Annotated in this window: 55 protein-coding genes (2 of these 55 running past the window's edge); 32 read left to right on the top strand and 23 right to left on the bottom strand. The window is 65.2% G+C overall.

The window, feature by feature from the left end; all coding sequences use genetic code 11:
• Window positions 1-67, bottom strand: the beginning of a protein-coding gene (locus tag J2X62_RS01240) for a hypothetical protein (protein ID WP_032371105.1). It extends 887 nt beyond the left edge of the window; 67 of the gene's 954 nt are visible here — the first part of the coding sequence; the start codon lies at window positions 65-67; its stop codon lies off the left edge, out of view.
• Between the two features lie 207 nt (window positions 68-274).
• Between J2X62_RS01240 and J2X62_RS01235 the strand changes: the two genes are divergently transcribed.
• Together J2X62_RS01235 and J2X62_RS01230 are read left to right on the top strand one after the other, a co-directional pair.
• Window positions 275-667 (top strand): OsmC family protein, encoded by a 393-nt coding sequence (locus J2X62_RS01235; RefSeq protein ID WP_094693628.1) that lies wholly within the window; start codon window positions 275-277, stop codon window positions 665-667.
• A 39-nt stretch (window positions 668-706) separates the two neighbouring features.
• Complete coding sequence (locus tag J2X62_RS01230; protein ID WP_048319871.1) at window positions 707-1,543, top strand: YihY/virulence factor BrkB family protein; 837 nt, start codon at window positions 707-709, stop codon at window positions 1,541-1,543.
• On the opposite strand, the gene J2X62_RS01225 is transcribed toward J2X62_RS01230, so the two are convergent.
• From J2X62_RS01225 to J2X62_RS01210, 4 genes are all read right to left on the bottom strand, one after another.
• Window positions 1,491-2,204, bottom strand: a complete 714-nt coding sequence (locus J2X62_RS01225) for a CDP-alcohol phosphatidyltransferase family protein (RefSeq protein ID WP_052053234.1) — start codon at window positions 2,202-2,204, stop codon at window positions 1,491-1,493. The genes J2X62_RS01230 and J2X62_RS01225 overlap by 53 nt on opposite strands.
• 98 nt (window positions 2,205-2,302) lie before the next feature.
• Window positions 2,303-2,452 carry a hypothetical protein gene (locus J2X62_RS01220; RefSeq protein WP_155288598.1) on the bottom strand — a complete coding sequence of 50 codons (150 nt, stop codon included), beginning with the start codon at window positions 2,450-2,452 and terminating at the stop codon, window positions 2,303-2,305.
• A 181-nt stretch (window positions 2,453-2,633) separates the two neighbouring features.
• Window positions 2,634-4,883, bottom strand: a complete 2,250-nt coding sequence (locus tag J2X62_RS01215; protein WP_310176440.1) for a glycosyltransferase — start codon at window positions 4,881-4,883, stop codon at window positions 2,634-2,636.
• Window positions 4,884-4,948: 65 nt separating this feature from the next.
• On the bottom strand, window positions 4,949-5,893 hold the full coding sequence (locus J2X62_RS01210) for a WcbI family polysaccharide biosynthesis putative acetyltransferase (protein ID WP_230074237.1): 945 nt from the start codon (window positions 5,891-5,893) through the stop codon (window positions 4,949-4,951).
• 202 nt (window positions 5,894-6,095) lie between these two features.
• Here J2X62_RS01210 and J2X62_RS01205 point away from each other — a divergent pair, with 202 nt between their 5' ends.
• The 5 genes from J2X62_RS01205 to J2X62_RS01185 are packed head-to-tail and all read left to right on the top strand — an operon-like array spanning window position 6,096 to window position 11,159.
• On the top strand, window positions 6,096-7,130 hold the full coding sequence (locus J2X62_RS01205; protein WP_310176433.1) for a glycosyltransferase family 1 protein: 1,035 nt from the start codon (window positions 6,096-6,098) through the stop codon (window positions 7,128-7,130).
• Window positions 7,127-8,239, top strand: a complete 1,113-nt coding sequence (locus J2X62_RS01200; protein ID WP_027496215.1) for a glycosyltransferase — start codon at window positions 7,127-7,129, stop codon at window positions 8,237-8,239. Before J2X62_RS01205 ends, J2X62_RS01200 begins: the two co-directional genes overlap by 4 nt.
• Window positions 8,236-9,255 (top strand): glycosyltransferase, encoded by a 1,020-nt coding sequence (locus J2X62_RS01195; RefSeq protein ID WP_027496216.1) that lies wholly within the window; start codon window positions 8,236-8,238, stop codon window positions 9,253-9,255. Before J2X62_RS01200 ends, J2X62_RS01195 begins: the two co-directional genes overlap by 4 nt.
• The gene (locus J2X62_RS01190) at window positions 9,252-10,103 is read left to right on the top strand and encodes a glycosyltransferase family 2 protein (protein WP_094693610.1); all 852 of its coding nucleotides are present in this window, start codon (window positions 9,252-9,254) and stop codon (window positions 10,101-10,103) included. The genes J2X62_RS01195 and J2X62_RS01190 overlap by 4 nt, the downstream gene beginning before the upstream one ends.
• A gap of 33 nt (window positions 10,104-10,136) precedes the next feature.
• Window positions 10,137-11,159, top strand: a complete 1,023-nt coding sequence (locus J2X62_RS01185; RefSeq protein ID WP_032383516.1) for an LLM class flavin-dependent oxidoreductase — start codon at window positions 10,137-10,139, stop codon at window positions 11,157-11,159.
• A 69-nt stretch (window positions 11,160-11,228) separates the two neighbouring features.
• On the opposite strand, the gene J2X62_RS01180 is transcribed toward J2X62_RS01185, so the two are convergent.
• Entirely contained in the window at window positions 11,229-12,422 is a 1,194-nt protein-coding gene (locus J2X62_RS01180) for a triacylglycerol lipase (RefSeq protein ID WP_027496218.1), read from the bottom strand.
• A gap of 353 nt (window positions 12,423-12,775) precedes the next feature.
• Here J2X62_RS01180 and J2X62_RS01175 point away from each other — a divergent pair, with 353 nt between their 5' ends.
• Both J2X62_RS01175 and J2X62_RS01170 read left to right on the top strand, forming a co-directional pair.
• On the top strand, window positions 12,776-14,032 hold the full coding sequence (locus tag J2X62_RS01175) for a helix-turn-helix domain-containing protein (RefSeq protein ID WP_310176422.1): 1,257 nt from the start codon (window positions 12,776-12,778) through the stop codon (window positions 14,030-14,032).
• Window positions 14,029-14,763, top strand: a complete 735-nt coding sequence (locus J2X62_RS01170) for an EAL domain-containing protein (protein ID WP_230074240.1) — start codon at window positions 14,029-14,031, stop codon at window positions 14,761-14,763. Before J2X62_RS01175 ends, J2X62_RS01170 begins: the two co-directional genes overlap by 4 nt.
• Before the next feature lie 62 nt (window positions 14,764-14,825).
• Here the strand turns inward: J2X62_RS01170 and J2X62_RS01165 are convergent, their stop codons facing one another.
• Window positions 14,826-15,023, bottom strand: coding sequence for a CsbD family protein (locus tag J2X62_RS01165; RefSeq protein ID WP_027496220.1), 198 nt, complete (start codon window positions 15,021-15,023; stop codon window positions 14,826-14,828).
• A 118-nt stretch (window positions 15,024-15,141) separates the two neighbouring features.
• Between J2X62_RS01165 and J2X62_RS01160 the strand changes: the two genes are divergently transcribed.
• Entirely contained in the window at window positions 15,142-15,603 is a 462-nt protein-coding gene (locus tag J2X62_RS01160) for a hypothetical protein (protein ID WP_310176408.1), read from the top strand.
• Window positions 15,604-15,677: 74 nt separating this feature from the next.
• Here the strand turns inward: J2X62_RS01160 and J2X62_RS01155 are convergent, their stop codons facing one another.
• The 3 genes from J2X62_RS01155 to J2X62_RS01145 all read right to left on the bottom strand — a co-directional run bounded on the left by J2X62_RS01155 (window position 15,678) and on the right by J2X62_RS01145 (window position 18,897).
• Window positions 15,678-16,226, bottom strand: a complete 549-nt coding sequence (locus J2X62_RS01155; protein WP_027496222.1) for a Dps family protein — start codon at window positions 16,224-16,226, stop codon at window positions 15,678-15,680.
• Window positions 16,227-16,305: 79 nt separating this feature from the next.
• Window positions 16,306-17,370 (bottom strand): TerC family protein, encoded by a 1,065-nt coding sequence (locus J2X62_RS01150; RefSeq protein WP_027496223.1) that lies wholly within the window; start codon window positions 17,368-17,370, stop codon window positions 16,306-16,308.
• Between the two features lie 312 nt (window positions 17,371-17,682).
• Window positions 17,683-18,897: a helix-turn-helix domain-containing protein gene (locus J2X62_RS01145; RefSeq protein WP_310176403.1), complete on the bottom strand. Its 1,215-nt coding sequence runs from the start codon at window positions 18,895-18,897 to the stop codon at window positions 17,683-17,685.
• A gap of 215 nt (window positions 18,898-19,112) precedes the next feature.
• Between J2X62_RS01145 and J2X62_RS01140 the strand changes: the two genes are divergently transcribed.
• Window positions 19,113-20,552: an amino acid permease gene (locus tag J2X62_RS01140; protein ID WP_027496225.1), complete on the top strand. Its 1,440-nt coding sequence runs from the start codon at window positions 19,113-19,115 to the stop codon at window positions 20,550-20,552.
• On the top strand, window positions 20,549-21,448 hold the full coding sequence (locus tag J2X62_RS01135) for a universal stress protein (RefSeq protein WP_027496226.1): 900 nt from the start codon (window positions 20,549-20,551) through the stop codon (window positions 21,446-21,448). The genes J2X62_RS01140 and J2X62_RS01135 overlap by 4 nt, the downstream gene beginning before the upstream one ends.
• 7 nt (window positions 21,449-21,455) lie before the next feature.
• Here J2X62_RS01135 and speB read toward each other — a convergent pair whose 3' ends face one another.
• On the bottom strand, window positions 21,456-22,415 hold the full coding sequence (gene speB, locus J2X62_RS01130; protein WP_027496227.1) for an agmatinase: 960 nt from the start codon (window positions 22,413-22,415) through the stop codon (window positions 21,456-21,458).
• A 115-nt stretch (window positions 22,416-22,530) separates the two neighbouring features.
• Between speB and J2X62_RS01125 the strand changes: the two genes are divergently transcribed.
• The 3 genes from J2X62_RS01125 to J2X62_RS01115 are packed head-to-tail and all read left to right on the top strand — an operon-like array spanning window position 22,531 to window position 25,687.
• A complete protein-coding gene (locus J2X62_RS01125; RefSeq protein WP_283549792.1) occupies window positions 22,531-23,163 on the top strand; it encodes a helix-turn-helix domain-containing protein in 633 nt (210 codons plus the stop codon).
• Window positions 23,160-24,005, top strand: coding sequence for a carbon-nitrogen hydrolase family protein (locus J2X62_RS01120; RefSeq protein WP_032366256.1), 846 nt, complete (start codon window positions 23,160-23,162; stop codon window positions 24,003-24,005). Before J2X62_RS01125 ends, J2X62_RS01120 begins: the two co-directional genes overlap by 4 nt.
• A complete protein-coding gene (locus J2X62_RS01115; protein WP_310176394.1) occupies window positions 24,002-25,687 on the top strand; it encodes an NAD(P)/FAD-dependent oxidoreductase in 1,686 nt (561 codons plus the stop codon). The genes J2X62_RS01120 and J2X62_RS01115 overlap by 4 nt, the downstream gene beginning before the upstream one ends.
• On the opposite strand, the gene J2X62_RS01110 is transcribed toward J2X62_RS01115, so the two are convergent.
• Complete coding sequence (locus J2X62_RS01110; RefSeq protein WP_037219192.1) at window positions 25,684-26,394, bottom strand: YoaK family protein; 711 nt, start codon at window positions 26,392-26,394, stop codon at window positions 25,684-25,686. The two genes, J2X62_RS01115 and J2X62_RS01110, sit on opposite strands and share 4 nt — an antisense overlap.
• Window positions 26,395-26,422: 28 nt before the next feature.
• Window positions 26,423-27,919 carry a PucR family transcriptional regulator gene (locus tag J2X62_RS01105; RefSeq protein ID WP_310176391.1) on the bottom strand — a complete coding sequence of 499 codons (1,497 nt, stop codon included), beginning with the start codon at window positions 27,917-27,919 and terminating at the stop codon, window positions 26,423-26,425.
• 129 nt (window positions 27,920-28,048) lie between these two features.
• On the opposite strand from J2X62_RS01105, the gene gabT reads away from it, so the two are divergent.
• Entirely contained in the window at window positions 28,049-29,413 is a 1,365-nt protein-coding gene (gabT, locus tag J2X62_RS01100) for a 4-aminobutyrate--2-oxoglutarate transaminase (protein WP_032371094.1), read from the top strand.
• A 1-nt stretch (window position 29,414) separates the two neighbouring features.
• On the top strand, window positions 29,415-30,866 hold the full coding sequence (locus J2X62_RS01095; protein ID WP_032366251.1) for an NAD-dependent succinate-semialdehyde dehydrogenase: 1,452 nt from the start codon (window positions 29,415-29,417) through the stop codon (window positions 30,864-30,866).
• 111 nt (window positions 30,867-30,977) lie between these two features.
• Here the strand turns inward: J2X62_RS01095 and J2X62_RS01090 are convergent, their stop codons facing one another.
• Both J2X62_RS01090 and J2X62_RS01085 read right to left on the bottom strand, forming a co-directional pair.
• A complete protein-coding gene (locus tag J2X62_RS01090) occupies window positions 30,978-32,006 on the bottom strand; it encodes a Glu/Leu/Phe/Val dehydrogenase dimerization domain-containing protein (protein ID WP_310176387.1) in 1,029 nt (342 codons plus the stop codon).
• Between the two features lie 283 nt (window positions 32,007-32,289).
• Window positions 32,290-32,769, bottom strand: a complete 480-nt coding sequence (locus tag J2X62_RS01085; protein WP_027496234.1) for an Lrp/AsnC family transcriptional regulator — start codon at window positions 32,767-32,769, stop codon at window positions 32,290-32,292.
• A 134-nt stretch (window positions 32,770-32,903) separates the two neighbouring features.
• Between J2X62_RS01085 and pdhA the strand changes: the two genes are divergently transcribed.
• Genes pdhA through J2X62_RS01070 form a run of 3 tightly spaced genes read left to right on the top strand, consistent with a single transcriptional unit; the run spans window position 32,904 to window position 36,391 of the window.
• Complete coding sequence (gene pdhA / locus J2X62_RS01080) at window positions 32,904-33,986, top strand: pyruvate dehydrogenase (acetyl-transferring) E1 component subunit alpha (RefSeq protein ID WP_310176385.1); 1,083 nt, start codon at window positions 32,904-32,906, stop codon at window positions 33,984-33,986.
• Window positions 33,983-34,984 carry an alpha-ketoacid dehydrogenase subunit beta gene (locus J2X62_RS01075; protein WP_310176383.1) on the top strand — a complete coding sequence of 334 codons (1,002 nt, stop codon included), beginning with the start codon at window positions 33,983-33,985 and terminating at the stop codon, window positions 34,982-34,984. The genes pdhA and J2X62_RS01075 overlap by 4 nt, the downstream gene beginning before the upstream one ends.
• Before the next feature lie 57 nt (window positions 34,985-35,041).
• Complete coding sequence (locus J2X62_RS01070) at window positions 35,042-36,391, top strand: dihydrolipoamide acetyltransferase family protein (protein ID WP_310176381.1); 1,350 nt, start codon at window positions 35,042-35,044, stop codon at window positions 36,389-36,391.
• Between the two features lie 32 nt (window positions 36,392-36,423).
• Here J2X62_RS01070 and J2X62_RS01065 read toward each other — a convergent pair whose 3' ends face one another.
• Window positions 36,424-37,893 carry an MDR family MFS transporter gene (locus J2X62_RS01065; protein WP_310176379.1) on the bottom strand — a complete coding sequence of 490 codons (1,470 nt, stop codon included), beginning with the start codon at window positions 37,891-37,893 and terminating at the stop codon, window positions 36,424-36,426.
• A gap of 110 nt (window positions 37,894-38,003) precedes the next feature.
• On the opposite strand from J2X62_RS01065, the gene J2X62_RS01060 reads away from it, so the two are divergent.
• Entirely contained in the window at window positions 38,004-38,651 is a 648-nt protein-coding gene (locus J2X62_RS01060) for a helix-turn-helix domain-containing protein (RefSeq protein WP_310176376.1), read from the top strand.
• Window positions 38,652-38,718: 67 nt separating this feature from the next.
• On the opposite strand, the gene J2X62_RS01055 is transcribed toward J2X62_RS01060, so the two are convergent.
• Complete coding sequence (locus tag J2X62_RS01055; RefSeq protein WP_310176373.1) at window positions 38,719-39,861, bottom strand: FAD-dependent oxidoreductase; 1,143 nt, start codon at window positions 39,859-39,861, stop codon at window positions 38,719-38,721.
• A complete protein-coding gene (locus tag J2X62_RS01050; protein WP_027496240.1) occupies window positions 39,858-40,355 on the bottom strand; it encodes an Lrp/AsnC family transcriptional regulator in 498 nt (165 codons plus the stop codon). The genes J2X62_RS01055 and J2X62_RS01050 overlap by 4 nt, the downstream gene beginning before the upstream one ends.
• A gap of 172 nt (window positions 40,356-40,527) precedes the next feature.
• On the opposite strand from J2X62_RS01050, the gene J2X62_RS01045 reads away from it, so the two are divergent.
• Window positions 40,528-41,094: an antibiotic biosynthesis monooxygenase gene (locus J2X62_RS01045; RefSeq protein WP_032366526.1), complete on the top strand. Its 567-nt coding sequence runs from the start codon at window positions 40,528-40,530 to the stop codon at window positions 41,092-41,094.
• Window positions 41,095-41,140: 46 nt separating this feature from the next.
• The gene (locus J2X62_RS01040; RefSeq protein ID WP_027496242.1) at window positions 41,141-41,665 is read left to right on the top strand and encodes a peroxiredoxin; all 525 of its coding nucleotides are present in this window, start codon (window positions 41,141-41,143) and stop codon (window positions 41,663-41,665) included.
• A 3-nt stretch (window positions 41,666-41,668) separates the two neighbouring features.
• Here the strand turns inward: J2X62_RS01040 and J2X62_RS01035 are convergent, their stop codons facing one another.
• Window positions 41,669-41,791 carry a hypothetical protein gene (locus tag J2X62_RS01035; protein ID WP_255032376.1) on the bottom strand — a complete coding sequence of 41 codons (123 nt, stop codon included), beginning with the start codon at window positions 41,789-41,791 and terminating at the stop codon, window positions 41,669-41,671.
• A 91-nt stretch (window positions 41,792-41,882) separates the two neighbouring features.
• Between J2X62_RS01035 and J2X62_RS01030 the strand changes: the two genes are divergently transcribed.
• The gene (locus J2X62_RS01030) at window positions 41,883-43,001 is read left to right on the top strand and encodes a class I SAM-dependent methyltransferase (RefSeq protein WP_094643824.1); all 1,119 of its coding nucleotides are present in this window, start codon (window positions 41,883-41,885) and stop codon (window positions 42,999-43,001) included.
• 24 nt (window positions 43,002-43,025) lie between these two features.
• Here J2X62_RS01030 and J2X62_RS01025 read toward each other — a convergent pair whose 3' ends face one another.
• Window positions 43,026-43,451, bottom strand: a complete 426-nt coding sequence (locus tag J2X62_RS01025; protein WP_027496244.1) for a hypothetical protein — start codon at window positions 43,449-43,451, stop codon at window positions 43,026-43,028.
• Between the two features lie 197 nt (window positions 43,452-43,648).
• Between J2X62_RS01025 and J2X62_RS01020 the strand changes: the two genes are divergently transcribed.
• Window positions 43,649-44,497 carry a Bax inhibitor-1/YccA family protein gene (locus J2X62_RS01020; protein WP_027496245.1) on the top strand — a complete coding sequence of 283 codons (849 nt, stop codon included), beginning with the start codon at window positions 43,649-43,651 and terminating at the stop codon, window positions 44,495-44,497.
• A 64-nt stretch (window positions 44,498-44,561) separates the two neighbouring features.
• On the opposite strand, the gene J2X62_RS01015 is transcribed toward J2X62_RS01020, so the two are convergent.
• Window positions 44,562-45,782 (bottom strand): acetyl-CoA C-acetyltransferase, encoded by a 1,221-nt coding sequence (locus J2X62_RS01015; protein ID WP_027496254.1) that lies wholly within the window; start codon window positions 45,780-45,782, stop codon window positions 44,562-44,564.
• Between the two features lie 72 nt (window positions 45,783-45,854).
• Window positions 45,855-46,901, bottom strand: a complete 1,047-nt coding sequence (locus tag J2X62_RS01010; RefSeq protein ID WP_397517581.1) for an SGNH/GDSL hydrolase family protein — start codon at window positions 46,899-46,901, stop codon at window positions 45,855-45,857.
• Between the two features lie 62 nt (window positions 46,902-46,963).
• Between J2X62_RS01010 and J2X62_RS01005 the strand changes: the two genes are divergently transcribed.
• Entirely contained in the window at window positions 46,964-48,349 is a 1,386-nt protein-coding gene (locus tag J2X62_RS01005) for a cystathionine beta-synthase (RefSeq protein ID WP_032375640.1), read from the top strand.
• Between the two features lie 60 nt (window positions 48,350-48,409).
• Here J2X62_RS01005 and J2X62_RS01000 read toward each other — a convergent pair whose 3' ends face one another.
• A complete protein-coding gene (locus J2X62_RS01000; protein ID WP_032388183.1) occupies window positions 48,410-49,582 on the bottom strand; it encodes an acyl-CoA dehydrogenase family protein in 1,173 nt (390 codons plus the stop codon).
• Between the two features lie 81 nt (window positions 49,583-49,663).
• Here J2X62_RS01000 and J2X62_RS00995 point away from each other — a divergent pair, with 81 nt between their 5' ends.
• The 6 genes from J2X62_RS00995 to J2X62_RS00970 form a co-directional block, all read left to right on the top strand.
• Entirely contained in the window at window positions 49,664-50,836 is a 1,173-nt protein-coding gene (locus tag J2X62_RS00995) for a cystathionine gamma-synthase (protein WP_032365667.1), read from the top strand.
• Window positions 50,833-51,603 carry an aspartate/glutamate racemase family protein gene (locus J2X62_RS00990; protein ID WP_310176343.1) on the top strand — a complete coding sequence of 257 codons (771 nt, stop codon included), beginning with the start codon at window positions 50,833-50,835 and terminating at the stop codon, window positions 51,601-51,603. The genes J2X62_RS00995 and J2X62_RS00990 overlap by 4 nt, the downstream gene beginning before the upstream one ends.
• An 84-nt stretch (window positions 51,604-51,687) precedes the next feature.
• Window positions 51,688-52,920 (top strand): MFS transporter, encoded by a 1,233-nt coding sequence (locus tag J2X62_RS00985; RefSeq protein ID WP_032365665.1) that lies wholly within the window; start codon window positions 51,688-51,690, stop codon window positions 52,918-52,920.
• 198 nt (window positions 52,921-53,118) lie between these two features.
• The gene (gene mdo / locus J2X62_RS00980) at window positions 53,119-54,390 is read left to right on the top strand and encodes an NDMA-dependent methanol dehydrogenase (protein ID WP_027496261.1); all 1,272 of its coding nucleotides are present in this window, start codon (window positions 53,119-53,121) and stop codon (window positions 54,388-54,390) included.
• A gap of 83 nt (window positions 54,391-54,473) precedes the next feature.
• Window positions 54,474-55,511, top strand: a complete 1,038-nt coding sequence (locus tag J2X62_RS00975; RefSeq protein WP_032365664.1) for a MadB family AAA-type ATPase — start codon at window positions 54,474-54,476, stop codon at window positions 55,509-55,511.
• Window positions 55,508-56,390: the 5' portion of a MadC family VWA domain-containing protein gene (locus J2X62_RS00970; protein WP_032371080.1), read on the top strand. 635 nt of this gene lie beyond the right edge of the window; 883 of the gene's 1,518 nt are visible here — the first part of the coding sequence; the start codon lies at window positions 55,508-55,510; its stop codon lies off the right edge, out of view. The genes J2X62_RS00975 and J2X62_RS00970 overlap by 4 nt, the downstream gene beginning before the upstream one ends.

The raw sequence follows: 56,390 nt of genomic DNA, 5'->3' as shown, positions 1-56,390 counted from the left end.
CCTGAATTTCGGTGTGTGTCAGCTGCAGTGCAATCCGCAACTGAGCGATCAAAGTCGATGTGCTCATGGTGCTCCCCTTTCGGTGGGTGGGTACATGGATCCGGCCGATGCCTGTGGGTCACAGCGTGATGCTCGGCCCTGTTCGGGTGTTACCCGCCGGTAAGTTCTGTCAAACGGCTGTACCGCAGGTGTGAACAGCGACACGTCCGAACCGCTACTCGTGTCGGCGGGATTCGACGGTTTCGATCGGCAGCGGAATGGACATCCGACACCGATGACTACCGAGCTGTACACAGCAACCGTCTCTGCAACTGCGACCGGCGTGACCTCCGACGACGGAGTGCTGTCGTTGAGTGTGCGAGAACCGGCCGAACTCGGTGGCCCGGGCGAGGCCACCAACCCCGAGCAGTTGATGGCCGCAGCGCTGTCGAGTTGCTTGGTGGAGTCACTGCGAATCGCACTGGGGACCGTCGGCGGCAGTGTCGACGAACTCGCGGTCAAGGGCACCGTCGTGCTGACCGATTCCGACGCATCCGGTTACGACGCGAAATTCGCACTGTCGGTGTCGCTACCGGGCACCGACAACCCGGAGGCCGTACTCGCGCAGGCCACGTCGATCTGCCCGTTCCTCAAAGTGATCGACGCCGTGGACGTCACCCTTGGATAACCGCTCGATCGATCGGCGGACCTGCTCCGAACGCGCGCGATGACATCCATTCGCGTTCGGGCGGTTCGCGGAGTGCAGGCGATCAAAGCCGGCTTCGCGCGTGAGGACACCACGCTGATCGCGGGCGGACTGACGTTCTACGCGGTGATCGCCGTCGTCCCTCTGCTGCTTCTGACGATCCGGGCGACCGTGTTGTTGGTGTCGGCGCAGTGGGTACAGGGCGGATTCGACGCCATGTCTGCGTTACTGCCCGATGCGTTGGGTGCCCGCGCGGCGCTCGACGGCCTGGCCGATGCCGGAATACACCTGGGACCACTGGGGGTCGTGATCTCGATCTTTCCCGCGACGTTCTACGGAGAGGGTCTGCGGAGGGCGATCGTGCGCTTCGCCCCGACCCGTGAAACGTTCACCGGGTGGCGAGGCAGAGCTGCGATGGTGCCCTTTTTCGTTGCCGCCCCGGTGTTGCTCCTCGGGGTGCTGACCGTCGCACGCGTCCTGCAGGCGACCACGGGCGGCGGGGGTGCCGGTGCGCTGGCACTACGAATATTTCTGGGGTTCAACTGCCTATGGCTGATCCTGGCCGTTCCGCTTGCCTGGACCTACCGGGTCATCGCGCCGCGGGCGGTGGGGTGGCGGGCACTCGTGGCCGGCTCCTTGGTCACGTCGTCGATCGTCACCGGGTTCGTGCACGGCTTCATCTTGTTCCTGGCCATTCCGGTCGACCTCGGTGCACCGTTCGGTGGTCTCACCGACATCGGCGGCGGTGTGGCAATCATGCTGTGGATGTTCGTCTTTCACGTGCTGGCGCTCGCCGGCTGGCTGATCACCGCCGAGTTCGATCGGCCCGTCGGTACAGCCCGAACATCAGCTGGGTGAACCCGAGAACGGCCAGCCCACACGTCACCGATATTCCGATCGTCGCGGACGTCTGAGCGCTACCGGGGCCCGCGCCCGCAACGGTCGCGGTGACGACGGCGGCAACGACCCGAGACGGCCGCTCCCACACCGTCAGGAAGCCGACGTCGGAGATCCCGGCTCCGACGGCACGCGCGCGGGCCGTCTCGTGCAGCAATGTCGTCACACCGACGGCAACGACGATGGGCATCGGAGCGCCCAGCGCGAGGCTGCCCGCCAGGAACAGCAGATCGCTGCACCGATCCGACACCGTGTCCAGCAGATAGCCCCACTGCGATTGGGAACGGCCGATCATGGCCACGCCGCCGTCGATACCGTCGAGCAGCCCGGAGAACACGATGAGCACCGCCGCCAGGAGGGGCAGCGAGGTGCCCGGCCGGGACAACGCCACCGAGCCTGCAGCCGCAACCACCGCGGCGACGGTGACGACGTGGGCAGAGACGGACGCGCGCACGAGCGGGGCGCTCACGAAGTACACCAGACGAAGCCACGTCGACACGAGCACCGACGACGATGGATCGATGTTGCTGTGCAGACCCGACCATGTCGACAGATATTCCTGGCGGGTCGCCGGAAGTTCGGACGAAGTGCGCCGGCTCGGTGTGCTGCGCTGGTTGACCATCGACGATCCTTGCTCGGCAAATCGAAAGACCGACTCTACGAAAGATTCGTCGGTGTATACCCGCCTATTCGAAACCCACACCCGAGCGGCTCCAACAGTTACTGCTCGTCGGAGTTGCTCTGTCTCCTGCGGGCTTTGAGCCGCGATATTTTGATCCCGACGGCCGCGAACAGAATCAGCCATCCCGCGATCAACACTCCGCCTCCGACGAATGCCGCTCGCTGCAGAGGATGGGTGTCTGCGTACACGTAACCGACTGTGCCCCAAAGCAAAGCGACGAAAAAGATAATCGCCATCATCCACATCATCGAATACAGCGTTCTGTTCATCATTCGCCCGATCTCGCCGTTGCTTTCGTCTGCCGCCGATTTACATTCTCCCACTGGCCGTACCCGATTCGGTCGAGTCGACACCGGAACCACCCCACATTCACCACGCGAGTTTCGGTTGAACCTCGCCCGCGAAGAGCCCGAACTCCGCGCCTGTCCGATGCATGTGCCCGAACAGGGCCTCCGCGAGGTCCTCGGAAGCCGTTCCCATCGTCGACGACCACCGTCGAGCGCGAGCGCTCGACCGAGACGTGCGCAGTTCGACCGTGCCCGAGTTGCCCACGTCGACCGTCAGCCGATCCGCTCCTGTCTCCACGAGACGACGAAGTGCGCCGGCACCGAACAGGACGAGGCCGCGCACCTCGAGCACCGCGTGAGAACGTGCGGTGTCTCCCGGAAGACCCACCTGGATGCGGCAGTCGGCGTCGCCCCACTGCCGCCGTAATTCTTCGGCACCGGGTCCGTGAATCCACACTCGACAATCAGGATGCCTCAGGACCGAGCCGACGGTCTCGAGGAGGGACGCAGCGCTGTGCCCGGTGGTATCGACAACCGCGACGATCTCCGGCAGCGCGTAGGTCAGACCCTGGGAACGCGCCGCAGGGTCGGTGATGCGGGAGGCCAGCATCAGCGCTTCGGCGTTCTTCCGCTCTCGGTCTCCGCCCGTGCGTTCGGCCCAGTCGGGCCCGTCGTGCCAGGCGACTGCTCGCGGCCGATGGGCCAGGACGGCACCTGCGGCGTAGGCCCGATGCGCGAATTCCCAGTCTTCTCCGCCGTACCCGACGAACGTCGGGTCGAACCCGCCGAGTTCCTCGAACAACGTTCGGCTGCAAGACATCACGGCACTGATGACGTATCGGTACGAACGACGGTCCGCGTCCAGAAGGTCTCGCGAGCCGGCGTAACCGTCACGAAGCCATGGAGGCTCGGTGAATTCCGTCGGGCCCGCAGATCGGCCGTCGAACCAGGTACCGACGTCCGCGGGCGACCACCCGCCGAGATCGGCATGTCGACGCCTACCCACCGTCACCGCATCGGGAAGGGCCACGATCAGGCGTACCGATTCCTCGATGTAATCGGGTTCGGGCACGGTGTCGGCGTCGAGGAAGCAGAGGATGTCTCCGCGCGCTGCGGACGCACCGAGATTGCGTGCGGCGGCGGCCCGGAATCCGAGATCCGGTTGGCGCACGACGGTGATGTCGAGAGCCGAGCCGAATTCCTCCACGTTCGGTTCCTCGGGAGATCCGTCGTCGGCGACGATCACCTGGATGCGGGACGCGGGCCAGGTCTGCGCGGTCAACGCTGTCAGAACCAGGTCGAGCTGGTGCTGCTGCCGGAAGTAGGGAATCACGACCGACACTCGGGGCGTGTCGGATGCGGTCGGTGCCAGATCCCACCGATTGTGCGGAACCACCGAGCGGCCATCGGGCAGCGCGATGGACGGTAGAGCCATGCCTTCTCGGAACAGGGAGCTGTACAGGTCGGCCGCCTGCGCCGGCGATGGATACTGTGCCGAGTCGGCGGCCTGCCATGTCTTCTCGGGTCGGCGTAACGCTTCTGCCATGGCCTCGGCCAGGCCCTCCACTGTGTCCTCGTGAATCCACAGCGCATCGGGCGAATTGACGGCCATCTCGTCGACGTATCGACCACGAGGGACCAGAGGGCGACGGCCCGCCGCGATCCAGGTGTTGATCGAACCGGATGCCGATACATGCCGGTGGAAAGCAACCGGGACAGCAATGGACCGCAACCGGCCGCCCAGTTCGGCATCGGGCACGAAGCCGGTCGTCGAAAACGGCCTGCCCAGATGCCGGGCAGTGCCGCGTAGTTCGTCGAGCACGTCCTCGTGTCCGGCCGACGCGGCCCCGACGATCTCGAACCCGACGTCGGTGTCCAGTGCAGACATGGCACCGAGTACTTCGCTGTGTCCCTTCCCCGGATAGACGAACCCGAGAATCCCGACGACTCGCCGGGGGACGACGTCGTCGGATCGTAGTGCCGGGCGGTCTATCGGTAGGGGAATGACCCGGATGTCGGGTCGGCTGTCGAGTATGTCCTCGAGAAGCAGTCGCTCGTGCACACTCGACACCACGACCGTTGCAGCGCAGTCGATCACTCGGCGGTAGCAGTCGGTGCGTGCCGCAAACGCGGAGCCGTCCGAGATCTGGGGTACGTCGTGCAGCGTAACGGTGATGCGGGCTCGATGCTGCTGTGCCAGTGCGACAATGGCATCGGCTGCCTCGTGCGCGGTACGTCCGAACAGCCGGTCGGTGAAGTGAATGTGGACGGGAGTGTCGGGCGGTAGTCGGTCGGGAGCGGTCACCACGGGACTCGCTGTGGCCGTAGCCATGTCGCGGGCACACCGGACGACTCCGTGGTCCGGTGGGCCGACCACGAGATGATGCACGGGTGCGATCACGGCGTCGTCTGCAGGATTCGCAGGAGCTCGGAGTGGCGGGCCAGTGCGGCGTCGACGAACTGGGGATGTGCCGCATACCAATCGAGGTGAGCGCGGTGCACGACGTCGCTGGACACGTCGGAACCGTCGACCGTCCAGTCTGGGCGAGCTTCACCGGGGAGGCCGAGGGCGCGCAGTACCCGACGTTCGACGGGCGCTCGCACACCGCCGAGCAGTTCTCTCCCTGGATCACCCACAGTGCAGGCGGTGTCGAGGTGGTCCAGGATCCGCTGCGCGAGTGCAGTCAACACCACGTTGGTCGGATGGTTGATCGTATGAGTGGCACGGCTTCCCGCACTCTGGAACAGGTCGGACGCAGCGATGTCGGTGTCGCGGCTCTCGCGTCGTCGTAGCTCGTCCAGGCTCGCCTGCGCGGCATCACGAAAGCCGGCGTCGGATACCGGGAGGTCCCAGTTCTCGCCGGGCCGCACGCCACGCTCGAAGGCCACGATCGTCCGCAGATCGTGGTACGGAACGAGATCCGGAACGGCCGCTGGGTCGCTCGGATGCCGAACGATGACTTGAAAAGGATGCAGCGCAGCGTATCTCAGCACGGGCCAACGAAGTACCACGGCGTGCGGCGGGAGTGCTCGTGTCAGATCGGGGACCCCGAGCGGCAAATCCCGATAACCCTCCCGCACAGGCTGAGTCAGCAGTACCGAGGTCTGCCGGACCAATCGATCGACGTGCGGCAGATCGGCGGATTCGAGTTCGTGTACCGGCGGGATTCGTACCGTCCGAAACGGCATCGCCGCATCCGAGCTCAGCAGAATGCGCATCGCCTCGGCCTGGCAGTTACCCCAGACGAGCAACAGGGGGCGATCGTCGACGGGTGTACGTGGCGCGGCCTCGAGCCCCGATATTCCGTAGAAATCGCCGTAGTGGCGAGTACGCCCGTCCATGTCTGCCCCGACGTCGTGTGAGTGCGTGTGTTCGACCATTCTTCTGGTCAACGTAGCCCCGCCGAACCTGCGACGGCAACCGCGATTGAACTCGGTACGAAGTGGGTACAGACCCCTTGCGCGTGTCGGGAACAGGCACGATTCGTCTGACCTGTACCCGAAGGAATTCATGATTCGTATTGCGTCCGTACCCTCCTCTCACGTGTACGTACAGCACGTGCAGCCGGTGCCCGACGGCTCCGGTAACTCGGTGGTGCTGTTGCCCGATCCGACGCCGGTTCGCGTCGATGTGCCGGGCCAGTGGTGGCCGCCTCGTCTCCTCGACGCAGGGTGGTTGGCCGAGCAACCCGATTCGAGCTTCGACGTTCTGCACGTGCACTTCGGCTTCGAGTCCTTCTCACCGGAAGACTTGACCCGCACGGTCGAGTATCTGAGGGCCCATCGCAAGCCCCTGGTGCTCACGGTCCACGACGCGCACAATCCCCACTTCGCGGACAACACCGGTCATCTGGAGCAGCTGGACGTGTTGATACGTGGTGCCGATGCCGTGATCACCCTCACCGAAGGAGCAGCTGCGTGGATAGCCGATCGGTGGAACGTGCATGCGACGGTGATCGAGCACCCACACGTGGTGCCTCTCGAAAGAATGAACGTCGCACGCCCGGTGTCGGACTCGTTCGTCATCGGAGTCCACGCCAAGAACCTGCGAGCGAACATCGACCCGCTTGCGGTGATGGACGCCGTCGTCGAGGCGGCTCGATCGCTACCGGCTGCGACGGTGCGGTTGGACATCGACGAGGACGTGTTCGACACGGCCGGCCACTGGTACGACCCGACCGTCGGCGCGAAGTTGCTGGACTACAACAGTTTCCCCGACGTCGATGTGCGGGTGCACGCCCGATTCGACGACGAGCAACTGTGGGACTACCTGTCTTCGATCGACGTCTCGGTGTTGCCGTATCGGTTCGGAACACATTCGGGTTGGCTCGAGGCCTGTCGGGATCTGGGAACGGCCGTCGTCGCGTCCGATTGCGGCTTCTATGCCGACCAAGCGCCGATTCACAGTTTCGTCATGAACACCGACTCGTTCGATCCCGACACGTTGGTGGCAGCTGTGCAGGCGGCCCACGCCGATCGGACCACAGCGCTCGACGCCGCAACCCGGGCCGAGCAGAGACAACGAATCGCAGCGACCCACGCTGGGATCTACGCTGCAGTGACAAAGGAGATGCGTTGAACGAGAAGCCACTTCGCATCGCGGTGCTGGCGTCATCGAGTTTTCCGGTGGCACAGCCTTTCGCGGGCGGTCTGGAGGCACACGTCTACAATCTGGTGCGGGCGCTGACCGAGCGTGGGCACCACGTCAGTCTGTTCGCCGCAGACGGATCGAGCGTCGATCTGGATGCCACGATGTTGCCGGTCCGAACGCTGGATCTGACACCGATTGCCCTCGCCGATCTCGCGGTCACCCCCACTGCGGTTCGCGAGCACCACGCATACCTCGCCGTGATGATGGAACTGGCCGGTGCGCTGTCGAACTCGTTCGACATCGTGCACAACCACAGCCTGCACTACCTGCCGTTGGCGATGTCCGCCACACTGCCGGTGCCGATGGTGACCACTCTGCACACGCCGCCGTTCGCGTGGCTGGAGTCGGCTGTTGCCCTGGCTCCGTTCGGTGCCAACACTTTTGCTGCTGTCAGTGCGTTCGCAGCCGAACAATGGGCCGACGTCGCGACCGGGACGATCGTCATCCGAAACGGGATCTCGCTGCAGGACTGGCCGTTCGGTGCGGGCGGCGACTATGTGGTGTGGTCCGGACGGTTGGTTCCCGAGAAGGGATTGCACCTGGCCATCGCCGCCGCGAAGCTCGCCGGCCGGTCGCTACGCATCGCCGGACCCATCAGCAACCTCGAATACTTCCACGGTGTCGTCGAACCCCTGCTCGACGATCGAGTCCGATACGTCGGGCACCTCGATCAGCCGGCCCTCGCCGCGCTGGTGGCCGGTGCCGAGGTCGCGCTGGTGTCGCCGGTGTGGTCCGAGCCGTACGGTCTGGTGGTCGCCGAAGCCCTGGCCTGCGGTACCCCGGTGGCAGCATTCGCCCGCGGAGGGATACCCGAGATCATCGACGCCTCGTCCGGAGTGTTGGTACCCGCCGACGACGTGGCCGGGCTCGCCGCCGCCATTCCCGCCGCGGCAGCGTTGAACAGGCACGACGCGCGGGCGCGCGCCGAGCAGGTGTGTTCGGTGGACCGGATGGTCGACGAGTACGAGGAGCTGTACCGATCGACCCTCGAGTCCGCATCGGCACCGGAGTCCGCCCACGGTCTCGCGATTGCATGATCGGCTACTACGCACACCACCACGGGGTAGGCCACGTCACTCGGTCCGACGCGATTGCGCGCCGCCTGGGTGAGCCGATCACGGTGCTGTCCTCGCGGGCGCGGCCTCCGGAACATGCTGCAGCGGAATGGATCGCACTCCCGCTGGATGTGAACGACACCGTGGGCGAGGCAGCCGCCGACGACATCTCGGCGGGGGGAGTGGTGCACTGGGCACCCCACGACGTCGACGGACTGACCGCACGGATGGCGATCATTGCCGACTGGGTTGCGCGTGAGCGACCGCGGGCAGTGGTCGTCGATGTGTCCGTGGAAGTGGCGATGTTTCTGCGGCTGATGGGTGTCCGGGTGATCGTCATGGCGATTCCGGGACACCGGGCCGATCCCGTCCACGCGATGGCCTACCGCGCGGCGACGCACATTCTCGCACCGTGGTCACGCAGTGTGTACGACCCGGCATGGTTGCATCCGTACGCCGCAAAGACGACGTACTCGGGCTCGATCAGCCGGTTCGCCGGACGAGCCCGAACGGAGGGCTCGAACACTGCGGCCACCGAAGGCCCGGTTGTCGTACTGGGCGCGGCGGGTGGCACCTCGTTGACCCGTGAACTGGTGGACTCGTGGTCCGCCGCGGACGACCGGTTCGACTTCCGCACACTCGGAGTGGCGGGCGGCGACTGGGTGGACGACGTGTGGCCGGTGCTGTGCTCAGCGGCCCTCGTGGTGACCAACGCCGGGCAGAACGCCGTGGCCGACGTCGCCGCGTCGGGCACACCGGCCATCGTGGTTCCGCAAGCCCGGCCGTTCGACGAGCAGGCTGCCACCGCGCACGCACTGGCGGCCGGATCCATCGCCGCGGTGCTCGACGAGTGGCCCTCGGTCGATCGGTGGCGACGCGCTGCCGACTGCGCCCTGGGCATCGGCGGACGGACATGGTCGCTGCTCGGTACCGACGGCGCACCCGATCGGGCGGCTCGCGCGATCGAGCAGGCTGCGTCCGGGACGGCTCGACGATGAAAGTGGTTGTCGTGACCGTGGTCTCGGGTCGTCACGATCATCTCGCCGCGCAGATTCGCGGGTTGGCCGAGTCCACCGACCGGCCCGTCGAGCACATCGTGGTCGCCATGGGCGATGACGACATTGCAGACGTGGTCGCCCGATCCGGCTCTGCAGCAAAGGTTCTCGACATGGATGCACAGACCCCGCTGCCGGTGGCGCGAGCGCGTAACCTCGGGGCAGCCGCTGCCCTCGGTCGGGGTGCCGAGCTGGTGGTGTTCCTCGACGTGGATTGCATACCCGCCCCGGAGATGCTCGACAGGTATCGCCGCGCCGCACTGCGCCCCGACAGTCGGCGAACTCTGTTGTGCGGACCGGTGACCTACCTGAAACCCGACAGCGTCGGACTCGAAGGTGACGCTCTGATCCCGCTCACCGCGCCGCATCCGGCTCGACCGAATCCGCCTGCGGGCGCAGTGGAACCCGGACACGATTTCGACCTGTTCTGGTCGTTGTCCTTCGCCGTGCACGCCGACACGTGGACCGAGATCGGCGGCTTCTGCGAGGACTACACCGGGTACGGGGGCGAGGACACGGATTTCGCGGCCACGGCCCGCGCGTCGGGCATCGGGTTGCGGTGGGTGGGCGGCGCTCACGCGTACCACCAGTTCCATCCCGTGTCCGATCCTCCGGTGGAACATCTCGACGACATCGTCGTCAACGCTCGGATCTTCTTCCGCCGGTGGGGCCGGTGGCCGATGGTCGGATGGCTCGAAGCGTTCGCGTCGCTCGGATTGCTCGAGTACGGCGGCACCGAGATTCGCCGTTTCACCGCCGCTGTTCACGACACCGACGACGGTGTGAATTAGGCTGGCCGGACTTTCACGAAACGAGGTCCAGACGTGCCCGAACCATCCAGGCCCCTGCGTTCGCTCGGATTTCTGACCATCGGGCTCTTCGACGAGAACGCACCCGAGGCCGGCCACGAATCGACGCTGCGCATCATCGAACTCGGGGAGCGGCTGGGATTCGACAGTGCGTGGCTTCGTCATCGTCACCTGCAGTTCGGTATCTCGTCTCCCATCGCGGTCATGGCCGCCGCGTCGCAACGTACCGACCGCATCATGCTCGGCACTGCGGTGACGCCGTTGGGTTGGGAGAACCCGTTGCGTCTCGCCGAGGACCTGGCCACGGTGGATGTGCTGTCCGGTGGGCGCGTCAACGCGGGAATCAGTGTGGGACAACCGATGCACTTCGATCGCGTCGCACACTCGTTGTATCCCGACACCGCCGAGGACGAGGACTTCGGCTACGACCGAGTCTCGCGGCTGCTTCGGTTCGTAGCCGGTGAACCTGCGTCCACGTGGTCGGGGACCGAGGGAATCGAAGCGTATTCCGAACGAGTACAACCGTATTCGCGTGGTCTACGGGACCGAATGTGGTACGGCGGGGCCAGTCTCCGGTCTGCCCAGTGGGCAGGGGAGAACGCGATGAATCTTCTGGTGAGCAGTGTGGTGCGCGCCGAGGACTCGACGGATTTCGATGCGATCCAGCGCGCGCACATCGCGCGGTTCCGCGAGGCTCACCCGGCCGGGGCCGACGCGCGGGTCTCCCAGGGGCTGGTGGTCATCCCCACCGACAGTGCTTCCGCCGCGCAGAAGCGCAAGTACGAGGACTACGTTCACGCGCGTACTGCACGGACCGGAGCACCGCAGGGGCCGGCTCGGATGATGTTCGCACCGGACCTCGTGGGTACCTCGGACGAGATCGCGGAGCAGTTGTACGCCAATCGATCTTTTCGCGAGGTCGACGAGGTGGCGTTCGCGCTGCCGTTCAGCTTCGACCACGAGGACTACGTGCAGATCCTGACCGACACGGCGCAGAAGCTCGGCCCGGCGCTGGGGTGGACCCCAGCACAGAACTGACCCGGACTTCCGCCGAGGGCGATCGGCCCGATCGGCCGATCGCCCTGGTGGAACAGAGGTACCGGTGTCCTACTGGCCCGTGATGGGCGAGTTGTAGGCACACGGGATCGACTTCGCGGGGAAGCCCTTCGGATCCAGTGCGTTCTTGACGATGCCGATCGCGCGCGGTGAGACGGAGATCGACAGGTGGTCCGACAAGTCGATGCCGCAGCCGTCCTGCAGGGTGACATTGTTGACGGTGGCACCGGGGCCTGCGGTGAGGAACGTCGTCTTGTACGGGGTGACGACCTCGTCGTACTTGGTGCCGATCACGGTGTACTTGATGCCGGGGTCGGTGTCACCGCCGACGGCCAGTCCCTTGACGAGTGGCGAGTCGATCACCTGGTCCGAAGCTGCCGGCCCGGCGATGGCACCGACGACTCCCAGGACGTTGAGTCCCAGGTTGTTGATGGTGCGCCCCAGAGTTCCGATGCCGACGAGGGTGGTGCCGTGATTCGATCCGGCGACGCTGACGACCGTGTTCACTTTGTTCTTGGTCGGGTCGGTCGGATTGGCACCGCCCTCGAAACGGAGGTACTGACGGGTGACGAGCCCACCCTGGGAGTGGCCGACGATGTCGACCTGCGCAGAGCCCGTGGCCGTCCGCACAGCGTCGACGTAGGTGGCGATCTCCTTCGCGTTGGACGCGACCGATGCGGTACCGCGAAGCGACGGGAGATTGCCGACGACACTGGAGTCCCCGTCTCCGTAGTTGAGCGCGAAGATGCAGTAGCCCTCCTTCTTCAGGGCAGGCGACATGCGCGCGAAGTTGTTGTACGCGTTCTCCCAGGTGCCGTGCAGGAGGACGACCGGGCGGGGGTGCGCGGCGGTGGGCTTGCAGTTCCAATCGTTGGCACCTTGGGGTGCGACGTTGGGGTTGACGATGCTGTAGAGGAATCCGGCCAGGAAGTTCTTCTGATCGGGCCCGTATCCGGTGGTCTCGGTCCGTGGGTCGTACGTCGCGGTGGCGGGGGCAGCCGAATCGATGCTCGGTGCCGTGATGCCCTGATCCGAGGCCTTCGGGTATGCGCCGGTCGGCCCCGGCGGAACAACGGTGTTGCCCTGCACGGTTGCGGGCGGTGCCGGTACCGGGACGGGTGCCGGCTGAGCCTGTGCTGCGAAACCGGAACCGAGGGCAACGGAGCATGCCATTGCAGCAATCATCGCAGCGCGGACTGTCGTGGCCTTCCTCGTTGCACGGAAGGTGGACCGAGAAGTGGTCATGGAGCCTGACTTTCGACGAGGGTCAAGTGGACAAGTCGGAACTGTAGGCCCGGATTTCGGCCCGGAACGTGCGCCGCATCACGTTTGGAAACCGCCCGCACGTGACCGTTCATTCGTGATGGGGCGTCACAAATGACAACGAACCGGACGCTAATGCGGATTTGTTGCTGGGTTCACGGTCCAAAACAATCCCCAGGTTTTATTTGTGCACTATGGTTCGAGTGTCTTCACCCCGGCCGACGGTTCGGCCGGGGAAGGACGGTTCGATACCGAGGCAGGGGCGTTGTGGGCAGACATCGGCCGCCTGAAGGACATGACCTGACGCGGGTTTCGAGTACGAGGGGTGGGGTTCGGTGACTGCAACAGACAGTGTGGACACGGCGCAGGAGGAGTACGCAGGTGGTCGACGTGCATCGGACCGCTTGCGGACGCCCCGGGAGACTGCCGCGCGAATGCTGAACCGGTATTTCGTCGATCCGGAGGACGTACCGCCGCCGCGCGACTGTGCACGGGGCGAACTCGACGACATGGCGACCACCTGCAGCGAACTGGCTGCAGGGGTCCTCGATTCCGGTCGACTACCGGTCGCGGGGGCCATGGACACCTTCCGGGACGCCGCAACGCGGTGGGCCCGCGACGGAGTGCCACTCGGCCGAATTCAGCACGCGATCAACGAGGGCTGCGCGCTGGGTCTACGGGCTGCCGAGTCAGCGGTGAACCGGGAGGCAGGCGCGGCGGGTGATGACCGGACGATCCTGATCATGGAGCTTCTGAACGTGGTCACCGAGGCGGTGTCCGACGCTTATCTCACCGAGTTTCGCACGTTGGCGCAGAACGGTCCACGGCACGACGTCGAATTGCTCGACGCTCTGCTGACCGGCGACGGCACTGCCCGCAGGATCGCCGATCGAATGGGTGCGCTGCTCGCCGAGGAGTATCACGTCGTGGCCCTGCACTTTCCGGCGCATGCCGACGAAGGGGGTAGGCGCGGCGATGCGGCGATGATGGCCGCACGGAAGCTGCGGAGATTTCACGCGGCCCTGGCAGCGCACAACGGAGACATCGCCCCCATCGCATCCATCAGTGCGACGGGCGGAACGGTACTGCTGCCCGACGTTCCAGGTGCCGACGTCGACGAACTGGTCGAGCGGCTTGCCGACGCCGGCCAGGTCGCAGTGACGGCGACGACCGGGTCGGCAGCGATCGACGACATCTCGGTGACTGCGCCGCACCTGTACGAGCTCTTGAGCCTGGTCCGCAGGTTGCACTACACGCCGGGCACCTACCGCATCTCGGATCTGGTGTTCGAGTACCAGGTGAGCCGGCCCGGACTCGGTCGAAAGCACCTCGTGACTCTGATCGATCCACTCCGTGACTCGGTCGACCTACTCCCGACGCTGCAAGCCTTCGTGGACTCCGATTCCAACAGGAAGAAGACAGCCACGTGGCTGACGGTGCATCCCAACACCGTCGACTACCGCCTCAAGCGGGTGGATCAACTCACCGGTCTCGATCCGATGAAACCGTCGGGGTTGCGGCGACTGCACGCAGCACTGATCGCCGATCGCCTCGAGGCACGCCGAACCCCGGTGGACGAGCGATCACTGTGACTGTCTCGGACGGCGCGGTGCTGGCAGCGTCCGCGGCGCTCGAGTCGGTGGATTCGGTGGCGGCGCTGTTTCAGCCGGTCGTCGAACTGTCGACCGGACATGTCGTCGGCTACGAGGCCCTCGCTCGGTGGCCGTCGCCGAGCAGCGCACTTCCCGAGGACGTCTTTGCTCTGGCCCGTGAACGGGGACTCGTCGGCCGAGTGGATGTGGCCTGCCGCGCGGCAGCTCTGCGCGCGGCGAGGGAACGTGCCTACTCCCGCAGGGTGCGGTTCTTCCTCAACATCGAACCGGGTTGCTTCCGTGACGAGCAGGACGTCGACATGCACCTCGACGCCATCGGCGACGATCTCGACGTGGTCCTCGAGATCACCGAGCGTGATCTGGATCGGAACGTTCCGTTGCTGATGGCCCTCGTCCGCGGCGCGCGCGCACGCGGGATGGGGGTGGCCATGGACGACGTCGGAGCGACACCGGCAACCCTGGATCTACTGGCGCTGGTGGCACCGGACATCGTCAAGCTCGACGCGTCGATCGTGCGAGCTCCGCTGCGGTCCCGACCGGCGATGCGACAGGTTCGCGCCTACGTTCGGTCGAGCAATGCGATCGTGCTGGCGGAAGGCATCGAGACGCGTCGACATCTGCGGCGCGCGAGAGCACTCGGAGCCAGCTTGGGGCAGGGATGGATGTTCGGGCGGCCACTGCCGCTGCCGAATCCGACAGAAGGCCTGTGACAGAGAAGAACCCCGCACCCGAGCCGTGAGGGCTGGGTGCGGGGTTCTGCTGCATCGATGGATCAGTTCGTGAACTTGTCCTTGATGTTGCCGGCTGCGTCCGAGACGTCGTCGCCGACCTGCTTGGTCTTGCCCGACGCCTGGTCCTTTGCGCCTTCGGCAGCAAGGTCGTCGTTGTCGGTCTTGTGGCCGATCTTTTCCTTGGCTTCGCCCACGAGCTCTTCTGCCTTGTGCTTTGCCTTGTCGATGAAATCAGCCATGTGAACTCCTCGAAATAGATTGTGCTGCTCGTGCATGGGAGCTATACCCGAGATCGCGGTCGGTAATCATCGGACTCCCGGCCGTGTTGCCGGCACGGGATGCGGGTACGTGCCGTTCATGACTGCACAGACGAACGACCCACATTCGCATGAGACGCCGGCACCGGAGCACCGCCGCCCCGACGGAGTGGACGACGATACCGTGGCAGCCACGGGCAAACTGTCCGAGGCACTCGAATACGTCGAGCGCGCTCGCGGCCACCTGTACTCGTTCCATCAGCTGATGGGACACGCGGATCTGCTGCTCGGGGAGGCCTCCGACGCGTTGTCGGACGCCGGGCACGACGCGTTGGCACAGCGACTCGAGACCGACATGATCGGCCGCAACATCGCTCAGGGGCGGTGGACGTTCCAGCTCGTCGAAGAGTTCGACGACGGGTATTGGACGGTACTTCGTGATCACGAGCGGGCGGTCCGGAACGAGCTGCTCGACGGACGTCGGCACGTCTTCGAGGCCGAGATGAAAGAACAGCGACGAACGCACGGTCGCAGCGGCCACGAGGCGCGTCCGCCGGAGTGATCTGGTTCTGTCACAACGAAAAGCACCGGCCTCGCCGTGATCGGCGAGACCGGTGCTTCGGGTAGAAATGTTTGTCAGCCGGCTTGCTTCGCAGCGTCGACTTCGCTGGTCGCGCTTGCGGTGGAGAGCTGACCACCGGAGTTCTCCAGGTGCGCGCGGACGAACCAGTGGAACAGTTCGAGCTGGGCGCTCTGGCCGATGAGCATGTCCTCGGTGATCGGATCGATCTCGCCGACCTCTTCGATGTTCTTACGGGTGGTCTCGATGACCCCGGTGTACACCAGATCGAGAGCGCCGAGGTGCTCGATCGCCGTCGCCCGGCCGATCGAGTAATCGTCCCAGGAACGTTCCTTGACGATGGTGCCCGGCGTTCCCTTCGCAGAGGAACCGAGGGTCGCGATGCGCTCGGCGACCTCGTCGGCGAAGCCGCGCACGGCCTCGACCTGAGGATCGAGCATTTCGTGGACAGAGATGAAGTTCGGTCCGACCACATTCCAGTGAATGTGCTTGAGCGTGAGATGGAGGTCGTTGTAGGCGTTCAGGCGATCCTGCAGGATCGCTGCGACGCGCGCGCCCACGTCCGACGAGAGTCCGGGAACGGTGTACGAGTTCTTGTCAGCCATGACGACGGTTTGCCCCATCACGGCGAAGTACAAACATGCCCCGCCGGATCGATTCCGGCGGGGCATGTGTCGTGCGGAACTACTTGTCGAGTCGAGGCGAATCGGTACCCGACGTACCCGTCGACGAGGTGCCGGCGGTGGAGGTTCCGTCCGTCGGATCGACGATCGGACTGTCGGCTGCAGCCTTGTCGACCGCGTCGGCGCTGTCTTCCTCCGGGGGATTCTTCAGGCTCAGGATGATCGAGCCTGCCAGTACCACGACGATGACCACCAGGCTGACGAAGGACGGGATCTCGGGGATCGACGTGCTGATCACCTTGTGCCCGGCCTGCAGGATCAGCTTGACGCCGATGAAGGCGAGGATGATCGCCAGTCCCTTGGACAGGTAGTGGAACTTCTCGAGCAACCCTGCGAGCAGGAAGTACAGGGCACGCAGGCCGAGGATCGCGAACGCGTTCGAGGAATACACGATGAACGGGTCGTCGGTCACCGCCAGAACGGCAGGAACACTGTCGACCGCGAAGACCAGGTCGGCGGCCTCGATCGCCACCACGACGGCGAGCAGTGGCGTGGCCACCCGCTTGCCTGCTTCCTTGACGAAGAACTTGGTACCGGAGTACTCGTCCTGAACGGGGACGATCTTCTTGAGCAAGCGCACTGCAATGGAGGTGCCGGGGTCGTACGAGTCGTCCTCGTCCTTCATCAGCTTGTACGCGCTGTAGAGCAGGATGGCGGCGAAGACGAACAGAACCGCGGCGAACTTGCTGACGATGGCCACACCGGCGGCCAGGAAGATGGCACGGAAGACCAGGGCGCCGATGACACCGAAGAACAACACGCGGTGCTGGTACTCACGGGGGACCTTGAAGTAGCCGAAGATCAGCGCGAAGACGAAGAGGTTGTCGACCGACAGACTCTTCTCCAGCAACCATGCCGTCGTGTACTCGACTCCGGCCGTTGTTCCCAGCGTGAAGAACACCACGATGCCGAAGATGATGGCGACGCCTACCCACAGTGCGCTCCACCACGCGGCCTCCTTGAAGCCGATGATGTGCGCGCCGCGGTGCGCCAGCAGGTCGATGGCCAGCAGGATCAGGACGACGGCACCGAATGCGGCCCACGCCCACCATGGGACGACGTTCATGAACGTCCACCCTTACCGGTGAACTTCGTGCCCAATTGCTTCAACTTCGCCTGATTCTCTGGCTTGGTTGCATATCGGCGCGCTCGGTCGATCATCTGTTTGCCCTGAGGGCTGCGAGCGAACGCGGTCAACTTTTGTGTCAACGACGACATCTGTCCTGCTCCTTACGTTCTCGTTCGATCGGTATGTGGGGCGGTTCGACCGCAACTACTCCAGTCTGACTGTTTGCTTTACTGCAGGCAGGGTTGTTTTGCGGACATGTTTCAGCAGACTTTCTTGCCGACATCCGGCAATCTCGGCCTCAGGTGCGATTCAGGAGTGCAGGCCGGATCGCGGCCAGTCGAGCAACATCGCGCCGAGTACTGCCGTGTGCAGCGCAAATGCCTCGACGGGATTGCCCACATCTTGCCCGGTCAAATCTCTTATTCGCGACAATCTGTACGTGACCGCGCGCACTGACAGATGCATCCGGCGTGCGGTGGACGCCGAGTTCGCGCCGGTCTCGAAGTACACCTGCAATGTTTCCAGCAGTGGGCCTGCTCCGCCCCGAGCGCTCGTCAACGGGGTCAGCAACGTCTCGACCAGATCGGCGATCGCGGCGCGATCACTGATCAGAACGCGATAGACGAGCAGATCACGGGCGTCGACAACGGGTGTGTCGAGCCCCAGCGACGACGCGAGGTCGAGCGCGTCCAGGGCGTCTCGGTACGACGCCGCCACGCCGACTGCGCCGCTGCGTGGGCGACCGACTCCGAGCTGTATCCGTCCGTATTCGCCGCGACGGCGCAGGTCGACCGTATCGCTCGGGCCGGCTGCAGACGCACCGAGGACTCGTCCCACACGGGTGAGCACGTGGTCGACGGCCTCGCGATCGGGTGCCGGAAACACCACGATCAGCCGACCCTGCTTGGTGGCGACGAGGAGATCGGCGTCCCCTTTGCGGCCCTGCACGCTGCGTTCGACCAGCCCGATGGCCGACGTCGCGTCGGTGAACGGAGTCGTGGACGTGACCACGGCGACTGCGTGCGGACTCGACAGATCCAGCCCGAACGTCTGCGCACGTCCCAGGACACCGGCGACATCGGCCGTTCCGGAGAGCAGATCGTCCACGAACTCGCGGCGTGCCAATACCTCCACGCGAACCAGGGTCCGCCGGGCGAGCTGAAAGCCTTCGGCGAGTTCGGCCGCGGCGTCGTCGACGGCTCGAAGCATGACCTCGCCCGCGGTGACGACCCCGGCCGGGTCTGCTGCGGCGGCCTGCACGACGGGCAACTCGCGCCACAATCGCCACGCCGCCGACAGGTAGAGGTCGAGCAACGCGCGCAGAGCCACACCCGCTCGGGCTGCTTCGTCGCCGTGTACGCGGCACTCCCGAAGTTGCTTGCGGGTGAGCGGAACACCTGCGTCCACCGCATCGGTCACGACGTCGAGAAAGTTCCCCAGGAACGCGACGTCCAGGCCGCCTGCGTCCGAGGCCGCTTGCGCGGCCACCGCGTCGAGCGGTGTCGCGTCCGGCTGTGTGGCCATGTGTTCGAGGGTCTCCCATCCGAGTCGAGGTCAATGGTAGGCGGCGCTCACACCGACACCGGCTCGACAACGAGCTCGTGGACCGCGCGGCGTGTTCGGTGTGCGACCGGGTGGCTCGGGGAGCAGAATCACCGAAATCGCCTCGCGTCGGCTGCTGTACCGCCCGCGGCACGGTTCGGTCCGCACCGTTCGTCTTCACGTTGGGAGTCTCGACCATGACATCGTCGAACGGACCCGCATCGGGTCTGCGCTCGCAGTTGTTCCGCAAGAAACCGATCGCAGAACCGGACCAGCAGCCCGGTGGTCTGGAACGCACCATCGGGACGTTCCAACTGACGATGTTCGGAGTGGGAGCGACCATCGGCACCGGCATCTTCTTCGTGCTCTCGCTCGCCGTTCCCGAAGCCGGTCCAGCCGTGGTCCTGTCGTTCCTGGCCGCCGGAATTGCCGCCGGGCTCGCCGCTATCTGTTACGCCGAAATGGCCTCGGCGGTGCCGGTCTCGGGATCGACGTACTCATACGCATACGTGACGATGGGGGAGGTGGTCGCGATGGGTGTTGCGGCCTGCCTGCTGCTGGAGTACGGGGTGTCGAGTGCCGCGGTGGCGGTCGGCTGGAGCGGATACCTCAACGAACTTCTCGGCAATCTCTTCGGCTTCACCATCCCGCACGCGTTGTCCGCGGCACCGGGTGACGCCGATCCGGGAATACTGAACTTGCCCGCCGTCGTGCTGATCGTTCTGTGCGCCGTCTTGCTCATTCGCGGTGCGAGCGAGTCCGCAGCGGTGAACGCAGTCATGGTCGTCATCAAGCTGGGCGTGCTCGCGCTGTTCGCCGTCGTCGGATTCACCGCCTTCGATTCCGGCAACTTCTCGGACTTCATGCCGCTCGGAGCGGCAGGTGTCACCGCGGCGGCCGGCACCATCTTCTTCTCGTTCATCGGTCTCGACGCCGTCTCGACAGCCGGGGACGAGGTGAAGAATCCACAGAAAACCATGCCGCGAGCCATCATTGCCGCACTCGTCGTGGTGATCGTCTTCTACCTCGTCGTTGCGGTCGCGGCGTTGGGCACACAGCCGTGGACAGCATTCGCCGGGCAGGAAGAAGCCGGGTTGGCCGAGATTCTCCGAAATGTGACCGGACGGGCATGGCCGGCCACGATTCTGGCGGCGGGCGCGGTGATCTCGATCTTCTCGGTGACTCTGGTGACGATGTACGGGCAGACGCGCATTCTGTTCGCCATGGGCCGAGACGGGATGCTGCCCAAGGCGTTCGCGAAGGTCAGTCCCCGGACTCACACCCCCGTCAACAACACGATCGTCGTCGCGGTGATCATCTCGATCCTCGCCGCGTTCGTTCCGCTGGACAAGTTGGCCGATCTGGTGTCGATCGGAACGCTCGTCGCGTTCATCGTCGTGGCGATCGGCGTAATCGTCCTGCGCCGGACGATGCCCGACCTCGAGCGTCCGTTCAAGGTGCCGGGGTACCCGGTGACACCGATCCTGTCCATCGCCGCGTGCATCTACATCCTGTCCGGCTTGCGGTGGACCACATGGTTCTGGTTCGGGCTCTGGCTCGCCGTGGTTCTCGCGTTCTACTTCCTGTGGGGTCGGCATCATTCGGCGCTTCGATCGGTCGGAAAGGACGCAGAATGAGCGTGCTGATCGCGTTCGCGCCCGGCAAGGGAAGTGTCGGTGCCCTCGATCTCGGTGCGCAACTGGCCCGATCCCTGACCACGAACATCGACGTGGCAACCGTGGTTCCCAAGCCGTGGTCGACGCCGTCGATGGCCCGGGTCGACGCCGAGTTCGCGGACTGGGCGGCGTCGACGGCCACCGAGTCGGAGGCGAAAGCCCGCCACTACTTGGAGGAACGCGCACCCGATGTCGCCGCGTCGTTCCACCGGATGTCGCACCGCTCGGTGTCCACTGCATTGACCGAGGCCGCGGAGACCACCGGGGCGTCGATCCTGGTTCTGGGTTCCTCGGGGGACGGTGCTCTCGGGCAAGTCGTCGTCGGTTCCACCGCGGACAAGTTGCTCCATTCCTCGCCGGTCACCGTCGCGTTGGCCCCGCGCGGCTACCGCATTCGAGATCGGGCCGTCCTGACGCGGATCACGTGCGCGTTCTCGGGCGACAGTGAGGCCACCCGCGTCGTCGGGCCCACAGCGGAGTTGGCCCGCGACACCGGTGTGCCACTTCGCTTGGCCTCGTTCGTCGTTCGCGGGGCAACGATGTATCCGCCCGAGATCGGGCTGCGAGCCGAGGACGACGTAGCGGCCGAGCTCGCCCGAGGACTGAGCGAGGCGCTGACCGCGGCGGTGGACGACGCTGTCGCGGTGGGGTTACCGGCCGACCGCGTCGACACCGAGTTGGCCACCGCGGGCAGTTGGCGAGAAGCACTCGACGAACTGCACTGGCAGGACGGCGAAGTGCTGACCATCGGGTCGTCCGGGCCGTTGGGTCCGATCGCCCGAGTGTTTCTCGGTTCACGGGCAACGAAGATCATCCGCCACTCGCCCGTACCGATTCTGGTGTTGCCGCGCCGGTAAGTGCCCGCTACCGGTTCAGCGCCAGCACCGACAGCAACTCGTACGCGACATGGGCCGCCGCGATGCCGGTGATCTCGGCGTGGTCGTATGCGGGCGCGACTTCCACGATGTCGGCACCGACCACGTTCAGCCCGACTAGACCGCGCAGCGTGTTGAGCAACTCGCGCGAGGTCATCCCGCCGGCCTCGGGTGTGCCGGTGCCCGGAGCGTGCGCGGGATCGAGAACGTCGATGTCGACCGAGACGTAGACCGGGCCACCGTCGAGGCGACGACGCATCCGCTCGACGATGCTGGCCACGCCGTCGACCTCGTAGTCGTCGGAACGAATCACCTGGAAGCCGAGCACCCGGTCGTCCTCGAGGTCCTGCTCACTGTAGAGAGGGCCGCGGATACCGATGTGCTGGGAGCGTTCGAGGTCGATGAGCCCTTCCTCGCTCGCCCGCCGAAACGGCGTCCCGTGTGTGTACGGCGCACCGAAATACGTATCCCAGGTATCGAGGTGGGCGTCGAAGTGCAACACCGCAATCGGCCCGTGATCACGCGCGAGCGAACGCAGGATCGGGAGCGCGATGGTGTGGTCGCCGCCGAGAGTCAGCACCGAAGAGCCGTCGGCACGCAGGTCCGTCACGGCATCGTGCACGGTCTGCAGCGCTTCGGTGATGTCGAACGGATTGACCCCGATGTCGCCGAAGTCGGCTACCTGTTGGCGTGCGAACGGCGAGACCTGCAGGGCAGGGTTGTACGGCCGCAACAGTTTCGACGCCGCACGGATGTGGCCGGGTCCGAAGCGCGCACCCGGCCGGTAGCTCACCCCCGAATCGAACGGCACGCCGAGAATCGTCACGTCTGCCCGCGACACCTCGTCGAGCCGGGGGAGTCGCGCGAATGTCGTCGGTTCGGCGTAACGGGGGACCTTGGTGGCGTCGAGCGGGCCGACCGGGGTGTGTTCCGGGTTGTTCGCATTCATCGAGATGTCCCTCCGCAGTCGAGCGCCCGGCCGTCGAAAGGTCGACCATGTCGCTCGGCAAGCGTTACTCTGATGCTCGGTCTTGTCAACACAAGTTTCCTGAAAGGCGAAAAGGGTGTCTTCAGCCGCGCAGGTCGACGTCGATGCGCCACGAATCGGTGCGCGCCTGAAGGAGGCGCGCCTGAAGAAGCGGCTGACGCTCGACGCGCTCGCCTACACCTGCGGGGTCACCAAGGGGTATCTGTCCAAGCTCGAGCGCGATCAGGTGAACGCATCGGTCGCATCCCTGGTTAGAGTCTGCGCCGCGCTCGACGTACCGGTCGGCTCGCTGTTCGACGACGCACCCGTCGGCGAAGTGGTACGCGCACAGTCGTTGCCGCGCATCATGTTCGGTGGAGAACAGATGACCGAGTATCTGCTGACGCCGGTAGGGGAGCGTCGCGTGCAGGTGTTGTTGGGGCATATCGAACACGGCGGCGGAAGTGGGTCCGAGGCGTACACGCTGCCGCTCGACGTGAGCTTCGTGTACGTGATCGACGGCGAGCTACGGGTGATCTTCGAAGCCGATCCCGGCGCGGACTTCGGCGGGGACGACATCTCTCTCGGGGCGGGAGATGCGTTCACGTTCTCGCCGCGCCGTCGGCACAGTTTCCGCAGCGACAGCAGCAGTGGGGCGCGAGTGCTGTGGGTGCTGGCACCAGCCCTGCCCGAAGAATTGCCGATCGGAAAGCCGGGGTTGCATCGGTGACGAACACCGTCTCGCTCTATCAGGGGCCGGAGGACTCCGGCGATGTCGAGGCCAACCTGACGGCACTCGATGCTGCGGCTGCGGCAGCCGCGGCGGCAGGTGCATCGATCCTGGTCACTCCGGAGATGTCGGTCAGCGGTTACGACATCGGTGAACTCGTCGTCGATCGTGCCGAACCGTTCGACGGGCCGATCTTCGGGAGGGTCGCACAGATCGCCCGTGCTCACGGCGTCGCGATCGTGTACGGATATCCCGAACGCAGCGGCGAGTCGGTGTACAACGCCGTTCAGGTCGTCGATGCGACCGGTAAATCGCTGGCGCGGTACCGCAAGACGCACCTGTTCGGTGAGCTCGATCGTGCCCACTTCACCCCAGGCCAGAAGTTGGTGGTGCAGTTCGACTTCGGAGATCTGCGCTGCGGTCTGCTCACCTGTTACGACGTCGAATTTCCGGAGACCGTCCGCGCGCACGCCGACGCGGGTACGCAATGGTTGATCGTCCCGACCGGTCTGATGTCGCCGTTCGAGATCATCGCAACCCACGTTGTTCCCACGCGGGCCTACGAGAGTCAGGTGTTCGTCACCTACGTCAACCGCTGCGGCACCGAGTCGACTCTGACCTATTGCGGCCTGACGTGCGCCGTTTCTCCCGATGGCACCGACATCGCCAGAGCCGGTGTGCACGAGCAACTGTTGACGGTGCACTTGGACCCCGCCGACCTCGACAGGTCCCGAGCGATCAACACCCACCTTTCCGACCGACGTCCGGATCTGTATCGGACGGCTCCTCGTCCCGCAGGGACCGCAGGCCCGGTACGAGCCGAGCAGGAGAACGACAGATGACCACACCCGTCACCCCGGACAGCGCGATCGAGCCCGAGGACGAACAACCGCTCACCATGTTCGGGCCGGACTTTCCGTTCGCTTACGACGATTACCTCGCCCACCCGGCCGGCCTGGGTAGCGTTCCCGACGCTGCACTCGGTACCCGAGTCGCGGTGGTCGGCGGCGGACTCGCAGGAATGGTCGTGGCCCGCGAGTTGCTTCGGCTCGGCCTGGAACCGGTTGTCTACGAATCGGATCGGATCGGCGGCCGCATGCGATCGGTGCCGTTCGAGGGACATCCGGGTGTGGTGGCCGAGATGGGCGCGATGCGGTTTCCGCCGTCCTCGACCGCGTTGTTCCACTACCTCGACTCCGTCGGGCTCGAGACGACGCCGTTCCCGAACCCGTTGGCCGAGGCGACCCCCAGTACGGTGATCGATCTCAAGGGCACCAGCCACTACGCCCGCAAGCTCGAGGATCTCCCGCCGATCTTCGCCGAGGTCGCCGACGCATGGAACAGAACGCTCGAGGAGCACGCCGAACTGATTCCGTTGCAGCGCGCCATCCGCCGGCGGGACGCGGCCGAGATCAAACGCATCTGGAACGAACTGATCGTGAAATTCGACGATCAGACCTTCTACGGATTTCTCGCTGCGTCCGAGCATTTCTCGTCGTTTCGCATGCGAGAGTTGTTCGGCCAGGTCGGTTTCGGAACAGGAGGTTGGGACACCGACTATCCCAACTCCATTCTCGAGATCCTTCGTGTCGTCATCACCGCAGCCGACGATCACCACCGCGGCATAGTCGGCGGGTCACAGCAGCTGCCGATGCGGTTGTGGACCGACACACCCGCGGACCTGGCGCACTGGCCGGCGGGTACGTCGGTCTCCTCGGTGAACGGCGGCACCACGATGCCGCGCGTCACCGAGATCAGGCGCACCGGGGGCGGCACCACGATCCACGACGACCGAGGAAACATCCGTACGTACGCGGCCGTGGTCGTGACCGCGCAGAGTTGGATGTTGCTCAGCAACATCAGATGCGACGACGATCTGTTCCCGATCGACCACTGGACCGCCATCGAACGTACCCACTACATGGGGTCGACGAAGGTCTTCGCACTCGTCGATCGGCCGTTCTGGAAAGACAAGGACCCGGTGACCGGGCGTGATCTGGTCAGCATGACGCTGACCGACCGGATGAGCCGCGGCACATACCTTCTCGATCAGGGCGAAGGAAAGCCGGGGCTGATCTGCCTGTCCTACACCTGGTCCGACGACTCGCTCAAACTGCTGGCTCTCGATCCCACCGAACGCATGAACATCATGTTGCGATCCCTCGAAGAGATCTACCCGGGTGTCGACTTTCGCAGCCACATCATCTCGACTCCGGTGACGCTGTCCTGGGAGACCGAGCGCGACTTCATGGGTGCGTTCAAGGCCAACCTGCCGGGGCACTACCGCTATCAGGAAAGACTGTTCACCCACTTCGTGCAGGACGAACTCGAACCCCGACACCGTGGCATCTTCCTTGCCGGCGACGACATCTCGTGGACCGCCGGTTGGGCGGAGGGCGCGATTCACACAGCACTGAACGCGGTGTGGGGCGTCGTACATCACCTGGGTGGCATCTCGGCACCGGACAACCCGGGCCCAGGGGACGTCTTCGACACCATCGCGCCGCTTCGACTGGGCGACTAACGCTTCGCTGCAGCCGATCGAGGTGGGCGTTCGTCGAACACGAACAGTGCCAGCGCGACGATCAGCATGACGGCCACCACCCAGATCGCGCGCAGAGCGAACAGCTCCACCGACACTGCGCCGAGTACAGCGCCGCCGAGAAACCCGGCGATGACCGTGCCGAACCGCCGAGCCCTGATCCCCGCCTCCCGATCATGCTCGACCACACGATGAAACGCCGCCATGGCCATGGTGCGGAGGTTGCCGGTCGTCATCGTCGTGTTGAACGGCGAATCCACCAACACCCGAAAGGTCGTCACCTGCACGCCCGCGACATGCGCGAGGATGACCGACACCACCGCATCGGGAACCATTGCCGGCAGAAACCCGACGATCACCAGAACCAGGATCTCGTAGCAGAGCACAGCCCGCACCGGCCTGCGCACGATCCTCTCGATCGCAGGCAACGCGATGAACTCCGCCGTCATGACACCCAGAACGAACGCCGTCAACGGCGGCAGGAACACCAGCGCCTCCACCCAACGCCCGCCCGCCACGTCCACGCCGAGCAGCACCACGTTGCCGGTCTGGGCACCGGCGAACACACCGCCGCGAGTGACGTAGGTGTACGCATCCAGAAATCCGCCCACTGCCGCCAGCAGCACTCCGAGCCGAACCGACTTCGCGGTGGCGACGGAGATCTGGGGTTCAGGACGAGGGGTGGTCATCGCGAAATCCTGACACAGAGGGGTGCACTCATGCCGCGAGTAGGGAGAGCAACAATTCCGCACGCACCCGCGCCGACGTGAGATCCACCCCCAGCAATTCCTCGCATCGTGTGATGCGGTTGCGCAAGGTGTGACGATGCACCGACAGGTGGGCAGCTGCGGTTTCCCAGTGCCCGTTGGCCTCCAGGAACGCCCGAAGCGAACCCACCAGATCCGCGGTGTGAGTGCGGTCGTACTCGGCCAGGACGGCGATGGTGACGGCAGCCATGGCACGCAACGATTCCCGAACCGGTTCCGACGCCAGCAGCATCGACCCGGTGAAGTGGACGACCCGATCACCGGGACCGGCCGCCGCGCACGCGAGCCGCGCTTGTCTCAGCGCGGTGGGGGCCTCGGTGATGTGCATGTCGGTGCCGACCCCCGCACACACCGAACGGGAAAGAGAATTCATCAGCTGCGCAACGAAATTCGCGTCGCCGCCGGGTAGCAGCATCTCGGCGCCGTCGTCGGTGGACCTGACGAACGTCGGCCGTGCGTGGGCGCGGAACTGAGCATCGACGGCATCGGCGATGGAACCCGTCCGCCCCGTCGCGCCGCGGAGAACCACCACGGTGATGCGTGAGTCGTCGTCGGCCGCATCGGCGAGATAGCTCGGTACCTGCGTGTCACCGGGGGACAGGAGATGCCCGTCGAGGAGAAGTCCGAGCGCACGCGAGTTGAGGGCCGTCTGCTCCGCGCGCAGGCGCGCGGGCTTTTCCAGTTCGAGGGTTATCAGCGACACCGCATGCCCGAGCAATATCTGCTCGACTCCCGTCACGGGCCCCTTCGTGCGAATCGCGAGAAAGCTCGGCGCACTGGCGGTGATCGGTACCGAGTGCAGGCTCACGGTGCGGCCCGGCTCGCTCACCGACACCGTCGCGGGCGACGACGACGGACGGATACTGGCGGCGATCTCGCGGGCCTGCGCGATCAGATCCGCCGCGTCGACCGGATGGAACGACTCGGTGCGATGTCCGATGAGCGCGACGGAGGTGGACGTGGCGACTGCCAATTCGCGCACGATCGCGTCGACGCCGCCGTGCAGTGCGGCGCGGGTGATGCGGCTCTGTACCGACGCCGCCCGCAGGACTTCCTCGTACTCCTGCTCGGCGATGCGTGTGGTGACCGCCCGAATGACCGCGGCGAAAGGAGTGTCGTAGGGAACCTCGACGACGGGTAGCCCGACCTCGTCTGCCGCGTCGAGAAGTTCTCGTGGAATCACGCTGTGCGAGAGACCGGTTCCGAATCCGAGGCAGGCAACCCCTGCCGTTCGGAGGGTGCGGACGTACTGCGCGAGTGCGGGGCCGCCGGAGTCGAAGCCGAGACCTGTCGTGAGGATCAGCTCGCCGCCGGACAACCACGGACTCGGATCGGTGAGCTCGGTCGCCTGCGCGAAGGTGATGGCGGCACCGCTGCGTTCGGGCCCGCCGCGATGACTCAGCCGGAGGTCGCGTTGTCTCAACAACCAGGAAATCTGCACACTCACCTGTCGCACTGTAATCGTGCCTGACGAAATGGCGTGTGCTTCTGCACCTGAATGTACGTATCGGCAGTCTCCGGTCGACCCTCACGGTCGCATACTTGCTGCACAGAGACCAACCCGAAAGGTGCGACCATGGCTTCGATCGAATACCGACTTCCGCAGGAGCGCAGGATCGTCACCGCGTTCCCCGGCCCGAAATCGTCGGCTCTGGCCGAGCGCCGCAAGGCCGTCGTCGGTGCAGGCGTTGCATCGACGTTGCCGGTGTACGTGGCCGACGCGGACGGCGGCGTCGTGGTCGACGTCGACGGCAATTCGTTGATCGACCTCGGTGCCGGTATCGCCGTGACGACCGTGGGTGCGTCGAATCCGGCTGTCGTTGCCGCCGTGCAGGATCAGGTCGCTCACTTCACGCACACCTGTTTCATGATCGCGCCCTACGAGGGATACATCGCGGTCGCCGAGAAGTTGGCCGAACTCACGCCGGGAGATCACGACAAGCGCACCGTCCTGTTCAACAGTGGTGCCGAGGCCGTCGAGAACGCAGTCAAGATCGCCCGGCACGCCACCGGCCGCTCGGCCGTGGTCGTGTTCGACCACGCGTATCACGGCCGCACGAACCTGACGATGGCTCTGACCTCGAAGTCGATGCCGTACAAGAGTGGATTCGGGCCGTTCGCTCCCGAGGTCTATCGAGTTCCGATGTCGTACCCGTTCCGTGAAGGACTCGGTGCCGACGGATCGGCCGTCACCGGTGCACAGGCCGCCGCCCGTGCGATCTCCATGATCGAAAAGCAGGTCGGCGCAGACAATCTCGCGGCCATCCTGATCGAGCCGATCCAGGGTGAGGGCGGCTTCGTCGTGCCGGCGGACGGCTTCCTGCCTGCGCTGACCGAGTGGGCGCGCAAGCACGATGTCGTGTTCATCGCCGACGAGGTGCAGTCCGGATTCACCCGCACCGGTGCCTGGTTCGCCAGCGAGCACGAGGGGATCGTGCCGGACCTGATCACCATGGCCAAGGGCATCGCGGGCGGTATGCCACTGGCCGCGGTGACGGGCCGGGCCGATCTGATCGACGCCGTGCATCCCGGTGGGCTCGGCGGCACCTACGGAGGCAATCCCGTCGCATGCGCCGCTGCGCTGGCATCGATCGAACAGATGGAGACCCTCGACCTCAACGCCCGCGCTCGCGACATCGAACGCATCGTCGTCGATCGGCTCACGGCGTTGATGCCGGAGGTGGGGATCATGGGTGAGGTTCGAGGCCGTGGGGCCATGCTTGCCGTCGAGCTCGTCGTACCGGGTGGACGTGAGCCGAACCCCGAGGCCACCAAAGCCGTTGCCGCTGCGGCACTCGCGGCAGGCGTGATCGTGTTGACGTGCGGAACCTACGGCAACGTCATCCGCCTGCTTCCGCCGCTGGTGATCTCCGACGAGTTGCTCGACGACGCACTCACGGTCCTCGAGAACGCACTGCGCGACGCTTCGAAGGGACTCTGACATGGCCGTCGAGCAGCTGTTGTCCTCGCTGCCCACCGACCTGTGGCTCGGTGGAAAGCAGACCCCCGCGCAGTCGGGCGCGCGATTCGCCGTCCTGAATCCCGCCACCGGTGAGGAACTGACCACCGTCGCCGACGCAGGCGCAGCCGACGGCATCGCGGCCCTCGATCTCGCTGCCGCGGCGCAACCGGAGTGGGCGGCAACGCCTGCACGGGAGCGAGCCGAAATTCTGCGGCGCGCCTTCGTCCTGTTGCAGGAACGTGCAGCCGATTTCGCTCTGCTGATGACCCTGGAAATGGGAAAGTCGTTGGCGGAGAGTCGCGGTGAAGTCAACTACGGCGGTGAATTCCTGCGCTGGTTCAGCGAGGAAGCGGTCCGAATCGGCGGCCGGTACACCCCTGCACCCGCCGGTAACGGCCGCATCCTGGTCACCAAGATGCCGGTCGGCCCGGTACTCGCGATCACTCCGTGGAATTTCCCGCTGGCCATGGGAACTCGCAAGATCGGTCCCGCGCTCGCAGCGGGTTGCACCGTCATCGTCAAGCCGGCCGAGGACACCCCACTGACGATGCTCCTGCTCGGCCAGGTGTTCGCCGACGCCGGATTGCCCAGCGGTGTGCTGTCGGTGCTCCCGGCCTCGGACGCTGCATCCGTCACCGGTCCGCTGATGGACGACCCCAGACTGAGGAAGGTCACCTTCACCGGATCGACCGGAGTGGGAAAGCTGCTGGTGCGCAATGCAGCCGACCGACTGCTCCGGACATCGATGGAGCTCGGTGGCAATGCGCCGTTCATCGTCTTCGAGGACGCGAACATCGATGCCGCCGTCGACGGAGCGATGCTGGCGAAGATGCGCAACGGCGGCGAGGCGTGCACTGCAGCAAACCGTCTGTACGTGGCCGAGCCCGTTCGCGAGGAATTCACCGAGAAGCTGACCGCGAGAATCGCAGCACTGACGGTCGGCCCCGGTGATCGCGACGGTACCGACATCGGACCACTCATCAACGACAAGCAGCGACGGACGGTGTCGGCACTCGTCGACGATGCCGTTGCCAAGGGCGCCCGCATCCGCACCGGCGGATCGGCACCCGACGGTCCCGGGTTCTTCTTCACACCCACTGTGCTCGACCGCATCCCGGCCGACGCGAACCTGTTGCGCGACGAGATCTTCGGGCCGGTTGCCGCCATCGTCGGATTCGAGACCGAGGACGAGGCCGTCGCCGCGGCCAACGACACCCGGTACGGATTGGTGGCCTATTTCTACACCGAGAGCCTCGATCGGGCTCTGCGGGTCTCGGCTGCTCTCGACACCGGCATGGTGGGGGTCAACCGGGGTGCCATCTCCGACGCCGCGGCCCCCTTCGGTGGTGTGAAGGAGTCGGGCTTCGGACGAGAGGGCGGCTCGGAAGGGATCGAGGAATACCTCGAGACCAAGTACATTGCGCTGCAGTAGACGGGCGCTGCAGTAGATCGCAGCGGTGCAGTAGATCGCAGCGGTGCGCTCCACTCCTGAGGCCAGCGCGGTACATGCGCTGCCGGGTGGAGCGCACCGGGCGTGCGGTCCCTATTCTCGGGCGGCCGCAATTCGCTTCTCGGCCAGTCGGTCCGCGGCTGCTCCGAGCAGGATCCCTTCGCTGCGTGCCATGGTGAATATGCCGGCGACGGTAGTACGGATCTGTCCGATCGTTGCCATCACCTCGGCCGAATTTCGTCCGCGCAGTTCACCTTCCACCTGAATCAAGCCGCCGGCGTTGGCCACGTAGTCCGGTACCCAGACGATGCCCCGGGCGGCCAGCAGCGATTCGACGTCGGGCGTGAGCAGTTGATTGTTCGCGGCACCGCACACGATGGACGCCGACAGCCGGTCCACCGAGGACGCGTCGAGCGTTGCTCCCAAGGCGCACGGGGCGTACACATCGATGTCGGCCCCGATGATGTCGGTTCCGATCGTGACGCCGGGGAAGTCCTGGGCGATCCGTTCGAGGGCGGGTTCGTAGGAGTCGCTCACGAGCACGTCGGCACCCGCTCCGCGCAGGAGCGCCACCAGGTTGTAACCCACCTTGCCTGCGCCTTCGACACCTACTCGTCTGCCGGTCAGATCGTCGGAGCCCCAAATCGATTCGGCTGCTGCCAGCAGGGAGAGATAGACCCCCAGGGCCGTCTGTGGACCGCTGTCGCCGGTGCCGCCCGCAGTGGTGTTCTTACCGACGACGTAGGCCGTTTCTTCGGCGACGATATCGAGGTCGTCGCTGTTGGTGCCGACGTCGCCTGCCGTGACGTACGTGCCGCCGAGCGATTCGACGAACCGGCCGTAGGCCTCGAGCAATGTCGGGGTCTTGATGACGGTCGGGTCGCCGATGATGACTGCCTTCCCGCCGCCCAGATTCACCCCTGCGACAGCCGCCTTGTAGGTCATCCCGCGGGAGAGTCTCAATACGTCGGTCACGGCGTCCTGCTCGCTTGCGTAGGGGTAGAAGCGAGTTCCGCCGAGTGCCGGTCCCAGCACGGTCGAGTGAATCGCGACGATCGCGCGCAGACCGGTGTCTCGATCGTGGCAGAACACCACGCGCTCGTGCGCGGAGTCGGATGGCATGTCGGGCCGGTCGAAGACACCGGGTGCGGCCGGTGCCGAAGCCGAATTCGCGGTCTGGGCAACAGAAGAGCGATGTCGAGTGGGTGTGACGGCAGAGTGGTCGGCAACGACGGACACAGTCGGTCTCTTTCGGTCAGGGGATGGGAGCAGATGCAGCGGCTACCCGGATGTCTTGTCCGTCACAGGGTGTCGTGCACGACGCAGACCGGTCAACCGGCATCGCTCGGACCGTGCAGATTGCGTGATGCGGTCGGTATCGGCCCGACGGGGATGGTCGGGGTGCTCAGCGGCGGCCGTCGTCGGCGAGCTGTTCGAGCAACGGCTTGGTTCGGTACTGAATCAGCTCGGACATGGCAATCGACATGTTGGTCCGCTCGACGCCAGGAATGTCGAGGATCAGGCCTGCTATGCGGTACAGGTCGTCGGCGTCGACCGCCGCAATGCGGATGTGCATGTCCGCGGCGCCGGACAGACCGAACACCTCGAGTACTTCGGGGATCGTGCGGAGGTGTTCGGTGACCGCTGCCAACGTGTGCTGATTGACCTGAGCGGTCACGAAGGCCTGCAACGGACGTCCCAGCGACTTCGGCGGAATACGGTGATCGATGGGGGTCAGAGACCCCTTGTCGTCCCACCGCCCGAGGCGTGCCTGGACGGTGTTGCGGGACAGGCCCAACGTGGTGGCGAGTTCGACGCCGGTGGCCCGAGGCTTGGCGCAGAGGGCGAGGAGGAGTCGGGCGTCGGTCTTGTCGAGATCGGTCATTGCGCACTTCCTGTAGCTCGGTCGTTACCCGATATTGTGCACACTGCGTAATTCTGAAGTCATCACTTGTGCACGCTGGGCGTCGGTGGTGTCCTTGTGAAGGACATCACATCACGACGGAGAGTGCCACGGACATGAACACCACCTCGCTGATACAGCTGATCAAGGAATCCGGAACGGTGGTCCGCAACGAGACGTATTCACCTCTGGTCGCGGACATCGACACGGCTGCGATGAAGGAGATCTATCGCGATCTCGTGGTCGTCCGGCGCATCGACGCCGAGGCCACCGCGCTGCAGCGGCAAGGCGAGTTGGGGCTGTGGGCTCCGTTGCTCGGACAGGAAGCGGCGCAGGTCGGCTCGGCCCGCGCACTAGACTCCGAGGACTTCGTGTTCGCCAGCTACCGCGAGCACGGGGTGGCTTACTGCCGCGGAGTCGATCCCACTCGGATGCTCCGTTTCTGGCGGGGATCGACCCTGTCGGGATGGGACCCGTACGAATATCGAATGACGACGCCGGCGATCATCGTCGGTTCGCAGGGTCTGCACGCGACCGGATACGCGATCGGCATGCAGCTCGAGGGTGCCGACGGCGCGGCCATCACCTACTTCGGAGACGGAGCGACCAGCCAGGGCGATATCTCGGAGGCTCTCGGGTTCGCGGCCAGTTTCCATGCACCGGTGGTGTTCTTCTGCCAGAACAACCAGTGGGCGATCTCCGAACCGGTCACCGTGCAGACCAAGTCCACGATCGCGGCACGCGGTGAGGGATTCGGCATCCCATCGGTACGGGTCGACGGAAACGACGTCCTCGCGGTGCTGGCCGTGACCAGAGCAGCGCTCGCCCGCGCCCGTGAGGGCAGCGGCCCGACGCTCATCGAAGCCGTCACCTACCGCATGGGGCCGCACACCACGTCCGACGATCCGACGAGGTATCGATCCGGGGCCATGGACGACGAGTGGCGTGCCAAGGATCCGATCGACCGAATCGAGAAGCTGCTCAGACGAATCGGCGTGTTCGACGACGAGTTCGTGGCCTCGGTCCAGCGGACGGCGGACGACGTCGCCGCCGATCTGCGACGTGGATGCCTCGAGACCGTCGAACCCGCGGCGATGACGGTGTTCGACAACGTCTACGCCGACCCACACTCTTTGCTCGACGACGAGCGTGCCCAATTCGCCTCCTACCGAGCTGGATTCGAAGGAGTCACGTCATGACCACCCTGGAACGGCCCACCAGCCTGCCGCTCGGCAAAGCCATCAATGCCGGCCTGCGTCGCGCTATGGAGAACGACCCCAAGGTGTTGCTGATGGGCGAGGACATCGGCAAGCTCGGTGGCGTCTTCCGCATCACCGACGGCCTGCAGAAGGACTTCGGGCCCGGACGAGTGCTGGACATGCCGCTGGCCGAATCGGGCATCATCGGTACCGCTGTGGGCCTGGCGATGCGCGGATTCCGTCCCGTGTGCGAGATCCAGTTCGACGGCTTCATCTACCCGGCGTTCGATCAGATCGTGTCGCAGGTGGCGAAACTGCACTATCGCACGAGCGGAAATGTCAAGATCCCCATGACCATCCGAGTGCCCTACGGCGGCGGAATCGGTGCAGTGGAACATCATTCGGAATCACCGGAGGGCTACTTCGCCCAGACCGCCGGACTGCGCGTGGTGACCTGCAGCAACGCCGCCGACGGCTACTCGATGATCCAGCAGGCCATTGCCAGCGACGATCCCGTGCTGTTCTTCGAACCCAAACGTCGATACTGGGAGAAGAGTCCGATCGACCTCGGCGTCGATCTCGACACCGCCTTTCCGCTGCATCGGGCGCGGGTGGTCACCGAGGGCACCGACATCACACTGGTGGCCTACGGACCGTTGGTGTCCACTGCCCGTAAGGCAGCCGAAGTTGCTGCACACGAGGGTATCTCGATCGAGGTCATCGATCTGCGGTCGCTGTCGCCGATCGACTTCGAGACCGTCGAAGCGTCGGTGCGCAAGACCGGGCGGCTCGTCGTCACACACGAGGCACCGGTCTTCATGGGCCTCGGCTCGGAGATAGCCGCTCGCATCTCCGAGCGGTGCTTCTACAACCTCGAAGCGCCGGTGCTGCGGGTTGGCGGATTCGGAACGCCGTACCCGGCGTCGAAGCTCGAGAAGTTCTATCTTCCCGACGTCGACCGGATCCTCGACGCAGTGGACCGCTGCCGTTCCCACTGAGCTGCAGTTTCGCCCCGATCACATTCTCTGCCGATACCGACCGAACAGGATTCGACGATGTCCACCATCAAGAGTTTTCCGCTGCCCGACCTGGGGGAGGGCCTCACCGAGGCCGACCTGTTGACCTGGCTCGTCGCGGTCGGTGACACCATCGAACTCAACCAGAACATCGCCGAGGTCGAGACGGCCAAGGCTGCCGTGGAATTGCCTTCTCCGTTCGCCGGTGTTGTTGCTGCCCTACATGTTTCCGAGGGCGACACGGTAGAGGTCGGAGTGCCGATCATCGACATCAGAGTCGGCGGTGACGACGAACCGGTTGTTTCCGATCCAGAGCAGTCCGTTTCCCCGGTTCAGACCACGTCGTCCGGGGAGGACGAGGACGAGCGCGTCCCGGTGCTCGTGGGTTACGGCGTCGCGAAGGAAGGCTCGAGCCGACGCGGTGGCCGCGTCGACCCACCCGCGGCGTCCGCTCCGAACGAGCAGAACGGAAAGCCGCTTGCGGCCCCACCGGTACGAAAGATGGCCAAGGACAACGGCGTCGATCTGAACGAGCTGCCTGCGAGTGGACGCCACGGCGACGTCACCCGTCAGGACGTGGAGTCGTACCTGCAGAGCGGGTCGGATGTGCGGAGTGACACCGATGTGCAGACTGACACCGACGTGCAGCTCGAGACCGAGGCGCAGCAGTCGGGATCCGGGCGGACCGGTCGAGAGGAGCGCACTCCGATCAAGGGTGTACGCAAGCACACCGCCGAGGCCATGGTGCGAAGTGCGTTCACTGCACCTCACGTCACCGAATTCGTGACCGTCGACGTGACCGAGACGCTCGAACTCCTCGAGTCGCTGCGGTCCTCCACACACTTCCGGGACGTGCGTCTGACACCGTTGGCTCTGGTGTCCAAAGCCGTTCTCGTCGCGCTGAAATCGAATCCGTCGCTGAACTCGAGCTGGGACGAGGTTGCGCAGGAGATCGTGACCAAGTACTACGTCAACCTCGGCATCGCGGCGGCGACACCCCGCGGATTGATGGTGCCCAACATCAAGAACGCACACGAGCTCTCTCTGGTGGACATCGCGCGTGCCCTGGCCGACCTGACGCGTATCGCAAAGGAGGGCAAGAGCAGTCCGGCCGATCTGGCCGACGGCACCATCACCATCACCAACGTGGGGGTGTTCGGAGTCGACGCAGGCACGCCGATCCTCAACCCGGGCGAGGCGGCCATCCTGTGCTTCGGGTCCATCCGTCGAACGCCGTGGGAACACAACGGCGAGATCGCTTTACGGTCGGTGACGACACTGTCGCTCTCGTTCGATCACCGACTGGTCGACGGCCAACAGGGGTCGGAATTCCTCGCCCTCGTCGGTCGTCTGCTGACTCACCCGATCGATCTGATCGCGCTCGGCTGACCGCGGCGGCGCGGTGTGGATGCCGCCGGGGTTCAGTGCACCGGTTGCGCCGACACGGCCTCGTCCCGATCACTGCTTGCCTGTGCTCGAATGAAGAACGACGCAGCCACCGCGACCAGTGACACCGCCCCACCGCACAGGAATGCGGTGTGGATGCCTGCCTCGGAACCACCCACCTGCGTTGCCCCGTCGGAGATTCGGGCCGCTGCGGTGTTCGACATGACGGTGACGAACAACGCGGTTCCTGCGGCTCCGGCCAGCTGCTGCACGGTGTTGAAGATTGCGCTGCCGTGCGAGTACAGGCGGGTGGGAAGGGATCCGAGCGAGGAGGTCATCAGCGGAGTCATGATGAGCGCGAGCCCCGCCGAGAGCAGCATGTGGATACCGACGACCAGCGGTAGTGCCGACTGTGCGTCCAGCACCGTCATCGACCACAACGCGGCGCTCACCACCATGGCTCCGGGAATGACCAACGGGCGCGGCCCGATTCGGTCGAAGATGCGGCCGACGAAGGGGGCGAGCAGACCCATCAGCAATCCGCCGGGCAGGAGCATCAGGCCGGTTGCGAGGGTGTCGAGTCCGCGCACGTTCTGCAGATACATCGGCAGGAGGATCAGGGCACCGAACAGGGCCATCATCGAGATCGCGATCATGCCGAGTCCGATGCTGAAGGTGGGCGTGCGGAACGGACGCATGTCCAGCAGCGCGCCGCCGCGTTCCTGGCGGGCGATCTGCCGCAGCACGAAGACGACGAGTGCGATCACTCCCACCACCAACGGCAACCAGACCGGTACGACGGACTCCTCGGCGGAATGACCGAGGCTGCTCAGGCCGTAGACGATGCCGCCGAACGCCAAGGCGGACAACACGACCGACGTGGGATCGAACGAGGGCCGTCCCGTCTCGGTCACGTTCTTCACCAGTGTGGTTCCGATGCCGAACGCGACGAGCGCGATGGGAAGCACCAGCCAGAACATCCAACGCCAATTCAACGAGTCGAGAATGACTCCGGAGATGGTGGGGCCGACAGCCGGTGCGACGGCGATGACGATGGAGATCACACCCATCATCGCGCCGCGCTTGTGGGCCGGGACGACGGTGAGCACTGTGGTCATGAGCAGCGGCAGCATGATCGCCGTCCCGCTGGCCTGCGTGATGCGGCCGAGCAGAAGTAGCTCGAAACCGGGTGCCGAGGCCGCGAGCAGGGTGCCGACGGTGAACAGGGTCATCGCTGTCACGAACACCTGACGCAGTGTGAAGCGTTGGAACAGGTAGCCGGTGACGGGAATGACCACCGCCATGGTCAGTAGGAATCCGGTGGTGAGCCACTGGGCCGTCGTTGCCGTGATCTCGAGGTCGACCATCAGGGTCGGGAGCGCCACGCTCATGATCGTCTCGTTGAGGATCATGACGAAGGCCGCGATGACCAATATGCCGATCAGTAGCTTGCTGCCCGGCGCGAGTTGCTCGTCGGAGGTGCGGTCGGTCTCGGGTGAACTCATGTGTCGACAAACTTTCGCGTATGGGATCGAAGCGTGCAATCGTATGTAGATAGCTTCAATCATTATGACAGTGACTGTCAACTTGACGAATGCTGGTAAGTTGACAGCGAATGACGACCGCAGTCGACGGATGGACGAGGATGAGCGAACGAGTGCCGGACCTGCGAGAGCGACGTCGCCGAGACACTCGGCTCGAGATCACCCGCGCCGCACTCGAGCTGTTCGAGAAGCAGGGCTGCGCCGCGACCACGGTGGACGAGATCGCGCGCCGAGCGGGGGTGTCACCGAGTACGTTCTTTCGCAGCTTCGCCTCGAAGGAGGAGTCCGTTCTCGGCATCGACCCTGACTTCGAGGTCGACTTCGACCAGTGGCTCGCTGCCACCGCGCCCGAGCGCATCACGCTGCCTGGAATCGAAGCGTTGTACGAGCAGTCCGTCGAGCGACTGTCGACAGCGCCCGAGGAGGAGCGCGACCGACTCCTACGCACTCGGCGACTGATCGGTATCGACGCGCATCTGCGGGCCGCAGCCTTCGCGGCCGACGCGATGACACTGTGCCGCGTCACCGATGCGGTGACCGAGCGCCTCGGCGACCACGAATCACGTTCGTATGCACGACTGTTGGTCGAAGGTGCCGGTATGGCCCTGCGCATCGCCTTCGACGACTGGGCGGTACGGATCGACGGCGGGCAGGATGCCGACCTGCTGGACATCTATCGGACGACAGTGCGCGATCTGCGACGCGTCGTCGCCGGCTGAGGTCTCACGTCGTGAGTGGAACTTCGTAGCCCAGGTCGAGTTTCCGCGCACGTGGCGCGCAGCGCCTCTAGCCGAGACGGCGGGGCGACAGATCCGCTTCGAGAAGGCCGCGCTCGGCCACATCTGCCGAAACCGGTTCTCCGCGAACGACAGCCGCGCCCACCCGGGCCAGCGCCGCGCACGTCTGGATTCCGTAGCCGCCCTGCCCGGCGCACCAGAAGAAGCCCTCGAGCTCGGGGTCGAACCCGACCACCGGGGTGCGATCGGGAACGAAGCTGCGCAGTCCGGCCCAGGACGAACGAACGTGTCGCGCAGTCAGGGTAGTCACCTCGGCGATGTCGTCGAACGCCCGCGCGATCTCCAGCTCGTCCGGACGGGCATCGCTCGGTTCGACCGCCGTCTCGTCGGCCGGCGAACACAACAGTTGTGCGCCTTCGGGTTTGATGTAGAACTTCTCGTCGATGTCGCTCAGTGTCGCCAGATTCTTTGTGTCCAGATCGTCGGGTGCGGCGACCATGAAGACCGACCTGCGCTTGGGAACCAAGCCGATGTGGCGGGCCCCGGCCATCGCACCGACGACATCCGCCCAGGCCCCTGCCGCGTTCACGACCAGTGGAGCCCGGTGAGTCGTCCCGTCCGAGGTGTGTACGTGCCACAGACCGTTCACGCGCTCGAGCTCGGTCACCGAGGCCTTGGTGTGGATCCGACCGCCCCGCTGTCGCAGCCCTCCGACGAATCCCTGATGCAGAGCATGGACGTCGACCTCCATCGAATGCGGTTCGTACAGAGCGCAATCGATCAGCTCGGGCCGGAGCGGTGGGAAGAATGTGCATGCGTCGGTGGGGGAGACCAGCTGCGCGTCGGGAGTGAGGCGACTGACGTCGGTGTACATCGCTTCGAGGGCATCGCCGCGTCCCGTGGCCGCGAATTGCAACAGCGGACGCGGAGTGAGCAAATCCGACCGGAAGCAGTCGGGTGGGTTCACCAGAAAGTCTCGGCTGGCGGTCGTCAAGGCGCGAATCGTGCTGTTGCCGTACGTCTCCAGAAACAGAGCCGCGGATCGACCGGTGGTGTGGAACGCCAACGTGGACTCACGCTCGAGCAGCGTGACACGGCGGTCGCCGGCGAGTTCGTATGCGAGTGAGACACCGCCGATGCCGCCGCCGATGACAACGACGTCCGAGAGGGCGGGCTGTTCGGTGGCGCTCATGGATGTCTCCTGTTCGGCTTCGGCGTGAACCACTGCGCTCCGGGGCCGACTGCTTCGTCGAAGATCAGCCACGTCCGCGTCGAGAGTATCCCGTCCAGCCCTTGCAACTTGTCGAGTACCAGGTGTCGCAATGCCGAGTTGTCCGGTGCGCGCACGAGGACCAAGGCGTCGAAGTCGCCGCCCATCAGGCTGACGTGTTCGACGAAGGGGAACGTGCTGAGGTCGTCGGCGACAGCCCGCCAGGAATCCTGCCGAATCGACAGTGCGACATACGCGGATGCGCCGAATCCGGCTTTCTCGTACGCGATACGGGCGGTGAAACCCTCGATCACACCTTCGTCGACAAGGCGGTCGACGCGAACGTAGGCATGTGCGCGGGAAATGTGGGTGGCCTCGGCGAGGGCCCTCATGGACATGCGCCCGTCTCGGCTCAGTTCGGTGACGATCCGTCGGTCGACGTCGTCGAGTTCGTATTCGGTCTCGCTCGGTGCCATACGTCCACTCCAGACCGATCGCGATGGAAGCTCGTGGACGAATAGTCACACAGCGGGCTTCAGTATGCCATCGGTCTGCAATCCGGTTCCTGATTTGATACTCGGTCCATTTCGACACAGTCTGTGTAGAACGCACCGACGACGAACCAGCGCAGGAGGGGACCCCATGGCCATGACCGACACGCTCGAGCACGTCACGACCTCGGTCGCACGACGCGTTCGCGAGGGACACGAGGCGGACTTCGTCGAATGGACCGACCGGGGCATCGACCTGGTGCGAACCTTCCCGGGCTTTCTCGGCGGAGGCTGGCTGCGCAGCTCGGCCGAATCCAGTGACTATCACGTGGTGTATCGATTCGAGACGCACGACCATCTCGAGGCGTGGTTGCGTTCGGAGGCGAGGCGCGATTGGCTCGGCCGTGGCCGACCGATAGCGGACGACGTTGTGACACATCGGCTTTCCGGCGTGGAGGGATGGTTCGAGCCACAGTCGAACCTGACCGACGCCGTGCGCGTCGTGGGCGGTCCGCCGCCGCGGTGGAAGCAGGCCGTGTCCATCGGTGTTGCGTTCTATGCCGTCAGCCTGTTGGTGAACCTCGTGATCACTCCACATCTGACCCACCTGAACGTGGCCCTGCGGACTGCGGTCGTAGTGATGATGTGCACTCCGCTGATGGTGTACGTGGTGATGCCGTTCGTCACCGCACGACTGCGAAAGTGGCTCGTACCGCGCGGTTGACGGCCACGGCCCTGCTCGTTGCGAGCCGAGCGGTACCCTCTGCGTCATGCGAATCGGACAGACCGCCCCGGATTTCGAGCTGCCCGATCATTCCGGTGAACGTCGTGCGCTCACCGAGCTCACGGCGTCGGGGCCGGTGGTCCTGTTCTTCTATCCGGCTGCGAACAGTCCGATCTGCACGGCCGAGGCGTGCCATTTTCGGGATCTGGGAGCGGAGTTCGGCAGGTTCGGTGCGCAGCGAGTGGGGATCAGCACCGATACCCGAGACAAGAACCAACATTTCGCTCTGCAGAGGTCGTTCGACTTCCCGTTGCTCTCGGATTCCGACGGTGCGGTGGCCGAACAGTTCGGAGTGCGGCGCGGCGGGTGGTTCGCCCGTAGGCGTCGACTTCGGGATTTCGAGCGCGGCCACTCGAACGTGGCTCGTCGCAGTTACCTACGGCAGTTGTTGTCCGTGAAGCGGACGACGTTCGTGATCGATCGGCACCGAACGGTGCGGATGGTGGTGCAGAGCGAGCGCGGTCACGTACACGCGACCAAGGCGCTGGAGTACCTGCGGTATCTGTCGTGAGCGTCAGTCGTTGGCACCGCTGAAGAGGGCCGTGTAGACGGCGGGCTTGGTCGCTTCGGCCGAGGCATCGGTCGATGCGTCGTCGGGGTGGCTGAAGAGCGCCTCGTTCTTGTCTTTGTGTTCCATTCCCCGAGCATGCACCTCATCGGTCGCAATAGCCACTTGCCGCGCGGAACGACCGCGCTCGGCCGGTCGCGTTCGGTGGAATACTGCCCGGGTGTCCGATGAAACGTTGTTCGAAGCTCTGCGGCGTGAGCCCGATGCCGAGGCACCCAATCTGCATGCGGTCGACGCGGCAGATCGTCTGCTGCTCGATACCGTCGACGAACTGGGGGTCGACCGCACGGCACCGATTGCTGTGATCGGTGATCGCTACGGCGCTCTGACTCTGGGTGCGGCGGCCCTGGGGTTCACCGACGTGCGAGTGCACCAGGACGCTGTTACCGGCGTACGCGCTCTGGAGCTGAACGCGGCGCGTGTGTCGATGGTCGGCACGTACACCCACCACGGGCTGGGTGCGGAACTGCTCGACGGCGTCGGCACCGTGTTGATGCAGTTGCCGCGAGGTCTGGCCGAGCTCACCGAGATCGCCGAGCACATCGCGGCGCATGCGCTCCGGAACGTCGTCGTCCTGGCCGGCGGCCGGGACAAACACATGACGCCTGCGATGAACGACATCCTCGGGCGGTCGTTCGAGACCGTCACGGCGGGTCGGGGACGGCAGAAGGCGCGGGTACTGACCGCGACCGGGGCAGTGGCGTCGGAGATGACGTATCCGGTCGACAAACGAATCGACGACCTCGGCCTGACGGTCGTGGCTCACGGCGCGGTCTTCGCCGGGGCCGGCCTCGATATCGGGACGAGATTTCTACTGGGGTTCGTGCCGAAGATGGCACCTCGCGCAACCAACGCCGTCGATCTGGGGTGCGGCAGTGGAATTCTCGCGACCGAATTGGCTCGAACCAGGCCCGGTCTCGAGGTGATCGCGACGGACCGATCCGCCGCGGCCATCGCGTCGGCCGCTGCCACCGCCGAAGCGAACGGGACCACGATCTCGGTGGTGGCCGACGACGCGATGTCGACGTTCGAGTCCCGGTCGGTCGACCTGATCGTCTGCAACCCGCCGTTCCACGAGGGCGCTGCGGTACACACAGGCGGGGCAGGCAAGTTGTTCGAGGCCGCCGGACGCGTGCTGCGGCCGGGCGGACAGCTGTGGACGGTGTTCAATACGCACCTGAACTATCGTCGGGCTCTCGCCGACGCCGTCGGGCCCACCGATCCGATGGGACGCAACACCAAGTTCACCGTCACTCGCTCGGTGCGCCCGAGCGAGTAACGGTGAAGACCAGATGCGAGAGCGTCAGGTGACGGGGCCGCCGTCTTCCGGGGTGCCGTCGATCTGGCCCCTGTCGCGCCCACGATCCTCGACGAGAGTCCCTTCGACGATCTCGGCCTGACGCTGGCCTTCCGCGTAATCGATGTCGGGATCCTCGTCGGACTCCTCGATGACGTGGTCGACCAGTTCTTCGGTCAATTCGTCGTCCGGGGTCTCGGTGATCGGGCGGTCGAGATCCTCCTCGACGGCGATGTCGGGTTCTTCTTCGCTGAGCTTGAGGTCGAGGCTCTCACCCTCGGCTGCTTCACGGGCGGTGGTGCCGAAACTGTTGGCTTCGCTCCAGTGGTCCGGGGGATCGACCACGGTGTCGCCGTCGTCGTTGCGCACCTCGTCGGAGTCGAGGCTTTCGCTTTGGTCCAAGGTCTGGTCGGGTCCGTCTTCGATTGCCATTTCCTCATAGTGCCCGTTTCGATTCGGTGTCACACACGCGGTCGTGGCTGCCTGTCGAGGGGCGACCCGGTAGAGTCCGTTTTGTCCGACGTAGAGGTTCTCGTCACGGGAACTTTTGTCCGGATGTCGAACGTTCTACTGATGACCGACGGGGAGATCCCCGGTGGGGATCAGAACTTACGAAGGGAAGAGACACGGTGCGCACCTCCAGCAACCCGGTGTTCCGCAACCTGCCCAAGCAGCAGGGCGGCGGATACGCCACATTCGGATCTGCGACGGCTGGAGCCTCGCAGGCCGCAACGTTCGGCCAGCATCCCGGAACACAGGCCGACCCGTACACCACGCAGCCCGCTCAGCGGGCCATGACGATCGACGACGTGGTCACCAAGACCGGCATCACCCTCGGTGTGCTCAGCGTCACGGCGATCATCTCGTACTTCCTGGTCTCGGGTAATCCGGGCTTGGCCATCCCCTTCGTGATCGGCGGCGGCCTCATCGGCTTCGGCTTGGTCATGTTCGCGACGTTCGGTCGCAAGATGGACAACAAGGCAATCGTGCTTGCCTACGCCGCGGCGGAAGGTGTGTTCCTCGGCGCGCTGTCGCTGATGTTCACCGACGTCTCGTTCGGCGGAGTCGGCGGATCGGCACTGATCGGCCAGGCCATCCTCGGCACGTTCGGCGTGTTCTTCGGCATGCTGATCGTCTACAAGACCGGCGCTATTCGCGTCACGCCGCGTCTGACTCGCATGATCGTCGGTGCCCTCATCGGTGTCGTCGTGCTCATGCTCGGCAACCTTGTCGCCAGCTTCTTCATGGACGGTGGATTCGGGCTGCGTGACGGCGGACCCATCGCCATCATCTTCAGCCTCGTCTGCATCGGCATTGCGGCGTTCAGCTTCCTGCTGGACTTCGACCAGGCCGATCAGCTGATCCGCGCACAGGCTCCGGAGAAGGCAGCCTGGGGCGTCGCCCTCGGTTTGACCATCACGTTGGTCTGGCTGTACGTCGAAATCCTGCGTCTGCTGAGCTACTTCCAGAACGACTAGTACTCACGCGAAAAGCCCCGCCCTTCGATTCGGAGGGCGGGGCTTTTTCGTTGTGCGTCTCGGATCAGCTGAGACGTTCGAGCACCATGGCCATGCCCATGCCGCCGCCGACACACATGGTCTCGACACCGAACGTCTTGTCGTGAGTCGTCAGGTTGTTCAGCAGAGTCGTGGTGATGCGGGCACCGGTCATGCCGAACGGGTGGCCGACCGCGATAGCACCGCCGGAGACGTTGAGCTTGTCCTCTTCGATGCCGAGGTCACGGGCGGAACCGAGGACCTGCACCGCGAAGGCCTCGTTGATCTCGAACAGGTCGATGTCGGAGATGGACATGCCCGCGATCTTCAGCGCCTTACGGGTGGCCTCGATCGGCCCCAGGCCCATGATCTCCGGAGACGTGCCGGTGACGCCGGTGGAGACGATGCGAGCCAACGGGGTCAGGCCCAGCTCCTTGGCCTTGGTGTCGCTCATGATGACGAGCGCTGCTGCGCCGTCGTTGAGCGGGCACGCGTTACCGGCCGTGATGGTGCCGTTCGGACGGAAGACAGGCTTGAGCTGGCTGATCTTCTCGTACGTGGTGCCGGCGCGAGGGCCGTCGTCGGTGGTGACGACAGTGCCGTCGGGCAGGGTCACCGGGGTGATCTCCCGCTCGAAGAAGCCGGCGTTGATGGCCTCTTCGGCGCGGTTCTGGCTGCGGACGCCCCAGCGGTCCTGGTCCTCACGGCTGATGCCGGTGAGCAGGGCGACGTTCTCGGCCGTCTGGCCCATCGCGATGTACGCGTCGGGCAGCTCGCCGTTCTCGCGGGGATCGGTCCAGCTGTCCGCGCCCTCTTCCTGTGCCTTCTTGGTACGGGCCTCGGCGTCGGCGAAGATCGGGTTGTGGCTTTCCGGAAGCGAATCCGAGCTGCCGTGGATGAAGCTGGACACGCTCTCGACGCCTGCGGAGATGAACACGTCACCCTCGCCTGCCTTGATCGCGTGCAGCGCCATGCGGGTGGTCTGCAGCGAGGATGAGCAGTAGCGCGTGATCGTCGTTCCGGGCAGTGAGTCGTAGCCGAGCTGAACCGCGACGATGCGCGCAAGGTTGTTGCCCTGCATGCCGCCGGGCAGGCCGCAGCCCAGGAGCAGGTCGTCGATGTCCTTCGGGTCGAGCGAGGGCACCTTGGCCAGCGCGGCGGCGACCATCTGAGCGGTAAGGTCGTCAGGACGAATGTCCTTGAGCGAACCCTTCATCGCCCTGCCGATCGGTGAGCGCGCGGTGGCGACGATGACTGCCTCTGGCATGAGATCTCCTTCGATATCGATACTGCTTACCTGCTCTGTTACCGCCGAGTAGGCGATGTCTCCTGATCGAACTTACAACCCCGCCGAACGGCCATCGCCACGACGTAGGAGATCCTCCGCCGCGCTGTCGATCTCGGCGTCGAGCTCGGCAGTTCTGCGCCGGAGAAAGCGGTCCACTGCGGCGGTGGCGCGGGGGATGGCTCTGCGTGATTCGGCGGCGGCGGACACCGTCGGCAGTTCGGGCAGTGGACCGCCGTGCCATACGCCGAGGGCCGAGGCGAGCACCGGCAGAATCTGTTGCGCGGCCAGCTCGTAACCCGCAGCGGACGGGTGGAAGCGGTCCGCCGAGAACATCGTGTCGGGGGCGGCCAGAAACTCCGGTGCCAGCAGATCCGCCAGGGCTACCGGATGCCCGCCGGCGCCGAGAGTCCTGGCCGTCTGGGCATGGGCCAGCCGCCGACCCCAATTGCGGACGACGGTACGCAGCGGTTGCGGAATGGCCGTCACGACACCGAGATCGGGGCACGTGCCCACGGCGACGACGCAGCCCTTGGCCGTCAATCGTTCGACTGCATCGCCCAGCCTGGCCGCTGATGCCGGAATGGAGAATTTCTTGGTGACGTCGTTCGCGCCGATGAAGATCACCGCGGCATCGGGCGGCGGGCCCGCGACGAACATGGCGTCGACCTGACCTTCGAGTCCCTTGGACGTGGCACCGGCAATTGCTTTGGTGCTCAAGCGGATTCGTAGACCGGTTTCCTCGGCCAACCCGCGGGCGAGCAGGACACCCGGGACCTCGTCGGCCACAGTGCAACCCACGCCTGCCGCGGTGGAGTCGCCGAAGATCATCAGATGAATATCTGCTGAACTTCCCATGCGCCACCGCTCGGGTGCCGCGCAGCCGGCGGTGTAGACCCCGTCGGCCTCGGGTGGCTTGGCAATGTTGCGTCCGATGACGCCGCGGGCCGCAGCGGCCTGCCCCATCAGATGTCGGTACGCGGCCCAGGACGCAGTCCCTGCTCCAGAGCCTGCAAGTACCGTCGCGGCGCTCGCTTTCGCGGCGGTACGCCATCCGCTCGCCGTCACAGATCGATCCCTCTCGTCGTGCCCCCTCACCATCGTATGCGGGTGTCGACAGCCGTGGCCGTGAGTCCGATACCTGCATCTGGGAAGATGGAGCAATGCGCATCGCACAGCACATCACCGAACTCATCGGCAACACCCCGTTGGTGAAGTTGTCCTCCGTCATCGGCGACGGCGCCGGCACGGTCGCAGCCAAGATCGAGTACCTCAACCCGGGTGGTTCGTCGAAGGACCGCATCGCCGTCAAGATGATCGACGCAGCCGAGGCCTCGGGCGAGTTGAAGCCCGGCGGCACCATCGTCGAGCCCACGTCCGGTAACACCGGCGTCGGCCTCGCGCTCGTCGCTCAGCAGCGTGGCTACAAGTGTGTGTTCGTGTGCCCCGACAAGGTCGGCGAGGACAAGCGCAACGTGCTGCGTGCCTACGGTGCCGAGGTCGTCGTCTGCCCCACGGCCGTCGCGCCCGAAGACCCCAACAGCTACTACAGCGTCTCCGACCGACTCGTCCGCGAGATCGAGGGAGCGTGGAAGCCGAACCAGTACGCCAACCCGGCCGGCCCGGCCAGCCACTACGAGACCACCGGGCCCGAGATCTGGGCCGACACCGACGGCAAGATCACGCACTTCGTCGCAGGCGTCGGCACCGGCGGCACCATCTCCGGCACCGGCAAGTACCTCAAGGAGGTCTCCGGCGGCAAGGTCAAAGTCATCGGCGTCGACCCCGAGGGATCGGTGTACTCCGGTGGCACGGGACGTCCGTACTTGGTCGAGGGTGTCGGTGAGGACTTCTGGCCGACCGCCTACGACCCGTCCATCCCGGACGAGATCATCGCCGTGTCCGACAACGACTCGTTCGACATGACTCGTCGCCTCGCCCGCGAGGAAGGCCTGCTGGTCGGCGGCTCGTGCGGCATGGCTGCTGTCGCGGCCATTCAGGTTGCCGAGCGTGAAGGCCCCGACGCGTTGGTCGTCGTTCTGCTGCCCGACGGTGGCCGCGGCTACCTGGCGAAGATCTTCAACGACTCGTGGATGTCCTCGTACGGATTCCTGCGTTCGCGGTTGGACGGCACCACCGAGGAGACCTCGGTCGGCGCAGTGTTGCGTGGCAAGTCCGGCGCTCTGCCCGATCTGGTGCACACCCACCCGTCCGAGACCGTGCGCGACGCCATCGAGATCCTGCGCGAGTACGGCGTCTCGCAGATGCCCGTCGTCGGAGCCGAGCCGCCCGTCATGGCAGGCGAGGTTGCCGGCAGTGTCACCGAGCGCGATCTGCTCAGTGCGGTGTTCGAGGGGCGCGCAGCGTTGGCCGACCCCGTTGCCAAGCACATGAGCGCGCCGTTCCCGCTGATCGGTGCAGGCGAAACCGTCTCCGACGCCACCAAAGCGCTCGGCGAGTCCGATGCGCTGATGGTCGTCGAAGAGGGCAAGCCCGTCGGCGTCATCACCCGCCACGATCTGCTCGGATTCCTCAGTAAGGGTGCCTAGGCATGTGAGTGGAACTTCGTAGCAGGCTACGAGGTTCCGCTCACAAGCGGCGCAGCCGCCTTATCGGAAAGCGCTGGAGCCCGTCAGCGCCTGCCCGATCACGAGTTGATGGACCTCGGATGTGCCCTCGTAGGTGAGGACGGATTCGAGGTTGTTGGCATGCCGGAGTACGGGGTATTCCAACGTGATTCCGTTGGCGGCCAGGATGGTTCGGCATTCACGAGCGATCTTGATGGCCTCGCGCACGTTGTTGAGCTTGCCGAGTGACACTCGCTCGCCCGGCAGTTCGCCCTTGTCCTTGAGCCGGCCCAGATGCAGCGCGAGCAGTTGACCCTTGCCGAGTTCGAGCGCCATGTTCGCGAGCTTGGCCTGGGTGAGCTGGTATCCGGCCAGCGGCTTGTCGAACACCGCGCGGGTCTTGGAGTACTCGACGGCCGATTCGATGCAGTCCCGCGCCGCGCCCATCGCTCCGAACACGATGCCGAACCGGGCCTCGTTGAGGCAGCTCAACGGTCCGCTCAGGCCGCGGGCCTCGGGCAGCATCGCGTCGGCAGGAAGCCGGACGTCGTCGAACACCAGCTCGCCCGTGATCGACGCGCGCAGAGACAGCTTCTTCTTCACCGTGTTGGCGGTGAATCCGGGGGTGTCCGTGGGGACGACGAAACCCCTGACCTTGTCGTCGGTCTGAGCCCATACGACGGCGACGTCGGCGACCGGACCGTTGGTGATCCACATCTTGCTGCCGTTGAGAATCCAGTCGTCACCGTCGCGCTTGGCTCGGGTGAGCATGCCGCCGGGGTTGGACCCGAAGTCGGCCTCGGTGAGACCGAAGCAGCCGATGAGCGAACCCTCGGCCATCCCCGGCAACCACTGCTGCTTCTGTTCCTCGGACCCGTACTTCCAGATCGCGAACATCGCCAGCGAGCCCTGCACCGAGACCAATGAGCGGATGCCGGAATCGATGGCTTCGAGTTCGAGGCAGGCCAGCCCGTACGCCGTCGCCGATGTTCCGGCGCAGCCGTAGCCCTCGAGATGCATGCCGAGCAGGCCGAGCGAGCCCAGCTCCTTGGCAAGTTCACGCGCGGGAACGGTGCCCTCGTCGAACCAGTCGGCGATGTGTGGTCGGATGCGTTCGTTGCCGAACTTGCGGACGGTGTCCCGGATCTGACGTTCTTCGTCGTCGAGGAGGGAATCGATCGCGAACAGTTCGTCGACGCTCTGGGAGTTGGCCACGGTGCCTCTTTCCGCTGGGGGTTGTCTTCGCAGGTTACCCACGCCCCTGCCGGGCGACGCAGGCCGATTAGTGTGGAGGCCATGAGTGAGCAGCGCAGCAAGGCAGACAACACCTCCTGGCAGGGCTTTTCCACGAAGGCGGTCCACGCGGGTTACGAGCCCGATCCACTGACCGGCGCGGTCAACGTGCCGATCTACGCCAGCTCCACCTTCGCGCAAGACGGGGTCGGCGGAATGCGTAGCGGATTCGAGTACGCGCGCACCGGCAACCCGACGCGTCGGCCGCTCGAGGCCAACCTCGCAGCCATCGAATCCGGTACCTACGGTCGCGCTTTCTCGTCGGGCATGGCCGCTACCGACTGCATGCTGCGGTCGGCGCTGCGTCCCGGTGACCACCTCGTCATTCCCAACGACGCCTACGGCGGCACGTACCGATTGATCGACAAGGTCTTCACCCAGTGGGGCATCGAGTACTCCGTGGCCGCGGTCTCGAACGTCGACGAGGTCCGCGCCGCGATGCGTCCGAACACCAAGCTGGTGTGGGTCGAGACGCCCACCAACCCGTTGCTCAATGTCGGTGACATCGAGGCGCTCGCGGGCGTCGCGCACGAGGGCGGGGCCAAGCTGGTCGTCGACAACACGTTCGCGTCTCCCTACCTGCAGCAGCCGTTGTCCCTCGGTGCCGACGTGGTGCTGCACTCGACGACCAAGTACATCGGTGGTCACTCCGACGTCGTCGGCGGCGCCCTGGTGACCGACAGCGAAGAGCTCGATACCGCGTTCGCATTCCTGCAGAACGGTGCCGGGGGCGTTCCCGGACCGTTCGACGCATTCCTGACCTTGCGCGGCATCAAGACCCTCGCGTTGCGGATGGAACGGCACAGCGACAACGCGGAGAAGATCGTCGAATTCCTCGACGGGCATCCGGCCATCTCGCAGGTCATCTACCCCGGCCTCGAGTCGCACCCGTCTCACGCGGTGGCCGCGAAGCAGATGCGACGGTTCGGCGGCATGGTCTCCGTGCGGCTGGCCGGGGGCAAGCAGGCCGCTCTCGATTTCTGCGCGAAGACCGAGATCTTCACTCTCGCAGAGTCTTTGGGCGGCGTCGAGTCGCTCATCGAGCACCCCGGCGCGATGACGCACGCGTCGACTGCCGGTTCGCTGCTCGAGGTCCCGGACGACCTGGTGCGTCTGTCCGTCGGTATCGAGGACGGTGCCGATCTGGTGGGCGACGTCGAGCAAGCGCTGGCATGATCGTCGCACTGATCGACTCGGGGTTGGGAATGCTCCCGACGGCTGCTCGCCTGCGTGAGTCGCGTCCCGAGCTCGATCTGGTGCTGATGATGGATCCCGACAACGCTCCGTGGGGTCCAAAACCGGATGCGTGGGTGATCGATCGGGTGGTCGGTACCGCTCGGCATGCCGTCGAACTCGGAGCCCAGGTCGTGGTGCTGCCGTGCAACACGGCCAGTGTGACGGCGTTGAGCCAGGTGCGGGCTGCGCTCGGTGATGCGATCCCCGTGGTGGGGACGGTCCCGGCGATCAAGCCCGCAGCGGCGGTCAGTGATCGGATCGCGATCTGGGCGACGGCGGCCACGACGGCAAGTGCGTACCAGGCCCGGTTGATCGACGAATTCGCCTCTCGTCGGACGGTGACCAGCGTGGCCTGCCACGGCCTGGCCGATTCGATCGATCGCGGAGACTCGACCGGAATACGTGCGGCCATCGACGCTGCGGTGGCCGCCACTCCCGACGACGTCGAGTCCATCGTGTTGGGGTGCACCCACTACCCGTTGGTGCTGGAGGAGATCGTCGCGCGTCTGCCGGACGGCGTGACGATGTTCGACAGCGCGGCGGCCGTGGCCAATCAGACGGTGCGGCGCGCGGACGAGGTCGGTTCGGCGCGGGCCGGCACCGGATCGGTCTCGGTGTGGCTGAGCGGGATCGAAGGCGTACTGCCGGAGAGTGCACATCGTTACCGCGAGGCGACGGTGCTACTCGACGGTGCGCGGGCCCGGTAGTTCCGCGCCGCCGGGGAATGCCCGGTGGGTTCGTGCGTTGTCTTTCACTGAGGTAACGGTTGTTGCAGTGGAGGGAATGAGCACATGGTCGGTGTCGACACGCGGGACGTACAGGGCAGAGCAGCGGCGCGGATTCCGCATCGATACGCCTTCTGGGTGGTCGGCGTCGCCTTCATCGTCCTCATGGCGTCCTCCGCTGCACCGTCGCCGCTGTACCCGGTGTACCAGCAGTCGTGGGGGTTCAGCGCGATCACCCTCACGGTCGTTTTCGCCGTCTATGCGCTGGCGCTGCTGCTGACTCTCCTCACGGTAGGAAGTCTGTCGGACCACATCGGACGCAAACCGATCCTGGTCGCGTCACTGCTGCTGTTGATTGTCAGTCTGGTGTTGTTCATCGTCGCCGACAGTGTCCCGGTATTGATCGCTGCTCGCGTCGTTCAGGGGATCGCCGCAGGCGCGGCGACGGGTGCCATGAGTGCGGCCATCATCGATCTGCAGCCCACCGTGTCGACCGGCCCGCTGCTCAACAGCGTCGCCCCCTCCTTCGGTCTGGCGGCAGGCGCAATCGGGGCCGGGTTGTTGGTGCAGTTGGCGCCGGCACCCGAAATTCTCGTGTTCGCCCTGTTGATCGCCGCCGCGGCAGTACTGGCCGTGGCCCTGCTGTTCGTGCCGGAGACGTCGGCGATGCGCGGCTTCGATTCCCGACGTCACCTGGCGTCGACCCTGCTGCCGCGAGCCTCGCTGCCGAAGTCGGTGCGGGCACCGTTCGTGGTCATTGCTCCTGCCCTGTTCGCGACCTGGTCGCTCGGCGGGTTCCACCTCTCGCTGGGCCCGTCGATCATCGGCACCGTCTTCGGTATCGACAACCACATCGTGGGCGGCCTGGAGATCTTCTCGCTGTTCGCCTCGGGCTCGGTAGCAGCTGTCGTCGTGCGCAACGGGCTTCCTCGCACGGTGATGATGATCGGCGCGTCGGTGCTCGCAAGCGGCGTCGCGCTGACCTTGGTGTCGGTCGAAATCGGCTCGGTCGCGCTGTATTTCGTCGGCGCTGTCGTCGCAGGATCGGGCTGGGGAGCAACGTTTCTCGGTGCGATGCGCACGCTCGGTTCGTTGGTCCCCGCTGCGGAGCGAGGTGGCGTGTTCGCCACGACATTCGTCATCAGCTACCTCGCCTTCAGCCTGCCTGCGGTGATCGCCGGTCTCGCCGTGCACCGGCTCGGATTGAGCACCACGGTCGAGGTGTACGGGGCGTTCGTCATTGCTCTTGCGTTGATCTCGGTCGTCGGGTTCTCGGTTGTGCAGCGACGAAATCGATAGCGCAGCAATCACTCCTCGATCTCCCCTCCCGAGGACGGGCACCATGTACTGCCCAATCGGATAGTCCGGCAGCGGTGTTGGAACGGTTCTGCCCTGCAGGTGTTCCGATCTCCTCTCGGTGCGGCCATGGTGGTCATCAGTGAGACGCCGATCACACACCCCAGGCGTTTCCTGACCACACTCACCGAGGAGACACCGATGGCAATCGAGCTCAATCAGATCTGGGAATTCCCCATCAAGGAGTTTCACCCGCTGCCCCGCGCCAAGCTGGGGGTCGGCGCTCACGACATGATCGGCGTCGAGGCGAAGGAACTCGGATTCAAGCGTGCCCTGCTCGTCACCACCGGACTGCGCGGATCCGGGATCATCGAGGAACTGATCGGCAAGATCGAATACCAGGGCGTCGAGGTGGTTCTCTACGACAAGGTCGAGTCGAACCCCAAGGACTACAACGTCATGGACGGTGCCGCGCTCTACCAGAAGGAGAAGTGCGACAGCGTCATCTCCGTCGGTGGCGGATCCAGCCACGACGCGGCCAAGGGCATCCGCGTCGTCGTTGCCCACGACGGCCGCAACATCAACGAGTTCGAGGGATTCTCCAAGTCCACGAACAAGCAGAACCCACCGCATATCGCCGTATCGACCACCGCCGGAACGGGTTCGGAGACGTCCTGGGCGTACGTCATCACCGACACCTCGGACATGGAGAAGCCGCACAAGTGGCTCGCCTTCGACGAGGCGTCGACACCGACTCTGGCACTGGACGATCCGCTGCTCTACTACACCTGCCCCCAGCAGTGGACCGCGTTCTGTGGCTTCGACGTTCTGGCGCACGGTGCCGAGCCGTACGTGTCGCGTCTCGATTTCGCGCCGTCGCTGGGCAACGCGATCTACTCGATCGGCCTGGTGTCCAAGCACCTTCGCGAGGCCGTCTACGACCCGGGCAATCTGAAGGCTCGTGAGGGCATGATGAACGCCCAGTACATCGCCACGCAGGCGTTCAACTCCGGCGGACTCGGTGTCATCCACTCGATTTCCCACGCGATCAGTGCGTTCTACGACAGTGCTCACGGCCTCAACAACGCCATCGCTCTGCCGCGCGTGTGGGAGTACAACCTGCCCTCACGCTACGAGCGCTACGCGGAGATCGCCGTGGCCATGGGCGTCGACACGAAGAACATGACCACCGTCCAGGCGGCCGACGCGGCAGTCGAAGCCGCCATCAGGCTCGCGAAGGATGTCGGCATTCCCGACAACTTCGGGTCGATCCGTTCTGCGACGTACGACAAGAACCGGATGAACACCGGCAAGTACGCCGGTAAGGGCGACGTGATCAAGGGTGACGAGAAGTCGGTACTCAAGATCTCCGAGCACATCCAGGAAGACTGGTGCACCCCGGGAAACCCCCGCGAGGTCACCGTCGAGTCGATGATTCCGGTCGTCTCGCACGCGATCAACGAGTCGTACTAACCGCCACCCATGTGAGCGGAACTTCGTACCCTGCTACGAAGTTCCGCTCACATGCGGCGCAGCCGCTCTTCGAAGGGAAACACATGACCTCGCTGTCGACAGTGCGTAGCGACGACACCGACACCGTTCGATTCACCGACGCTGCCGATCTGCGGAGGGCGCTCGCCGAGCAGGACTACATTGCCGACGACGACCTCGCCACCGTGGTGCATCTGGCGACAGCGCTCGATCGCCCGCTGCTGCTCGAAGGGCCGGCGGGTGTGGGAAAGACGGAGCTCGCCAAATCGCTTGCTGCGGCGAGCGGCCGCAAGCTGGTGCGCCTGCAGTGCTACGAGGGCCTCGACGACAACCGGGCCCTGTACGAGTGGGATTACGCCAAACAGCTTCTGCACGTGCAGATGCTGCGTGAACACATCGGTGCGCTGACGCAGCACGTCACCGACATCGACGACGCCTCGAAGATGCTCGCCGCCAAAGACTTCGGCCTGTATTCCGAGCCGTTCCTGTCGGTGCGTCCGCTGCTGGAATCGATCCTGTCCGAGGAGCCGGTGGTTCTTCTCGTCGACGAGGTCGACCGGACCGAGGAATCCATGGAGGCGCTGCTGCTCGAGGTGCTCGCCGAGAAGCAGGTGACCATTCCCGAGGTGGGCACCTTCACCGCACGAAGTGATCCGTGGGTCATTCTGACCTCCAACGACACTCGCGAGCTGTCCTCCGCCCTCAAACGCCGCTGCCTGCACTTTCATCTCGACTACCCCTCTGCCGAACGGGAACGGGAGATCGTCACCGCCCGCGCTCCGGAGGTACCCGATCGGGTCGCAGCCGACATCGTGGCGCTGGCAACCGAACTGCGGGCGCTGCCGCTGCGCAAGAGCCCATCGATCTCGGAGGTCATCGACGCGGCTCGTATCGCTTCGGTCCTCGGCCACACGGAGGACACCCGCAAGTATCTGCTCGCCGCGCTGGTCAAATACTCCTCGGACATGAAGATCGCGATGGCAGGCCCGGCGACGGAGACAGCCTCTGCAGCAACATCTCTCGGAGCTGTCGTCAACACGACCGCGACGGCGTTCCGGGGTCATGGTGGACGGGACAAGGGCGGCATCGGGATTCGACGATGACTGCGGTCGAGCCGTTCGCTCCGTCGGTGGTACTCGACGTGCTGTCGGCAGTGTTCGGCCGGACGCTGCGGCGGTTCGGAGTGGCGGCGTCGCCGGCCGAGGTCATCGAAGTCCGACGCGTGCTCGGGCTCCTGGGGGCACGTGACCTGACGGTTCTCCGCGCGGCGTTACGCGCCACGTGCGCGAAGTACGATCACGAACAGCAGGGATTCGATCTCGCGTTCGACTCGCTGTTCGCAGTCGGCTCGAACACTGTTGTCCACGACCACACTTCGCCGGTAGGCGCGCAGGTGGCGGGTGGCCTCCCGACCGATCTCGACGTGGGAGCCGACCAGGAGGCGGCGAAGTACGCCGAATACAACGAGCGTGCCGTCGAGATCGGAGATCTGCTCGACGCCCCCGAGGCCGACAAGGGCTTCAACCCACACAAGGACGACGACGACATCAGTCTGTCGTCGGAGGATCACGATCTGTCCATCGATACCGATGGCGACATGGGTCGACGGGGCGTGACCTACACCGTCGATCTGGAGCGTTCCGGTTCGACGGCGGCAGGGGAGTTGGCGTCGAGCACGAGCGGAGCGGTTGCAGGGCAACTGAACTGGGAGGATCCGGCAAGCATCCTGGCATGGTTCGACGCCTACGATCCCAGTAGCGTGTACGGCGATGGCGGAGATTCCGGGCCGCTGAGCGCGGCGATGTTGGACAGGATCACCGATGCCGTCGAAGCCTTCGTCGCAGCTCTGGGTGAGTTGACCGGGACGATGTCGTCACCGGTGCCGGTCGACGGCGCAGGGCGGGGGATCGACAGCCATGCCGAGATCGAACGCGCAAGTCACGAAGTGTTGCGGCACATGCGCGGGACTCCTCGGCCTCGGC

The organism is Rhodococcus sp. 3258, from assembly GCF_031456475.1.
Taxonomy (GTDB): domain Bacteria; phylum Actinomycetota; class Actinomycetes; order Mycobacteriales; family Mycobacteriaceae; genus Rhodococcoides; species Rhodococcoides fascians.
This window is presented reverse-complemented; position numbering and strand designations above follow the sequence as displayed.

Coding starts and splice junctions, on each gene's coding strand:
- J2X62_RS01235 (WP_094693628.1), top strand. CDS start 275: ATGACTACCGAGCTGTACACAGCAACCGTCTCTGCAACTGCGACCGGC.
- J2X62_RS01230 (WP_048319871.1), top strand. CDS start 707: ATGACATCCATTCGCGTTCGGGCGGTTCGCGGAGTGCAGGCGATCAAA.
- J2X62_RS01225 (WP_052053234.1), bottom strand. CDS start 2,204: ATGGTCAACCAGCGCAGCACACCGAGCCGGCGCACTTCGTCCGAACTT.
- J2X62_RS01215 (WP_310176440.1), bottom strand. CDS start 4,883: ATGGCTACGGCCACAGCGAGTCCCGTGGTGACCGCTCCCGACCGACTA.
- J2X62_RS01210 (WP_230074237.1), bottom strand. CDS start 5,893: ATGGACGGGCGTACTCGCCACTACGGCGATTTCTACGGAATATCGGGG.
- J2X62_RS01195 (WP_027496216.1), top strand. CDS start 8,236: ATGATCGGCTACTACGCACACCACCACGGGGTAGGCCACGTCACTCGG.
- J2X62_RS01190 (WP_094693610.1), top strand. CDS start 9,252: ATGAAAGTGGTTGTCGTGACCGTGGTCTCGGGTCGTCACGATCATCTC.
- J2X62_RS01180 (WP_027496218.1), bottom strand. CDS start 12,422: ATGACCACTTCTCGGTCCACCTTCCGTGCAACGAGGAAGGCCACGACA.
- J2X62_RS01165 (WP_027496220.1), bottom strand. CDS start 15,023: ATGGCTGATTTCATCGACAAGGCAAAGCACAAGGCAGAAGAGCTCGTG.
- J2X62_RS01160 (WP_310176408.1), top strand. CDS start 15,142: ATGACTGCACAGACGAACGACCCACATTCGCATGAGACGCCGGCACCG.
- J2X62_RS01155 (WP_027496222.1), bottom strand. CDS start 16,226: ATGGCTGACAAGAACTCGTACACCGTTCCCGGACTCTCGTCGGACGTG.
- J2X62_RS01150 (WP_027496223.1), bottom strand. CDS start 17,370: ATGAACGTCGTCCCATGGTGGGCGTGGGCCGCATTCGGTGCCGTCGTC.
- J2X62_RS01145 (WP_310176403.1), bottom strand. CDS start 18,897: ATGGCCACACAGCCGGACGCGACACCGCTCGACGCGGTGGCCGCGCAA.
- J2X62_RS01140 (WP_027496225.1), top strand. CDS start 19,113: ATGACATCGTCGAACGGACCCGCATCGGGTCTGCGCTCGCAGTTGTTC.
- J2X62_RS01135 (WP_027496226.1), top strand. CDS start 20,549: ATGAGCGTGCTGATCGCGTTCGCGCCCGGCAAGGGAAGTGTCGGTGCC.
- speB (WP_027496227.1), bottom strand. CDS start 22,415: ATGAATGCGAACAACCCGGAACACACCCCGGTCGGCCCGCTCGACGCC.
- J2X62_RS01115 (WP_310176394.1), top strand. CDS start 24,002: ATGACCACACCCGTCACCCCGGACAGCGCGATCGAGCCCGAGGACGAA.
- J2X62_RS01110 (WP_037219192.1), bottom strand. CDS start 26,394: ATGACCACCCCTCGTCCTGAACCCCAGATCTCCGTCGCCACCGCGAAG.
- gabT (WP_032371094.1), top strand. CDS start 28,049: ATGGCTTCGATCGAATACCGACTTCCGCAGGAGCGCAGGATCGTCACC.
- J2X62_RS01095 (WP_032366251.1), top strand. CDS start 29,415: ATGGCCGTCGAGCAGCTGTTGTCCTCGCTGCCCACCGACCTGTGGCTC.
- J2X62_RS01090 (WP_310176387.1), bottom strand. CDS start 32,006: ATGCCATCCGACTCCGCGCACGAGCGCGTGGTGTTCTGCCACGATCGA.
- J2X62_RS01085 (WP_027496234.1), bottom strand. CDS start 32,769: ATGACCGATCTCGACAAGACCGACGCCCGACTCCTCCTCGCCCTCTGC.
- pdhA (WP_310176385.1), top strand. CDS start 32,904: ATGAACACCACCTCGCTGATACAGCTGATCAAGGAATCCGGAACGGTG.
- J2X62_RS01075 (WP_310176383.1), top strand. CDS start 33,983: ATGACCACCCTGGAACGGCCCACCAGCCTGCCGCTCGGCAAAGCCATC.
- J2X62_RS01070 (WP_310176381.1), top strand. CDS start 35,042: ATGTCCACCATCAAGAGTTTTCCGCTGCCCGACCTGGGGGAGGGCCTC.
- J2X62_RS01065 (WP_310176379.1), bottom strand. CDS start 37,893: ATGAGTTCACCCGAGACCGACCGCACCTCCGACGAGCAACTCGCGCCG.
- J2X62_RS01060 (WP_310176376.1), top strand. CDS start 38,004: ATGACGACCGCAGTCGACGGATGGACGAGGATGAGCGAACGAGTGCCG.
- J2X62_RS01055 (WP_310176373.1), bottom strand. CDS start 39,861: ATGAGCGCCACCGAACAGCCCGCCCTCTCGGACGTCGTTGTCATCGGC.
- J2X62_RS01050 (WP_027496240.1), bottom strand. CDS start 40,355: ATGGCACCGAGCGAGACCGAATACGAACTCGACGACGTCGACCGACGG.
- J2X62_RS01045 (WP_032366526.1), top strand. CDS start 40,528: ATGACCGACACGCTCGAGCACGTCACGACCTCGGTCGCACGACGCGTT.
- J2X62_RS01040 (WP_027496242.1), top strand. CDS start 41,141: ATGCGAATCGGACAGACCGCCCCGGATTTCGAGCTGCCCGATCATTCC.
- J2X62_RS01035 (WP_255032376.1), bottom strand. CDS start 41,791: ATGGAACACAAAGACAAGAACGAGGCGCTCTTCAGCCACCCCGACGAC.
- J2X62_RS01025 (WP_027496244.1), bottom strand. CDS start 43,451: ATGGCAATCGAAGACGGACCCGACCAGACCTTGGACCAAAGCGAAAGC.
- J2X62_RS01015 (WP_027496254.1), bottom strand. CDS start 45,782: ATGCCAGAGGCAGTCATCGTCGCCACCGCGCGCTCACCGATCGGCAGG.
- J2X62_RS01010 (WP_397517581.1), bottom strand. CDS start 46,901: ATGGTGAGGGGGCACGACGAGAGGGATCGATCTGTGACGGCGAGCGGA.
- J2X62_RS01005 (WP_032375640.1), top strand. CDS start 46,964: ATGCGCATCGCACAGCACATCACCGAACTCATCGGCAACACCCCGTTG.
- J2X62_RS00995 (WP_032365667.1), top strand. CDS start 49,664: ATGAGTGAGCAGCGCAGCAAGGCAGACAACACCTCCTGGCAGGGCTTT.
- J2X62_RS00990 (WP_310176343.1), top strand. CDS start 50,833: ATGATCGTCGCACTGATCGACTCGGGGTTGGGAATGCTCCCGACGGCT.
- J2X62_RS00985 (WP_032365665.1), top strand. CDS start 51,688: ATGGTCGGTGTCGACACGCGGGACGTACAGGGCAGAGCAGCGGCGCGG.
- mdo (WP_027496261.1), top strand. CDS start 53,119: ATGGCAATCGAGCTCAATCAGATCTGGGAATTCCCCATCAAGGAGTTT.
- J2X62_RS00975 (WP_032365664.1), top strand. CDS start 54,474: ATGACCTCGCTGTCGACAGTGCGTAGCGACGACACCGACACCGTTCGA.